We start from the raw sequence: 56,314 nt of genomic DNA on the forward strand, positions 1-56,314 counted from the left end.
CCGCCCTCCGACATAGGAGGGCGGGCGCCGTCGTCGGTACCAGGGCCCGGCTCAGTTATCCGAATAGTGGAAAAACGGCGGTGAAAGTGTCTTCCATCTGGGACAACCCTGGCGGTCCTGGCGAGGTGTCACTATTCTTGGATCAGAGCATTCGGAACACAATGCTCGGAACTCATGCTGATGGAGACACTTATGATCTGGTTCCATATCCTCGTCGTTCTCCTGTTCATCATCCTCGGTGCCCGACTCGGGGGCGTCGGCATCGGCCTCATGGGCGCGGCCGGCGTCCTCGTGCTCGTCGTCACCGGCGTTGACGCGGCCACTGAAGACATCCCGTGGTCCGTCATTGGGATCATCATGTCCGTCATCTGCACGGTGGCCGCGCTGCAAGTCGTCGGCGCCATGGATCATCTCGTCCACCTCACCGAGGTGCTTCTGCGCCGCCATCCCACCCATATTGTCTACCTCGCGCCCTTCGTCACCTTCTTCATGTCCTTCCTGTGCGGGACCGGGCACACCGCCTATTCCGTTATCCCCGTCATCGTCGACGTGTGCAAGGAGCATGGGATCCGCCCCTCGCGGCCGCTGTCCATCGCCGTCGTGTCATCCCAGGTCGGGGTGGCCGCCTCCCCGATCTCCGCGGCCATGGTGGCCCTCGTCGTCGCACTCGAGCCCATCGGCGTGGGCTACCTCGAGTGCCTCGCCGTGGTCGTCCCCACGACCTTCATCGGATGCGCCGTCGGCGCGATCGTCTCGGCCCACCAGGGCTGCGAACTCGTCGACGACCCGGTGTATAAGGAGCGCAAGGCCGCCGGCCTCATCAAGCCCTCCACGGCGGGGGACGACTCCTACGTCGCCGCTCCCGCAGCCGTCACCGGCCTCTGGCTGTTCATCGGCGGGCTCGTCGCCGCCGTCGCCTACGCGACCATCACCTCGAAGGAGCTCGGCCTCGTGGACGAGGCCCCGATGGACTCCACTGCCGCCATCATGCTCATCATGCTCACCACGGCAGCGCTCATCTGCGTGCTCGCCAAGAAGCCGACGACGTCGATCACCTCCCAGGACACCTTCCGCGCCGGCATGACCGCGGCGGTGTGCATCCTGGGGCTGGCCTGGCTGGGGAACACCTTCGTCAACCACTACACGGCCACGATCTCCGATGCTCTGTCCGGGCCGCTGCAGGCGGCGCCGTGGCTCGCCGCCGTCTTCTTCTACTTCGCCGCCCCGCTCATGTTCTCCCACGCCGCCACGACCTCGGCCTTCATGCCCCTCATGGTGGGGCTGGGCCTGCCGGCAGTCGCGCTCGTGGCCAGCTACCCGGCGGTGGCGAACTACTACCTCCTGCCCAACTACCCGACGACGGTCGCCGCCATGGAGATGGACGACACCGGATCGACACGGGTCGGCAGCAACGTCTTCGCGCATCCCTTCGTCCTGCCGGGCACGGTGGCGATCATCGTCACTGTCGCCCTGGGCTTCGTCATCGGGGCGATCGTGGTGTGAGCGCACTGCCCGAAGACGCCGTTGGTATGACAGGGGCAAGGAGAGGGGGCGCTATGCCCGGATCGCTCATGCCGCCATCCGGGTAAGGGACCTCGAGGGCGCCAAGGAGTTCTACGCCACCTGGTTCGGCGGGCCCCGGCCTATGGACGGCGGACCGGTCTCGTTGCCGTTTTCGACCGGTCTCGATGGAGGGGCGGCGGGGGAGAGGGTGCAGAATCTGACGATGGCGCTCCGCGCTGCCGCACCGTGCCCCGCCGCCTCCCGGAAGGAAACAACGTGCTCGTCCTCGGCCTTATCGCCGCCGCCCTGGCGGCCGCCCTCCACATCGTTATCTTCTACATGGAGTCGATCGCCTGGGAGGGGGCGCTGGCCCGCAAGACCTTCGGCGGCACTGCCGCCGAGGCGCGCCCGCACGCCTTCTATGCCTTCAACCAGGGCTTCTACAACTTATTCCTCGCCATCGAGACCATCGCCGGGATTGCCATCGCCGCCGCGGGGAACCGGGGGATCGGCGCCGCGCTGGCGCTGGCGGGCACCGGATCCATGTTGGCCGCGGCCCTCGTTCTCCTGCTCAGCTCGCGCCCGCATCGAGCCGCCGCCCTCAAGCAGGGTTCGCTGCCCCTGCTGGCCGTAGTGGCGCTCGCCATCGGCCTGCTCGCCTGAGAGGCACTGGCAGGATCAGGCTCCCCGGCGTGTCGCTGGCGAGGCGGCCTCTCACCAGGGCAGGCCGACGAGCTTGCCTATATGGGTGCCGGCCGCCATGTCGCGCTGCGCTCGGGCGATGTCCTCCAGCGGGTAGGCATGGATCGGCAGGAGGTCGAGTGTTCCCGAGGCGATCGCGTCCAGGACCCGCTGCAACTCCGCGGCCGGCAGGGATTCCGCGCCCCCGGAATAGGCGGTCAGCCGGACGCCGAAGGGCAGCCACTCCAGGGGGTAGAACTCCGGGATCGCCCAAGCGTCGGAGAGCATCCCCGAGAAGCACACGGTGCCGTGCACCGCCGTGGCGGCGAGCGTGTCCCGCAGAGCCGGCACGCCCACGAGCTCGAGTGCCGCGTGAACGCCATTGGGCTCGGCCTCGCGCACCTGCGGCGCCACGGAGCCGTCGTCGAGCAGGGCGGTGATACCCCGGGAGGCCAGGAGCTCGCAGCCCTCGGGGCGTCGGGAGGTCGCGTAGACCCGGCAGCCCTTCTCCGCCGCGAGGGCCGCCGCGGCCAGGCCTAGCGCGGAGGTCCCGCCGCGAACGAGTAGCGACTGGCCCGGCTGAAGATCCAGGCCGGTGGTGAGCGAGCCGTGGGCGGTCTGAAGAGTCTCGGGGACCGAGCCGATGACCTCCCACGGCAGATCGGATGAGAAGGGGATGACCTGCTCGCTCGGTACCACCGTGTATTGGGCGTAGCCGCCGTCGAAAATCCGGCCCATGCCCCCCATGAGCGTGGCCACTTGAGCTCCGGGCGCCAGGGTGCCGTCGGGATCCAGATCGACGACGCCGACCGCTTCGATGCCCAGCACCCTCGGCAGGGTCATCCCCTCGGCCTGGCCGGTCACCGAGTGGTACTCCGAGCGGTTGAGCCCGAAGGCCATCACCTTGATCCGGACCCATCCCGGCGCGGGCTCGGGAACCGGCAGATCGACGATGCGCAGGTTCTCCACGCCGATGCCGGTGAGCACGGCGGCGCGCATAGTCGCGGCGGTGGAGCGGTCAGTCGAGCTCGATGTGGGCATGGGATCTCCTCGTCAAGACTCATGCGGGGTGGGCCTCCTGGATAATCTCTCAGGAATCGGCGTGGGACGCCAGGCGCGAACGGCTATCCTGCCGAGCCGACCAGGTCCGATCAAGTCCGTTCAGGACTGAATAGGATCGGCAGGGCGTGCCGGAGGGTGCTCATGCTCATGGCCGATTGCGGGGAATCGGAGCGGATATGAAGATTCCTCCCAGCAGCGGGGAATGAGATGGGATCATCGGGTGTTGGCTCATGCGGGACCACCCTCAGCGCGTCTCCAGGCGCCCGGACTGAGCGAGTGGCAGCCCAGGCCCCACACCACGAGGAGAGCACGTCGATGAGTGGTGAGATCGAGTTCGACTCCGTTACCAAGCACTACCCCGTCCCTCGGCGCGCCAGGCGCCAGGGCGCGGATGCCTCGGCGGGCCCCGCGGTCAACGCCTTCAGCGCCACCATCGCCCAGGGCACCACCACTGTCCTGCTCGGCTCGTCGGGTTCGGGCAAGACCACGCTCATGCGCATGGTCAACCGGATGGTCGAGCCCACAAGCGGGCGCGTCCTCATCGACGGCGAGGACGTCGCCGGTCGGGATCCCGTCGTCCTGCGCCGCTCCATCGGCTACGTCATGCAGAACGGCGGTCTCCTGCCTCACCGCCGCGTCATCGACAACATCACCCTCGTGCCCCGGCTCAATGGCACGAGTCGGGCGGATGCCGCCCACCGCGCCCGTGAGCTCATGGGCATCCTCGGCCTCGACCTCGCCCTGGCCGAGCGCTACCCCCATGAGCTCTCCGGCGGGCAGGCCCAGAGAGTCGGCGTCGCCCGGGCCCTCGCGGCCGACCCCGCGATCCTCCTCATGGACGAGCCCTTCGGCGCCGTCGATCCCCTCGTGCGCCGCGAGCTTCAGGCCGAGACCGCCCGCCTCCAGCGCGAGCTCGGCAAGACGATCCTCTTCGTCACCCACGACGTCGATGAGGCCCTGGCCCTGGGCGACGAGATCATCGTCCTGCGCGAGGGCGGCCGGATCGCCCAGCGCGGCACCGGCCCCCAGATCCTCCATCACCCGGCCGACGCATTCGTCGAGCGCTTCCTCGGCCTCGACGACCACATCCGGGCCTCCCGTCTGCGCGAGACGGTCATACGCGACTCCGGCGCCGGATCGCCGTCCTCACCGGCCCCCGCGCCCGAGGCCGCCGAGGTGGCGCGCCCATGACGTGGATCCTCGCCAGCCGTGCCCTCATCCTCAGCTGCCTGGAGTCCCACCTCGCCCAGGCGCTGCCCGCGATCGGCGCCGCTCTGCTCATCACCATCCCCCTGGCGCGCCTCGCGCAGAGGGCCCGCCCTCTGCGCGGCCTCATCACCATCGCGGCCTCGCTCCTCTACGCGATCCCCTCCCTCGCGCTGTTCGTCATCCTGCCGATCATCCTGGCCACCGGCATCCGATCCACGCTCAACGTCGTCGTCGCCCTGGCCCTCTACGCCCTGGCCCTCCTCGTCCCCGCCACCGTCGAGGCCCTCGACGCCGTCGACCACCGCTCCCTCGACGCCGCCACCGCCATGGGCATGGGGCGGCTGCGCCGATTCACCACCGTCGAGCTGCCGCTGGCGGGCCCGGCGATCGTCGCCGCCCTGCGGGTGGCCACCGTCTCCACGATCTCGCTGACGACGGTGGGCGCGGTGCTGGGCGTGCGCAGCCTCGGCTGGCTCTTCACCGATGGCTTCGAACGGGGCATCTGGCCCGAGATCATCGCCGGCGTGCTGCTGACCGCCCTGACGGCCCTCGTGGTGGATCTGCTCATCGTCGCCGGCGGGCGCCTGCTCATGCCCTGGTCCCGCGGCGGGGGAGCCCGGGCAGGGAGGGCCGCCGCATGAGGCTCCTCCTCGACGCCCTCGCCTACATGGCCGACGCCGCCCACTGGTCCGGTTCCATGGGCATCGCCCGGCTCCTGGTGCAGCACGCCGCCTACTCCCTCGCCGCCGTGGCGATCGCCGCCCTCATCGGCATGCCCATCGGGTGGTGGATCGGGCATACCGGCCACGGGCGGGCCCTCGTCATCTCCCTCACCGGCGCCGTGCGCGCCCTGCCCACTCTGGGGCTCGTCACCATGTTCGGCCTGGCCCTGGGCATCGGACCGGGGGCGCCCATGATCGCCCTGGTCATCCTCGCGCTTCCCTCCGCCCTCGCCGGGGCCTACTCGGGCGTGGAATCCGTGGACCCCACCGCCGTCGACGGTGCGCGAGGGGCGGGCATGAGCCCACTGCAGATCCTCGCGCGGGTTGAGATGCCGTTGGGCGCCCCGATCATGCTCGGCGGCCTGCGCGCCGCCTCCCTGCAGGTCATCGCCACGGGCACCCTGGCCGCCTACACCGGCGCGGGGGGCTTGGGCCGCCTCATGTTCCTCGGCCTCAAGACCCAGGACTACCCGATCATGCTCGCCTCCGCGCTCCTGGTGATCGCCCTGGCCCTCGTCTCCGAGGGGCTCTTCGCCCTCCTCCAGAGGGCCAGTGTGCCCGCGGGATCGCGGCAGCGGCGCAAGGAGGCCTGATGAACCGCCCGAACCACTCCGCCGCGCGGCCCACCCGGCGCGCCATGCTTGCGGGCCTGGGCGCCGGGGCCGCGGCCCTCCTGGCCGGCTGCTCCGACGCGAATCCCTTCGCCGTCCACCGCCGCGAGGGCAGCATCGTCGTCGGCAGTCAGCAGTACTACTCCAACGAGATCATCGCCGAGCTCTTCGCCCAGGCCATCGAGGCCAAGGGGCTCACCGTCCAGCGGGAGTTCCGCATCGGCCAGCGCGAGGCCTACCTGCCCGAGATCGCCAGCGGCTCCATCGACGTCATCCCCGAGTACGGCGGCAACCTCCTGCAGTACTACCAGCGCGTCTCGGCGACGGCGAGCACCGGTCCCACCCAGGGGGCCGCAATCCCCGCCGCCAGCCCCATCACCGCCGAGGCCGTCCAGGAGGAGCTCACCCGGATCCTCCCCAGCGGACTGCGGGTCCTGGCCCCCGCGAAGGCGAGCGACCAGGACTCCTTCGCCGTCACCCGCGCTAGCGCCGAGGAGCATGGCCTGATCTCCATCGGCGACCTCGCGGGCCTCGGTCGCGCGGTGAGCATGGCCGCCAACAGCGAATTCACGGTCCGTCCCTACGGGCCGGCGGGTGTCAGAACCGTCTACGGGGTCGATATCGAGCTCACCCCTGTGGAGGACTCCGGCGGGCCGCTGACCGTCAAGGCCCTGACCGACGGGAGCGTCGATGTCGCCGACATCTACTCCTCCGATCCGGCCATCGAGGCCAATGGTCTGGTGATCCTGGAGGATCCCGCCGGTCTCATCGCCCCTCAGCGCGTCACCCCGCTGGTCGCCGAGGCTCTGGCGCCCACGGCCGTGGAGGCCATCGACGCGGTCTGCGCGCGCCTGGATCCGGGTGAGCTGCGCTCCCTCAACGCCCGCTCCACCGGCGAGCAGCTCGCCGCCGAGGTCATCGCCGCCGACTGGCTGGCCGCCCAGGGCCTCGTGGGCTGAGCGGTTCCCGGCCGCGGCGACAGCGCCCACCCAGGAGGCCTGAGGAGTGTCCGTCAGCCCAGTCCCGGAGCCTTCGCGGTCGAGGTCCTGACCACGAGTCGGGGCACGACCACCTGCTCGGTGGGCAGGTAGCTGTTCGCCGCGCGGCCGATCGCGCGCTCCAGCGCCAGGCGCGCCATGAGATCCGTGTTCTGGTCGATCGTCGTCAGGGTCACCGGCCCGGCCTGCGCCCGCCGGGCGTTGTCGAAGCCGACGACGCTCACCCGCTCCGGCACCGCCGCCCTGGCCGCCCTCAGGCCCAGGACAATGCCGCCGGCCACCCGGTCGTTGAAGGCGACGATGCCGGTCGGCAGGTGCTCCAGCCCGCCGGCTGCCAGCGCCTTCTCCACCATTGCGGCGGCGGCGGCGAGCCCGTGCTCCTGCTCGATGCCCCCTGGCAGGACCTCGATCTCGTTGCCCAGGCCGTGCGAGTCCATCGCCTCCAGGTACCCGGCGCTGCGCTCGGCCGAGGACGGCGCCGTGCCGCCGTCGACATGCGCGATCCGCCGGTGCCCGAGGGAGACGAGATGGTCGACGGCGAGCATGAGCCCGCCCCGATCATCGATTCGGATGACGTCCACCGCAGGGCTGGCGGCCGGTCGGGCGATCGTCACCACCGGCACCTCGTCGGCGAGGCTCCTCAGCCGCGCCGCGCCGGTAGAGGGCGCCACCATGATGAGTGCGTCAACGCGGTCGCGCAGCAGCGTATCCGCGGCACGGCGGTCATCGATCGTGTCGATGACGGCGGATAGGACGAGGCGGTGCGTCGTGGCGGTCTCCGCAGCGTGGTAGAGGCTCTCGATGAGCTCGGCGTGGAAGGGCTGGTGGACGGCGAAGGTCACCCCGATCAGGCCCGAGCGCGCCGAACGCAGGGCCCGCGCCCTCTGGTCCGTCCGATAACCGAGCCGTTTGGCGACGGCCTTGACGCGACGACGGGTCTCCTCGGAGGCGCCTGCGGCGTCCCGCATGACGATCGAGGCCATCGACACGGAGCAACTGGCCTCCCGGGCGACGTCGACCAGCGTCACCCTCCTGCTCCTGCCACGGGCCATCGTGCCGTCCTCTCATCGCCGCACGCTGCCCGCGCGATGGGGCCCGGCCGGGGCTCCCGCCCCCGGGGCGGTCGCCTGAAACTGGAATCTAATAATTTTAGAACGTTCTGTCGAGAGCCGTCATCGGATGAATGGCCTGCCAGCAGCGATAAGACGCTGACGAAGGCGCAGACTTCATGCGCTCGCGATCCAGGGGAATTGGAATGCACTACGGTCTATTTCGTCGCCAGGAGCACAGTGATGACGCTGCGGAGTCCCGGCCTCACCACCCAGACCATGACGAAGGAGTCAGGAAGCATGGCATCTCGCAAGCCCGTCAGGATCGCGCTGGTCGGTGCCGGCCGTATCAGCGCGCACCACGCCACCGCGATCGCCCACGACCTCCACACGGCGGAGCTCGTGGCCGTCGTCGACCCCCGTATCGACGCCGCCACCGCCCTGGCCGATGATCTCGGCGCCCGTGCCGAGGCCGACGCCGAGTCAGTCCTCGAGGACCCCGGGGTCGACGCCATCGTCGTCACGACCCCGGCCGCTCTCCATCACGACCTCATCATCGCCGCCGCCGAGGCCGGCAAGCACGTCTTCGCCGAGAAGCCCATCACGACCGAGCTGGCCGAGGCCGACGGGTGCGTGGCCGCCACGGCCCGGGCCGGTGTCGTCCTGCAGGTCGGTTTCAACCGCCGCTTCGCCCCCGGGTTCGTCGCTGCGAGGAGAGCGGTGGACGACGGCCGCGTCGGCACCCCGCAGCTGCTGCGCTCGCTCACCCGCGACCCCGGACCCTACGGCGGAGAGCCCGAGCGCACCCCGCTGTGGACGATCTTCCTGGAGACCCTCATCCACGACTTCGACACCCTGCGCTTCCTCAACCCCGGCTCCGAGGTCACCGAGGTCACCGCCCATGCCGACGCCCTCATCCGGCCCGACGCCCGCGAGGCCGGCTTCCTCGACACCTCGGTCGTCCACCTGCGCTTCGACAACGGCGCCTTCGCCACCGCCGAGGCCTCCTTCAGCGCCACCTACGGCTATGACGTGCGCGGAGAGGTCTTCGGCAACGGCGGGATGGCCGTCGCCGGCTCCAGCCGTACCAGCGACATGGAGTACTACGGGCCGGCCGGCGTCTCCTACGACACGTCCCGGGCGGACACCGATCTCCTCCACGGCGCCTACGTGGCCGAGTTCGCCGCCTTCGTCGAGGCCGTGAGCGGCGCGGCCCCCGCCATCCCCACCGGTGAGGACGGCGTCAAGGCCCTGGAGATCGCCCGAGCGGCCATCCTCTCGGTCCAGCAGTCGCGCACCGTGCGCCTTGAGGAGGTGGCTCGATGAGATCTGTGACCGTGCCTGCGGGCAACGCCTTCACCCTGGCGGCCTGCGCTGAGATGATCTATCTCGATAAGCCGTTCATGGAGCGCGTCGAGGCCATCGCCGCGCGCGGCCTGGGCGTGGAGATCTGGGGCTGGACCGCCAAGGACCTCCAGGCCCTGGCCGCCCGGCGCGCCGACGGGGCGCGCATCATGTCCATGACCGGATACATCGAGGGCGATCTGACCACCTCCGAGGGCATCGCCCGCCTGCTCGAGACCGCCGAGCAGTCACTGGCCGCGGCCGAGACACTGGAATGCCCGGTGCTCAACTTCCACGGCACCGGCCTGGGCGAGGGCGGCATCCCCGTCGTGGCCAACGCCCACCCCACCCCGGGCGACTGGCTGCGCGCCGCCGAGACCTGTGCCCGCCTGGCCCGGCTCGGAGCCAGGGAGGGGCGCGTGTTCACCCTGGAGAACCTCAACACCGCGCTGGACCACCCCGGCTGCCCCTTCGCCACCGCGGCCGACGCCCTGGCCCTCGTGCGCGCCGTCGACTCGCCTCACCTGAGGCTGAATCTCGACCTGTACCACGCCCAGATCGGGGAGGGCAACCTCATCGAGCTGTGCCGCCAGGCCCTGCCCTGGATCGGGGAGCTCCAGGTCGCCGACGTCCCCGGCCGGGCCCAGCCCGGCACCGGCGAGATCAACTACCGTGCCATCGTCACCGCCCTGGCCGACATGGGCTACCACGGCAACATCGGCATGGAGGCCTTCGCCTGGGGTGCCACCGACGCGGACGAGCCCGGCTCCACCGCCGCCTCCGAGGGGGCCCTGGACCAGTTCATTACCACCTTCACCGTAGGAGGCCCCGCATGAGCGACAACGCCGGTGCGGCCGTCCAGGCCCGCCATGCTGACGCGGGGACTCCCGCGGAAAAGACCCGCGTCGACAAGCGCCTGTTCACCATCCGCACGATCGCCACCCTCGGCGGCCTCCTGTTCGGCTACGACACCGGCGTCATCTCCGGCGCCCTGCCCTTCCTCGCGCGCGGCGCCGAGGAGGGCGGCCTGGGGCTGACGGCCTTCCAGGAGTCGATCGTCACCTCCTCCCTCACGATGGGGGCGGCCATCGGGGCCATCGTCGGCGGGCGCCTGTCCGACCGCTACGGGCGCAAGAGGAACATCTACACCGTCGCCGTCATCTTCCTCATCGGGGCGCTCGGCTGCGCCCTGGCCCCGAACTACCCCGCCCTCGTGGCCTTCCGCTTCTTCCTCGGACTGGCCGTGGGCGGCGCCTCCGCCACCGTGCCCGTCTACCTCTCCGAGATGGCGCCGGTGACGATCCGCAGCACGATGGTGGCGCGCAATGAGCTCATGATCGTCACCGGCCAGCTGCTGGCCTACTCCTTCAACGCCTTCATCGCCGTCATGTGGCCGCAGGCCCACGTCTGGCGCTGGATGCTCGTCATCGCCTCGGTCCCCGCCATCGGCCTGTGGATCGGCATGCACCTGCTTCCGGAGTCCCCGCGCTGGCTCGCGAGCCAGGGGCGCACGGCCGACATGTGGCAGGTTCTCAACGAGGTCCGCATGGCCGACGGCGTTGAAGACGAGGGGAGCGACATCATCCGCCGCGTCGAGGAGGAGGCTGCGCTCGGCAAGGGCTCCTGGGTGGACCTCAAGACCCCGTGGATCGGCAAGATCACCGCGATCGGCATCGGCCTGGCGGCCCTGTCGCAGCTCACCGGCGTCAACGGCATCATGTACTACGCCCCGACGATCCTCCAGACCACCGGCCTGGGGACCCAGGCGGCCCTCGTCGCGACAATCGCCAACGGCGTGGTCTCGGTGGCGGCGGTATCCATCGGCATCGGCTTCCTGAAGAAGCTGCCCCGCCGGCGTATGATGCTCATCGGCCAGACCGGCGTGGTCATCTCGCTGATCCTGCTGGGCTCGATGTTCCTCCTGCCGGAGTCGACGGCGCGCTCCTACCTGGTGCTGCTGTTCATGCTCACCTTCCTGTTCTCCATGCAGTGCTTCATCGGCCCGACCTTCTGGCTCATGCTCTCGGAGATCTTCCCGATGCGCGTACGGGGGCTGGCCAACGGCGTGGCGGTGTTCTGCAACTGGATGGGCAATGTCATCGTGGCCTTCGCCTTCCCGAATCTCATCGCGGCGGTGCAGGGCAACACGTTCTTCGTCTTCGCGGTGATCAACGCGTGCACGCTGGTGTTCTACGCGAAGTACCTGCCGGAGACCTTCGGCCGCTCCCTGGAGTCCCTCGAGCGGCACTTCGAGGAGAAGTACTCCTGACCGGAGCCTGATGGAACACGGTCCGGCGCCACGACCACCGCGAGGGGGCGTGGCGCCGAACCGCCTTCGGCGTGCGGATCCGTCCACGTCGTCAGGGGTGCAGCCAGTGCTGCGATCGGCCCCGCGCGGCGCTCCACCCGAGGGGGAGTCATGCCTCCGGCGCCCTCCGTGATCGTCCCCGCAGTCCCGGATGCGTCCAGGCGACGGTGAAGGACGCCGTGAGCACGGCCAGCGCGAGGCCGAAGGGCGCCAGGGGCTGCCAGCCGTAGAGCGCCGTCGCCGTGACGGGGGCGAAAACCCATGTCACCGCGCCCGTGGCGTTGAGGATGCCCGCCGCCCCTCCCTGCTCGGCGGCGGGCACGGCGAGTGAGCCGCCCGCCGTGAAGCCGGGTCCCACCAGGCCCATGGCCGCGCCCAGGAAGAGCGTCGAGATGATCATGATGGGAAGGGCGGGCGCCATCGCCAGCGCCACCAGCGCGACCACGGCGATGGTCAGGCCGATGCGGATGAGCCGCTGGGGCGGCCATCCCAGGTGCGGCACCGCGACGAGTTGCATGAGCATGGCGCCCGCCGCGTTGGCCAGCAGCATGAGCGCCGTCAGGCTCACCGCGCGCTCCGGGGGCAGGCCGAGGCGGTCCTGGACGATGAAGCCGACGATGATCTGGACCACTCCCGCGCTGAAGAACATGCCCAGACCCGAGCCGATCCAGGGCAGCAGGCGCGGATCCCTCCAGGACACGCGCGGTGGGAGGGCGGTCGCGCGCGGCGCTGGCATTTCCCCCGGGTCCGCTCCCGCGGGGGAGGACGGCATCGCCGCTCCGTTGGCGGGCGACCGGGCGCCGTCGTGAGGGATTTGGAGCAGGCCGATGAGCAGAGCGATCGCCACGAAGGCGGGCGTGGCGTACACCGGGGCCAGAATCGACCACGCCCCCAGCGCCGAGGAGAGCACCGAGCCGATGAGGATCGACATCTGCACGGCGCCGGCGAAGGCGGACAACCCCCTCACCCGGGCGTGCTCGTCCGGCGTCATCTCCGCGATGAGCGCCTGACCGGTGGGTGGGATCGCCGCGACCGCGCCGCCGAAGAACGGGCCGCGGGCTGTCACCACGGCCACCGCGGCGGCGCCCGCCCCCAGCAGGCCGGCGCTCCGCAGTCCCACCGCGACGGCGAAGAGGCAGCCCGCGATCATGGCCAGGGCGAGAGCGCTCAGCAGCACGCGGCGGCGCCCCCAGGCGATCGACCGGCGCCCCCAGAACTGCGAGAGGGAGGCCACTGTGAGCGCGGCCAGGGAGATGGCCAGGCCGACGATCCACTCGCGCAGGCCGAGTGCCCGGGCCAGGGGAGCGATCGACGCGTTGAGCATGTTCTGCGCCACGTAGGTGAACAGGACGATGGCAAGCAGCGCGCGCAGCGTGGCGCAGGCCGTGCCTGAGACCTGGGAGGCAGGAGTCGAGGGGGAGGGCAGGGGCACAGGCGCACTTTAGGGCATGGCAGGGGCGGCGATGCCCGGCAGGCCGCGTCTCCCGGGCCCCCGCGCTCGCGAGCGCCCCCTGGACCTGGCAGGATGGCGGTCGTGAGCGCGAAGCATGTGGGAATGATCTGGGCCCAGGACGCTGCCGGCGTCATCGGCGCCGATGGGGGAATGCTGTGGCGCGTGCCCGACGACTTCAGGCACTTCCGCGCCTCCACCCTCGGCTGCGGCCTCGTCATGGGCCGCGCTACCTGGGACTCCCTGGGCGGGGCGCTGGCCAAGCGCCGCAACGTGGTCCTCACCCGCCAGCGCGGCTGGTCCGCGGAGGGCGCCCTGGCCGCTCCCGACCTCGCCTCCGCCATCGCCCTGGCGGGAGGGGACCTCGACGCCGAGCTCGGCCCCGATCAGCGCGTGCGGGCGGGGGCATTGCCCCGGGTGTGGATCATCGGCGGCGGCAGCGTCTACGCCCAGGCGATGGATGCCGATGCCGCTGAACTGCTGCTCGTGAGCACTCTCGACCTCGCCGTCGACGCCCCCGATGGCGCCGTGCGGGCGCCCCGCATCGATACCTCCGCCTGGGCCCGCGATACCGCCTTATCCGACCCCGAGGGCGCATGGCGGGCCGTGTCGGGGGACGCCGCCTGGCGGGTCGACGCCTGGCGCCGTCGGTGAGCCGCCGGGCGCCGGGGCTCAGACGGCGACGGGAGCCTTGATCGAGGGGTGGTGCTGGTAGCCCTGCGAGGCGTCGATACCATCCATCGTGTAGGCGTCGATCGACTCGGCCCGCTCCAGGCGCAGCGTCGGGAACGGGTAGGCCCGGGGGACGCGGGATAGTTGCTCGCGCACCTGCTCGACGTGGTTGGAGTAGATGTGGCAGTCCCCGCCGGTCCACACGAGCTCGCCGGGCTCGAGCCCGGCCTGCTGGGCGAGCATGTGGGTGAGCAGGGCGTAGGAGGCGATGTTGAAGGGAACGCCGAGGAACATGTCCGCGCTGCGCTGGTAGACCTGCAGGCTCAGGCGGCCATCGGCCACGTAGCACTGGAAGAAGGCGTGGCAGGGGGCCAGGGCCATGCGGTCCAACTCGCTGACGTTCCAGGCCGACACGAGCATCCGCCGGGAATCCGGATCCGTGTGCAGCGTGTGGACGAGGGCGGTGATCTGGTCGATGGCCCCGCCGTCGTGCGAGGGCCAGGAGCGCCACTGGGCGCCGTAGACCGGGCCGAGCTCGCCGTCGGCATCGGCCCACTCATCCCAGATGGTGATGCCCTGCTCCGTGAGCCATCCGATGTTCGTGGCGCCCTTGAGGAACCACAGGAGCTCGCCCTTGACCGCTTTCATCGCCACGAACTTCGTGGTGATGCGGGGGAATCCGGCGGCCAGGTCGTAGCGGAGCTGGCGGGCGAACAGGGAACGGGTGCCCGTGCCGGTGCGGTCGTCCTTGAGAGTGCCGTTCAGGAGGACGTCCGCGAGGAGCTCCTCATAGGCGACGTTGACGCCGTCGGGCGCGCTCAGGCCCATGGCCTGAAGCACCGGTGCTGGTGTGCCGTTCATGCCTCGATGACCTCCATGGCGGGGGTGAAGGGCGAGACCGGTCCCAGTGCTGCCTGGGCGCCCTCGATGACCTGGTTGGCCAGGGCCCGCCCGCCCGAGTAGCCGATGGCCGCGCCGATGCCCAGGGGCAGGAGCCGACCGAGTGCGACGGCGCCTCCCTTGGCCACGGCGCGCTTGGCCAGGCGCTTGGCGAGCTGGCCGTTGATGCTCTTGGCGGTGGGGATCGGCATCTGGGCCAGGGACTGGGCCGCCCAGAAGAGGCTGGCCAGTCCGAGCTGGCCTTGGACGGCCTCGGAGCCCTCGCGGCCCAGGAGCGCCGAGAGCACGAGGGCGCGCCGCTTCTCCGGCTCGACGACGCGCAGCCCCTGGAGCTCTGCGACGGTGAGCACGTAGGTGACGGCCGAGCCGATGAAGACGGCCGCCTGCCCCACGGTGAGCGCCGCCGCGCTGGCGGTGCCGATTGACGGCAGTGCCGCCGAGGCGCCGACGGCCCCGGATGACAGGCCCGCCTCGTTGCGGAAGCGATCCGCGGCGAGTGCCACGAGCTCGGCCGTGTCGGCGCCGGGGCGGTCACGGCGCATGCGGGCCACGCGCTCGGTGATGCGCGAGGCGGGGATCGCGATCGCCTTGTCGACGGCCGCCTCGATCATGGCGGTGGATCGGCTCACGGATGCTCCTGAGGTGCGTAGGGAGGTGTCAAGGGTGGTCTATGGGGTGCTTCCCGGGGCGCCAGCGGGCGCCGACGCCCCGGGCCGGGGAAGGCACCCGCGTCAGGCCGCGGGCTCGGCGTCGGGATCCTGGACGATGAGCAGGCGGACCTCGGGGCTCTTCTCCAAGGTGTGGCCCACGGTGCAGGCGCGGTCGATCGCGCCGTCGACGCGCTGGCGCAGGACGGCGAGCTGCTCGTCGCTCAGGGAGGAGTAGTCGGCGACGAGCTGCACCTCGAAGGAGTCGTAGCGCTCCTCATCCTCGTTCTTGGTGGTCGCGCATACGACGTTGGCGTCGAAGCCCTCGCCGAGGGCCTTGGCCAGGCGGTGGTCAGCGGACAGGGAGTTGCAGGTGGCCAGGGCGAGCTTGAGCAGCTCTCCGGGGGAGAACTCCCCGGGGCCCGTGCCGATGCGCACCTCGGCGCCGGAGTGATTACGGCCCACGTACTGGCGCGTGCCGGTCCGCTCGGCCCATACGGAGTTCTTCGCGGTAGGGATGATGGTCGGGGTATCGCTCATGGGGTGATCGTGGCACGCCCAGTGGGCCCGGGACCACTGGGGCGCGCGCGAAGGGCCCGCCGTGCGCGCAGGGCGGACACGGCGGGCCGGTGGGAATACTCCGGGGAGGAGCGGGGAGGCGGGCGGTCAGTGCGAGCCCAGCCAGGCGGCGGCCCGGGACTCCTCATCGGCGATGACGCGCCCGGCCATTGACAGGGCCTTGTCCTCGACGGCGCGGCCCACCAGCGGCACGGTGACCTTCAGCTCCAGGTCCACCTCGACGACGGTCTGCTCGCCACTGGGGCGCATGGCCAGGGCGCCCGAGGAGCGCACGGGCGCGCCGCCGGCGTCGATGCTCAGCGTGCCGGTGCGCGAGCCGTCCTCGGCGGGGCCGCCCCAGGCCTCGGTGACGGTGAAGGACACGCCCGAGCGCACCAGGCGGCGGGCGGCCGAGGGCAGGGAATCGGCGGGGACGGTGCCGCTGGCGGTGGCCGAGAAGCCGTCGCCCTGGGTGGTTACCTTGCTGGTCACGGTCTCGGAGCCGAGTCGGGCGACCCGTCCGCGCTGGTACTCCGGGTCCGCCAGCATGGTGGCGACCTTGGGGGGATCGGCGGGGTAGGTGATGGTCAATGTCTTCCTCATGCCGTAGAGCCTGCCATGGAGGGGGCCATCGCGCCACGGGCGGTCCCCTCGATTAGGCTTCCACCGTGCCGCCGATCCTCCCGCCCCAGTCGCGCGCCTCCATCGACCTGCCGCCGCGCGACCTCGACTGGATCCGCCACCTCATCGCGGACTGGCAGGTCATCGCCGATCTGTCCGTCTCCGACCTCGTCCTGTGGGTCCGCGGTCTGAGCGGTCGCTTCGTGGCGATCGCCCACTGCCGCCCCTCCACGGGGCAGACGGTCCACCTGGAGGAGGTCGTGGGGCGCCGCATGCCCTCCTCGCGCGAGATCGCCGCCCTGGAGACCCTGACCACCGGCACCATCCTGGTCATGTCCGATCCCCAGTGGACCGGGACCACCGCGGTGCGCGAGGAGTACGTGCCCGTGCTCCACGAGGGCCGGGCGGTCGCCGTCGTCACGCGGGAGACGCGCGTGGGGGTTATGCGGGGGGAGCGCTTCGGCGACCAGCCCCTCAAGGCCCTCGCCGACTCCCTGTGCCAGATGATCTCCGAGGGAGCCTTCCCGATCCTCGGAGGAGTGACCGCACTGCGCCACGGCACCCCGCGAGTGGCCGACGGCGTCGTCCAGCTCGACGCCGAGGGCACCATCGTCTACGCCAGCCCCAACTCCCGCTCCTGCCTGCACCGGCTGGGCATCGCCGGGGAGATCGTCGGCGCGCATCTGGCATCGGCGATCACGGACATCATCCCCGAGCGCACGCCGGTGGACGAGACCATGGCCGTTGTTCTCATGGGCAGGCAGTCCTGGATCACGGAGATCGAGATCTCCGGTGTCTTCCTCGTCCTGCGGGCGATCCCCCTCGTTGTGCACGGGGAGAGGGCCGGCGCGATCCTCCTGGTCCGCGACGTCTCCGAGCTGCGGCGCCGCGAGCAGGTCCTCATGAACAAGGACGCCACGATCCGGGAGATCCACCACCGGGTCAAGAACAACCTGCAGACCGTCTCCGCCCTGCTGCGGATGCAGGCCCGCCGCGCCACCAACGATGAGACCCGCCAGGCGCTGGCCGAGGCGGAGCGGAGGGTCGCCGCGATCGCTACCGTCCACGAGGCGCTGAGCCACAACGTCGACGAGACTGTCGACTTCGACGAGGTCTTCGAGTCGATCCTGCGCACCGCCGCGGTCGTTGCCACGCCAACGGGGCAGGTCAAGACTGTGCTGGAGGGCTCCTTCGGTATCGTGGACGCCGAAGGAGCCCAGGCCCTAGCCACGGTGCTGGCCGAGCTGGTGACCAATGCCGTCGAGCACGGGCTCGAGGAGCGCGACGGCACCGTCACCGTGCGCGCCCTGCGGGACGGCGAGCGGATCGAGGTCCATGTCATCGACGACGGCGCGGGCATCGAGCCCGGAACAGTCATGACCGGGCTGGGCACGAGGATCGTCAAGACGCTCGTCCGAGGCGAACTGCGCGGCAGCATCGACTGGGAGCCCGTCGTCGATGAGGAGGGGCGCCCCTGCGGGACCGATGTCGCCATCATCGCCAGGCTCGCGAGCCGCGGCGAGCCCGTGCTCGGCTGAGCCACCGCGCCACTGGGGCGCCGCGCGGCGCAGCCGGGTCCCGCGCGCATCCGGCGGGGGTGAGAACGGCGGCCCCGCCTCCTCCGAGGTCAGGGGCCGCCGTTGATGCTCATGAGCGCCGGGTGAACCGGTCTCGGCGTTGTTTTCGACCGGTCTCGATCAGGAGGAGCGGCGGGCGCGGGCGGCGCGGCGCTTGAGGGAGCGGCGCTCATCCTCGCTCATGCCTCCCCAGACGCCGGCGTCCTGGCCGTTCTCCAGGGCCCACTTGAGGCAGGTCTCGACCACCTCGCAGCGGGCGCACACCTCCTTGGCCCGGGCGATCTGGGCGATGGCCGGACCGGTGTTGCCGACCGGGAAGAAGAGCTCGGGGTCGACAGTGAGACAAGCAGCCTGGTTACGCCAGTCCATGAGTGCTTCCTTCGGGCAGGTGAGTCAAGAAGAGGGGAGGGCCGAGCGCGTCGTGCCCACCCGGTAGGGGGCCAGAGTGGCCGTCGCGCGTCCTGGGGAAACTTTCACACGCCGTTCTCCCAACGGCAAGACCTGACGCGTGTGAGACCGTCGATGAAAAGATGTTGCAATTCTCACAGTCGCGATTCCCCGTCAGCTCGTTCTCTCACGCATGGCCGGACGCCCCTGAGCGGCCTCGCCGTGAACCACCTGCAAGGGCGTGAAACGCCCGTGATCCACGAGCACGCCCCGCCCCGGGGCCAGAGGGGCGCGGGGATCGATCACCCCTCGCAGTGGCGCCCCGGCCACCTGTGCCGCCGGGCCCGTGCCCGGGCACAGGATGACCAGCGAGCCCCTCTCCTTGAGCGTCATCAGCGGGCCCCGGAAGGATCCCGCCACGCGCTCGGTGGTCGCCGAGACGAGCACGCCCCGCCCCTCGCCCAGTGCGGCGGCGATCTCCGCCTCCGCCTGGGCGTGAGAGGCCTGGGGAAGGAGATCGGCATCGTCGATGACCAGCGGGGCGGTCCTCTCCGGCGCCTGGGCGGCGAGCGCGCCCTCCAGCGCCCGCAGTGCCGTGGTGCGCCCCGATCCAGGGGGCCCGGTCACGAGGACGGCGCCGCTGGGGACCGGAAGAGGAGCGGCGTCGTCGCCCCCGACCGCCCAGGTCCCGACGGGCAGCAGCGAGGGGCGCGCCTCGCGGGGGATCGGAGCCAGGCGCAGCGGACGGGCGGCGGCGAGGCCGCGAGCGGCCCGCTCGCCGGGCGCGGGCAGGAGGATCTGGATGGGCGTCGACTCCGCGCCGTCCACCAGCGCCCCTCGGCCGGGCGCCGCGCCGGTGACCGTGCCCCGGGGCAGCCCGGCCAGCGAGGCGAGGGTCGGCGTCGAGGCCCCCAGGACGATACGGTGCCGCAGGGATCCCGCCCACCGGGTGCCGGCCAGGCCGAAGGGCGCGCCGATGATCAGCGCCGTCCCCGTGGCCGGCGCGATCCTCGTCAGCGCCTCCACGAGCTGCTGGCCCTCGCCCGGCCCCAGCGCCTCATCGACGGCGGGGATGAGGGAGTCGACATCATCCAGGACGAGGATCTCTCCCGTCAGCCGGCCCTCCGCCGCCAGGCGCCACAGGCGCGCCAGTCGCCGGGGATCATCCGGGCCCACCACCGTGCCCATGCCCACGGCGCCCTCGGCCAGGGACGACAGGGGGCTCGGCGCGCCGCAGCGGTGGACGACGCGGCCCGCCGCCAGCGCCCCGAGCGCCGCCGAGTCCAGCGCCGTGGTCCTGCCCGACCCCGCCTGACCGAGCACGAGCAGCGACTCCCCGGTGTCCCAGCGCCACAGTCCCAGCGATTGCTCCTCCGGCAGATCCGTCATCGCCAGGGCTACTCCCTCGCCCCTCTCCGTCCGCGATCCCCCGGGGTGGCAGGCGGTCGAGACCAGCTCGCCCGCCTGCCCCCTGTGGGCCCGCTCGGGCAGTGGCGGGGCCCAGGGCCGCCACAGGCCATTGGAGATCGCACCACTGCCCGTCCCCGTCCCGCTATCGGGCGAGCGCGGGCCCTGATGGGCCTGGCGCACCTGCTCCACAAGCGCTTCGAGTTCCCCGCGAGGGCCGCACCAGGGGGACTGGAGGACCTCCTGGCTCCTGGAAGCGGCGCAGCCCTCGACGATGACCCTGCCCGGATGGCGGGGGAGCAGAGCGGCGCCGTCGTGCCCGAGGACGTCCCGCGAGTCCGCCGGGTCCAGGACTCGCAGGCAGGCGCGGATCGTCGTGTTGGCGCGCATCGCCGGAGAGACCGCGCCGGCGGGGCGCTGCGTGGCCAGGATGAGGTGGACGCCGAGGCTGCGGCCCTGCGCCGCCACCCGCACGAGGGCGTCGAGGACCTCGGAGTGCTGGCCCGCGAGGGTCGCGAACTCATCGACGGCGATGAGCAGGCGGGGAGGAGCCTCCCCGCGGGCGAGCGCGCCGACTGCGGGAGCCGAGACGCATCGGCGCTCGAGCTCGCCCAGATCCCGGACCCCGTGCGCGGCCAGGAGGCGCTCTCGGCGCCGGAGCTCGGCCTCCAGCGAGGACAGCGCCCGTGCTGTGGCAGCGGGGTCGAGATCCGTGAGCACGCCCGCCGTGTGCGGCAGGTCCTCCAGGGGGCCGAAGGTCGCCCCGCCCTTGTAGTCGACGAGCACCAGGCACAGCCGCTCCGGCGGCACCCCCAGGACCAGTTGCAGGAGCCATGCCGTGAGCAGCTCGGACTTCCCTGAGCCCGTCGTCCCGGCCAGAAGGGCGTGGGGCCCGTCGGCCACGAGGTCCACGTCGATGGCGCCGCGCGGCCCGACGCCGAGGATCGCGGGCAGCCGCATCCCGCCAGGGCTTGTCGTCCGCCAGCGCTCGCGGATGGCCCGCGCGCTGAGAGGGCCGGTGAGCTCGGGGAGGATGATCCCCTCGGGGGGAGCCAGGGGATCATCCACCCCGGTGGGAACGCCTCGCCCGCGGGGCCCGGCGGGACCGGAGCGCCGGGGAAGCCGCCGGCCTGAGGCGAGGAGGACCGTTTCCCACCAGCGATCGGTGACGGCCGGAGCTCCTCTGGGAGCGCGTCGTGCGCTCAGGGCTCTCGCAGGGAGGTCCTTGCCCTGGGGCGCGATGAGCAGTTCGGCGCGATCACCGCGCCAGGTCGCCACGATCCCGGTGGACTCGGCCTCCCCGACCATCTGGAGGTCCAGGGCGCCGCGGCTCGCGCCGAGCGCCGCCGAGGGGACCCCGCCCGGGGCTCTCCAGCTCGCCGGGGAGTGGGGGACCAGGGCGCGCGCGGCCCCCGGAGCCCGGGAATCATCGGGCTCGCCGGGCGCAGCAGGCGCATCGGGCGCAGACATGCCCGGCGCCTCCTCGGCCCGCCCGCCGGCCAGCGGCGCGGAGGCGAAGTCGGCTGGTGCTCCGATCCGGGCCAGCACCTGAGCCGCCCACCATCGCTGTGCCCGCAGGGCGCCCGCACCGGTGAGGGCCAGGCGATCCCCTGCCCGGAGCGTCAGGGCGGTCCCGCGCCGACGGTGCCCGAGCCAGGCCGCCGGCTCCTCGCCCGAGGCGCCCGAGCCCGCTCCCGGGGCGCTGAGGGGCGAGGCCCCCGCAGTTCCGGACAGCGCCCGCGCCGCCACGGCGAGGAGCGCCTCGGAGGGGTCGGGCCGCCGATGCGACCGCCCCCGCCATCCCGCGCGGGCGCTCTCGGCCCCGCGTTCCCGGGCGCCCCCACCGGAGAGCAATGAGCCGATCCTCATGATGCCCATGAGGAGCATCGGCGCCAGCATGAGCATCCCCATGCCACCGCGCCCGCCCATGCGCAGCGCACCGACCACGATCGCCCCTATGACGAGCAGGCAGAGCAGGCCGGCGATAATGGAGCCGATCCGCCTCCTCCCGGAGGGCCGACCGCTGTCGGGAGCCGGGACGAGGAGCGAGGCGGGCCGGCGCCGCAGTTCCAGCACACTGCCTCCCACCCTCAGGCGCTGGCCCTCGTGGAAGGCGCGCGGGCGGCGGAGCCGGCGCCAGCCTCGCAGGCGTCGTCGCGCCCGGGTGCCGTTGGCCGAGCCCGCGTCCCCGATCATCACGCGGTCGGCCCTGCAGCGCACCCGCAGGTGCTCACGGGAGACCTCCGGATCGCTCAGCGCCCCGCAGCGCCCGATCGTCCCCGAAGCGGGCAGTGGGAGGACCAGGCCTGCGTCGGGGCCCGAGAGCACCGCCATGTGCCAGGCGCGGCCCAGGGCATGGCGGGCCGCGGAGACGGGGGAGTCGAAGGCCGGGGAGGGGGAGCGCGAGGGCATGGCATGAGAGTGCGCCCCGGGGCCGGGCCCGCGCTCGGCCAGTGTGGATGGACCTCCGCTGGGGCTGCGTGATGTCCCCGGTGGTTCATGGCGGATGGCGAGACGACGGCGCCACTGCTCCCGGGGCACCGCTGTCCCCGGGAAGTGGCGGACATGGGGGAGGATGGGGGCATGACTGAGCGAACCGCGCCCGCTGTGCCCGCTGCGCCGTCAGTGCCATCAGTGCCGTCGACCCCCGACGAGCAGCTCGACGCCCTCCTGGCCTCCCCGGAGCTCGCCGGCGTCCCCGAGGCCGACCGCCTGCGCTGGGCCGAGCTCGTGCGCGCCATCGAGGCCGCCCGCGCCGACTACTACGACGCCGTCGAGAATGTCGCCGACAGCGCGGGCACCGGCAAGGGGATCGTCGCCTCCGCCATCTCCGACGCCGATTACGACGAGCTCTACCGACAGCTCGAATCCCTCCAGGGGGCCCACCCGGCCCTCGACAACGCGCTGTCCCCCACGCGCACCGTCGGCGGCAGTGCCACCCGGGGCTTTCCCCCCGCCACTCACCACGAGCGCATGTACTCCCTGCAGGACGTCTTCAGCCTCGAGGAGGTCGGGGAATGGGCTGCGCGCATGAGCGCCGCCACCGGGCGGGCCGACGCCGACCTCGCCATGACCGCCGAGGTCAAGATCGACGGCCTGGCCATCGCCCTGACCTACACCGATGGACGTCTGACCCGTGCCGCCACCCGCGGCGACGGCACCACCGGTGAGGACATCACCGCCAACGCCCGTACTATCGACTCCATCCCGGAGCGCCTCACCGGTGCCGAGCCCGAGGGCCCCGCCGGCCCCGGCCTGCCCTCCCTCGTGGAGATCCGAGGCGAGGTCTACTTCCCCGTCGAGGAGTTCGAGGCCTTCAACGCCGCCAGCCGCGCCGCCAATGAGAAGGCCGAGGCCGATGACGCCGCCGGGCGCGCCGCCCGCCGGGGCGCCGCCCTGCCGGTCTTCGCCAATCCCCGCAACGCCGCCGCCGGATCCCTGCGGCAGAAGGACCCCCGGATCACCGCGACCCGGCCTCTGGCCTTCATCGCCCACGGCATCGGCGCCATCATCCCCGGCCCCGGAGCCGATCTTCCCGCCAGCCAGCACGAGTGGTACGAGCTCCTGGAGCGCTGGGGGCTGCCCACCTCCCCCTACAACGCCATCGTGCGCGGCGCCGCCGAGCGGCAGGCCTACATCGACCGCTACGCCGAGCACCGACACGACCTCCTCCATGAGATCGACGGCATCGTCTTCAAGATCGATGACCGCTCCCTCCAGGACGAGCTCGGGCACACCTCCCGCGTGCCCCGCTGGGCAACCGCCTACAAGTACCCGCCCGAGGAGGTCCACACGCGCCTGCTCGACATCGGTGTGCAGGTCGGCCGCACCGGGCGCGTCACGCCCTTCGGGATCATGGAGCCCACGCGCGTCGCCGGCTCCACCGTCGCCCGGGCCACCCTCCACAACGCCGCCGAGGTGGCCCGCAAGGGCATCCTCATCGGCGACATGGTGGTGCTGCGCAAGGCCGGCGATGTCATCCCCGAGATCCTGGGGCCCGTGGTCGCCCAGCGCGACGGCACCGAGCAGCCCTTCGTCATGCCCTCCGACTGCCCGTCCTGCGGCACCCCCCTGGCGCCCGCCAAGGAGGGGGACGTGGACCTGCGCTGCCCCAACACGCGCTCCTGCCCCGCTCAGGTCACCGAGCGCATCGCTCATATCGGCTCACGCGGCGCGCTCGACGTCGAGGGCCTGGGGGACGAGGCCGCCGTTGCCCTCACCCAGCCCGACGCCGGGCGCCCCGAGGCCATCGCGGCGCTCGCCGCCGGGGCGCGCCTGGAGACCGAGCGGGGGAGCCTTCGCCTCGAGGCCGCCGAGTTGGGGGCCCTCCGCCCCTCCCAGCGCGTTGACGCCGTCGAGGCCCTTCTCGCCGAGCACGGCATCATCGAGCAGGACCCCGCCATCGCGGGGGAGGGGGAGCTCTTCGACCTCACCGCCGAGGACCTGCGCGACGTCATGGTCTGGCGCCCGGTCGCCGCGCACGGGCGCCCCACCGGTGACTGGCGCCTCGTCCGTTACTTCTGGACCAAGGCGATCCTCACCAAGGACGGCGAGGTCAAGAAGCCGGCAGCGCCAGCCAAGAACGCCACCGCCATGCTCTCCCAGCTCGCCGCCGCCAAGGACCAGCCCCTGTGGCGAGTGCTCGTGGCCCTGTCCATCCGCCACGTCGGTCCCACCGCCGCCCGCGCGCTCGCGGCCCGCTTCGGCTCCCTGGACGCCCTTCGCGTCGCGAGCCCGGAGGAGCTGGGAGAGGTCGAAGGCGTGGGCCCCGCCATCGCCGCCTCCTGGATCGAGTGGATCGGCGTGGACTGGCACGCCGAGATCCTTCAGCGCTGGGCAGCCGCCGGCGTGCGCACCGCCGACGAGGCCCCTGACAGCGGGGCCCCCGCTCGCACCCTGGAGGGACTGACCGTCGTCGTCACCGGCGCCCTGGAGGGCTTCACCCGCGACAGCGCCAAGGAGGCCATCGTGGCGCGCGGCGGCAAGGCCGCCGGGAGCGTGTCGAGGAAGACGAGCTACGTCGTCGTCGGCGCCAATGCCGGTTCGAAGGAGGCCAAGGCCCGCGATCTCGGCCTGCCCATCCTCGACGAGCTGGGATTCGAGACCCTCCTCGCCGGCGGGCCGACTGCCCTCGGCGCCATGGGGGCATGACGGGCCGGGGCGGGGGATCGGCACGCGCGGCCGACCCGCGTGCCGATCCCCCGCCCCGCCGGTGCTCATCGTCCCGGGCGAGGAGGACCACGTGGTGCCCGTGAGCGGGATGAGGGACCTCGGCGCCGGTGGCCGGACGGGGCGGGCCTTCGGCCTCCTCGGCCTCCTCGGACGACGGTCCACGGCGGACGGTATCGTGGGGTCGTGCATCTCAAGACGTTGACGATCAAGGGCTTCAAGTCCTTCGCCTCGTCAACCACGCTGCGCCTGGAACCGGGCATCACCGCCGTCGTCGGCCCCAACGGCTCGGGGAAGTCCAACGTCGTCGACGCCCTGACCTGGGTCATGGGAGAGCAGGGCGCCAAGAATCTTCGCGGTGGCACCATGGCCGACGTCATCTTCGCCGGCGCCGGGTCGAGGCCCGCGCTTGGGCGCGCCGAGGTCTCCCTGACCATCGACAACGCCGACGGCGCCCTGCCCATCGACTACTCCGAGGTGACCATCACCCGCACGCTCTTCCGAGGCGGTGGCTCGGAGTACCAGATCAACGGCGCCCAGTGCCGCCTCCTCGATGTCCAGGAGCTCCTGAGCGACACGGGCCTGGGGCGCCAGATGCACGTCATCGTCGGCCAGGGCCAGCTCGACGCCGTTCTGGCCGCCACCCCAGAGGATCGCCGCGGCTTCATCGAGGAGGCCGCCGGCGTCCTCAAGCACCGGCGCCGCAAGGAGCGCGCCCTGCGCAAGCTCGACTCCATGGCAGCCGACCTCGCGCGCGTCGCCGACCTGGCCAACGAGCTCCACCGCCAGCTCGGGCCCCTGGCCAAGCAGGCCGCCGTCGCCCGCCGCGCCCGCACCATCCAGATCGAGGTCCGCGACGCCACCGCCCGGCTGCTCGCCGACGATGTTGTTGCTGTCCAGCAGCTCCTCGAGGCCGGCCAGGAGGACACGGCCGCCGTGACCGCGCGCCGCACCGCCGCCGAGGAGGCCGAGAAGGCCGCCCGTGATCGCTTGGCCGGGCTCGCCGAGGTCGAGGCGGGCGCCGGGCGCAGGCTCGCCGCCGCCACCCAGGTGTGGGAGAACCTCGCCGGTGCCGCCCAGCAGCTCTCCTCGCTCGCCGACGTCGCCGCCGAGCGTGTCAGGGGCCTGGCCAACGCGCCCGAGCCGTCCTTCGGCACCGACCCCGAGGAGCTGGACCGGCGCGCTGAGGCCGCCGCCGTCGAGGAGGCCGAGCTCGCTGAGCGGATCGAGTCGACCCGTAGCGCGCTGGCCGCCGCCACCCAGGAGCGGGTGGAGGCCGAGGCCGCGCAGAGCACCGCCGAGAGTGCGCTCGCCGCCCTTCAACGCAGCCAGGCCGAGCATCGGGAGAGGGTGGCGCGCGCAGGCGGCCGTCTGGCCTCCGCGCGCTCCCGCCACGAGGCCGCCACTGCCGCCCGAGAGCAGGCCCGCATCGCCCTGGTCGCCGCGGAGGAGCGGCGGGCCGCCGCCCAGGCCGCTCTGGAGGAGGCCGCCCCCGGGGCCGGTGGCGCCGCCGCCGCGGAAGAGGACGCGCCGGGGAGCGCCAGCTCCGAGCAGGTGGAGGCCACTGCTCGCCACGAGGCGGCGACGGCGGCCCTCGCCTCCGCGCGCGACGCACTCGCCGCCGCGACCGAGGCCCGCTCCCAGGCAGTCTCCGAGCAGGCCACCTGGGCGGCCCGCCGCGACGCCCTGGCACTGTTGCTGCGGGCGGAGGACGCCACCGCTGAGCTCGCCGAGGCCGGCCTGGAGGGATTGCTCGGGCCGCTGCCCGAGCACCTGAGCATCGAGAAGGGCTGGGAGAACGCCATCGCCGCGCTTCTCGGGGATCTGGCCGCAGCCGCCCTGGCCGCCGACGAGGCCGCGGCCATCGCCGCCCTGGAGCACGCCCGCAGGGCCGAGGCCGGGGCGATCCGGCTCATCATCGCCCAGGAGGGGACTGACGGCGACGACGGGGCCTCGGATGCGCCCGAGCCCCCGGTGGAGGGGGGCGGGCCCGGTCTCGATCGTGATATCGACCGGTCTCGGCCCGTACCCCCGGTGGAGGGCGCTGTCCCCGCCAGGGGCCTGGTCACCATCCAGGCGGGTACCGCGCAGCGCTCCGGCCTCCAGGCCGCGTTCGATCGCCTGCTCGCCGGGGCGTGGGCCGTGCCCGATCTCGAGACCGGCGCCGCGGCGCGCGTCGCCGACCCGCGAGCCAGAGTCGTCACCCGCGACGGTGACATCCTGGCCCCCGGATGGGCCGGCGGAGGCGGGCGCGGCTCGGCCAGCGTCCTGGAGCTCGCCGCCGCCCATGACGAGGCCGCCAGTCGGGCCGAGACCGCCCGCGAGGCCCAGGAGGCGGCGGAGACGGCCCTGGTGGAGGCCCGCCAGGCCGAGGAGGCCTGCAGAGGCGGCCTCACCGCCGCCCTGGAGCAGCTGCGCCGCGCCGACGCCGAGGCCGCCCGCGAGGCCGAGGCCCTGGCCCGCCTCGCCTCCGCCGCCCATGCGGCCACCGAGGAGGCCGGGCGAGCCAGGCGCGCCCTCGAGCGCGCCGAGGAGGAGACCGCCCGGCGCGCCGCCGAGCTCGCCGCCGCCTCCACCGCCCTGGCCGAGATCGAGCAGGCCCCCGGCCCGGGCGCCCCCGACGGCGAGGAGGGCGGCGGGTCAGGGGCGCCGGTGGACGCCGAGGCGGCCATTGAGGCAGCCCGGGCGCGCCGCGATGAGGCGGCCGAGGCGGCCACCGCCGCCCGCGCCGCCGAGACCGATGCCCGTCTCGCCCTTCGCACCGCCGAGGAGCGCGAGCGCTCCGGGCGGGGCCGCTCCGAGTCCCTGCGCCTGGCCGCCCGGCGCGAGCGCGAGTCCCGAGCGGCCGCCGAGCGCGCCCGGGAGCGCCGGGCGCGGCAGCTCCTCGTGGCCCAGCGGGTGCGCGATGAGGCCCGGCGCTCCGCCGAGGCGGGCCGCGAGTGGGCCGCCGAGGCGGCGCAGCGGCGGGCCGCCGTCGAGGCGGAGCGCACCGAGTCCCTGGAGGCCACCCGGGAGGTCCGCGATGAGATCGACCGCCTCACCAAGGAGATCGCCGCGCTCACCGACGCCGCCTACCGGGAGGAGATCGCCCGCGCCGAGCACCGCACACGCCTGGAGGCCCTGGCCGAGCGGGCGCTGACCGAGCTCGGGCTCGAGCTCGATCCCCTGGTGGAGGAGTTCGGACCTCATATGCCCGTCCCCGAGATCGAGCAGGACGACGCCGAGCCGGCGCCGGGCCCGTCAGAGCCGCCGGGCGCCTCTGAACCGGAGGCCGCCGAGCCGGGGGAGGGGACCGACGCGCAGCGCGCTTCGCGGACTCCGAGGGCCCGCCCCGGGCGGCCCTACGCGCGCGCCGAGCAGGAGAAGCGCCTGGCCCGTGCCAAGCGCGACCTCGCCCGCCTGGGCAAGATCAACCCCCTGGCCTTCGAGGAGCACGCCGCGCTGCAGCAGCGCCACCGCTTCCTCGCCGAGCAGCTCGCCGATCTCAAGCGCTCGCGCGCGGACCTGCTGGACATCGTCGAGGAGATCGATGCGCGCGTGCAGGAGGTCTTCACCTCCGCGTATCAGGACACAGCCCGTGAGTTCGCCTCCGTGTTCGACCGCCTCTTCCCCGGCGGCGAGGGCCGCCTCGTGCTCACCGACCCGGGCGACATGCTCACCACGGGCATCGAGATCGAGGCGCGGCCGGCGGGCAAGAAGGTCAAGCGCCTCTCCCTGCTCTCCGGCGGGGAGCGATCCCTGGCGGCGGTCGCCCTGCTCATCGCGATCTTCAAAGCGCGTCCCTCGCCCTTCTACGTCATGGACGAGGTGGAAGCGGCCCTCGATGACACGAACCTGGGGCGCCTGCTGGAGATCTTCACCGAGCTTCGCGAGTCCAGCCAGCTCATCATCATCACCCACCAGAAGCGCACCATGGAGGTCGCCGACGCCCTCTACGGCATCACCATGCGCGACGGCATCACCCAGGCCGTCTCCCAGCGCCTGGCGCGCAAACGGGGCGCCGACGGCGATGAGGGCACTGGGGGCTGACACGGGGCGCGGGGCATCGGGCATGATGGGGGCATGGACCCGATGCTCGTCGTGATTGCCGTCCTCGCCGTCCTCGCCCTGGCGGGAGGGCTCTGGCTCGTCTCCGGCCGCCGCCGCGGCCGCGTACCCCCCGAGGTCAGCCCCCACAAGCCCCTGGATCGCGAGGAGGCCCTTCCCACCGCCAGACCCGAGGAGGCGGGGGCGGGGACCGAATCCCCCGGCGAGGCCCCTGAGGCCGGGGAGCGCGCCGGGGGCGCCGTCGCCACCCTGGAGCGGCCCGAGTCCATCCCCGGGCGCATGCAGCGCCTGCGCGCCCGCCTGGCCGGCTCCGGGGGCTTCGGCAAGGCCATCCTGTCGGTCCTGTCCCGCGGCGACCTGTCCGAGTCCGACTGGGAGGAGATCGAGGACACCCTGCTGACCTCCGACCTCGGCGTTGAGGTGACCATGGAGCTCATGGACGGGCTGCGCACCCAGGCCAAGGTGCTCGGAACCTCCGACCCCGAGGCCATCCGCGGCGTCCTGCGCTCCGGGCTCCTCGAGCTCGTCGACCCCACCATGGACCGCTCCCTCAACCTCGCCCGGCCCGCGGCCGCCGAGAGCGCCGATCTGCCCGCGGGCGCCGAGCCCGCCGCCGCGATCCTCATGGTCGGCGTCAATGGCACCGGCAAGACCACCACCTGCGGCAAGCTCGCCCGCGTCCTCGTCGCCCAGGACAGGACCGTCGTCATGGGCGCCGCCGACACCTTCCGCGCCGCCGCCGCCGAGCAGCTGTCCACGTGGGGCCGGCGCGTGGGCGTGGAGGTCGTCCGCTCCGAGCGCGAGGGCGCCGACCCCGCCTCCGTCGCCTTCGACGCCGTGCGCAAGGCCGCCGACCAGAACGCCGACGTCGTCCTCATCGACACCGCCGGGCGCCTCCAGAACAAGGCCGGCCTCATGGACGAGCTCGGCAAGATCAAGCGCGTCATGGGCAAGATCGCCCCCGTCGGCGAGATCCTCCTCGTCCTGGACGCCACCACCGGCCAGAACGGCATGCGACAGGCCCAGGTCTTCTCCGAGGCCGTGGGCGTGACCGGCATCGTGCTCACCAAGCTCGACGGCACCGCCAAGGGCGGCATCGTCGTCACCGTCCAGCGCGAGCTCGGAGTGCCCGTCAAGCTCGTCGGCCTGGGTGAGGGCGCCGACGACCTGGCCCCCTTCGATCCCGAGGGCTTCGTTGACGCCCTCCTGGCCTGAGGGCGAGCACCGGCGCTCGCCTCCTCACTCCCGCGCCCGCAGGAGGGTCCGCGAGCTCCCGTCGCCTCGTTCTCGGGAAGCGCCTCGACCACGCGCGCGACCTGCTCGCCGAAGAGTCCGGCGGGGTCGGCTACCCCTCGCCCGCACGACGACCACCCCTTCCGCGCCGTCCTCGCCTGGTTGCGGGCCACTGCTTGACCCTCACGCGGTGTGAGGCGGCAGGCTGCGCCGCATGAGAGATCCTCAGGGCATGGATGACGCTCTTCCCCAGCGCCCGACGCCGACTCCGATGCCGGCCGCAGCCGAGGCCCCCGCGCGAGGGGACGACTGCACGGTCGGCGCCGCCGCGCGGCTGCTGGGCGTGAGCGTGCGCGCGCTCCACCACTGGGACGCCATCGGCCTGCTCACCCCTTCAGGACGCAGTTGGTCCGGATACCGCCTCTACAGCGACGCCGACCTCGACCGCGCCCAGCAGATCCTCGTCTACCGCGAGACCGGCATGGGCCTGGCCGCGATCGGCGAGTTGCTTGACGGCGCCCCGGCGACGGCCGCCGAGCACCTGGTGGAGCAGCGCCGCCTCCTGTCCGAGCGGATCTCCCGCCTGACGCGGATGGTCCGCGTCATCGACACCATGATGGAGGCAGAGACCATGGGAAATCACATGAGCGGGGCCGAGCGGGCCCGGGCCTGGCACGGCCAGTGGAGCGAGGAGTACGCCGCGCAGGCCGAGGAACGCTGGGGCGGCACCGACGATTGGGCGGAGTCCGAGCGGCGCAAAGCCGCCATGACACTGGACGACTGGCAGCGGGCGGCCGATGAGGCCAAGCGCTTGGAAGCCGATCTCGCCGATGCCATGCGCCGCGGTGTCGCTCCCGGCAGCCAGGAGGCCAATGCCCTGGCCGAGCGCCACCGGGAGGAGCTGAACCGCTGGTTCGATGTGACCGTGCCCAAGCAGGTGCTCATCGCCCACGGCTACGTCGACGATCAGCGCTTCACCGATCACTACGATGCTGAGGAGAAGGGGCTGGCGGCCTGGATCAAGGAGATCATCGACGCATCCGCCCTCGCCCAGGGGGTGGACCCGGGCTCGGTCACCTGGGAGTGACGCGCGGGGTGGGGGAGCGCGCTTGCCCTGGCCGCTATCCTGGGCGGCAGCAACGCGGAGTCCGGGTGGCGCCATGCCGCTCGGGCCCGCACCCCCGACCGGCGCGTCCGCGCCCCAGGAAGGACCCCCGTGTTCGGCAACCTCTCCGACCGGCTCACCGCCTCCTTCAACTCACTGCGCGGCAAGGGCCGCCTGACCGAGGCCGACGTCGAGGCGACCGTCACCGAGATCCGCCGCGCCCTCCTTGAGGCCGACGTCGCCCTGCCCGTTGTGCGCGCCTTCACCGCCGCCGTGCGCGAGAAGGCCGTCGACGCCGCCCGCTCCCAGGCGCTCAATCCCGCCCAGCAGGTCATCAAGATCGTCAACGACGAGCTCATCGAGGTCCTGGGCGGTGCCACCCGCGAGATCAACTGGGCTGACCGCGGCCCCACGATCATCATGCTCGCCGGCCTCCAGGGCGCCGGTAAGACGACGCTCGCCGGCAAGCTCGGGCGCTGGCTCAAGGGCGATGGCAAGCGCGTCCTGCTCGTGGCCTCCGACCTCCAGCGCCCCAACGCCGTCACACAGCTCGGCGTCGTCGCCGAGCGCGCGGGCGTGGACATCTGGGCCCCCGAGCCCGGCAACGGCGTCGGCGACCCGGTTCAGGTGGCCGCCAGCGGTGTCGAGCAGGCTCGCGCCAAGGGCTACGACGTCGTCGTCGTGGACACAGCCGGCCGCCTGGGCGTGGACGCGGAGATGATGGATCAGGCGATCCGCATCCGCGACGCCGTCGCCCCCCACGAGATCCTCTTCGTCCTGGACGCGATGGTCGGGCAGGACGCCGTCAACACCTCGGTGGCCTTCCGCGACGGCGTGGGCTTCACCGGCGTCGTGCTCTCCAAGCTCGACGGAGACGCCCGCGGTGGCGCGGCCCTGTCCGTGCGCGGGGTGACCGGCGCCCCGGTCCTGTTCTCCTCCACCGGCGAGGGCCTGGACGACTTCGAGCGCTTCCACGCCGACCGCATGGCCAGCCGCATCCTCGACATGGGCGACCTGCTCACCCTCATCGAGCAGGCGGAGAAGACCCTCGACGCCAAGGAGGCCGAGGACGCCGCCGCCAAACTCGCCAAGGGCGAGTTCACCCTCGACGACTTCCTCACCCAGCTGCGCCAGATCCGCAAGCTCGGCTCGATGAAGAAGCTGCTGGGCATGATGCCCGGCATGGGGCAGATGCGCGAGGCCATCGAGGCATTCGACGACCGCGAGGTGGACCGCATCGAGGCGATCGTCTGCTCGATGACTCCCGCCGAGCGCAAGGACCTCACGATCCTCAACGGCTCGCGCCGAAGCCGTATCGCCAAGGGCTCGGGCACTACCGTCCAGGCGGTCAACGAGCTCGTCGACCGCTTCGAGCAGGCCAAGAAGATGATGGAGGCCATGGCGTCGGGCGGCATGGGAGGCGCCGGCGGCCCGGGTGGAATGCCCGGAATGGGGTCGCTGCCGTCCATGGGCAAGCACTCCAAGGCCCGCCAGGCGCCCAAGGCCAAGAAGAAGGGCAAGGGCGGCAAGAAGGGCCGCTCCGGCAACCCCGCCAAGGCGGCGCGCCAGGCCAGGCAGACCGCGCGGGGGGCCCAGGATGCGCCCGCCGCGCCGGTGGCCGGATCCTCCTTCGGGCTGGGCCAAGCGGCAGGCGGGGTAGCGGGCGCGGGCAGTACCGGCAGTACTGCCGGCGGCTACGGCATCATGCCGGGCCAGCAGGCCGCCCCTGCGCAGTCCCAGCAGGCCGCTGTCTCCGGTGGCGATGACGTCGCCGACGCCATGGCAGCGCTCCCCGAGGACCTGCGACGCCGTCTCGGGCTCTGAGGCCGGCGGGGTAGCGGCCCGCGGACTCAGGCGCTGAGGGCCTCGATCCCGCCCTTGGTACCCGGGCCCCGGTGACGCGCCCCCGTAGGTGGCGCGGGGCCCTCCGCTTCCGCGAGGGCCGCGTTGTCGGCGTCATGGACGCTCGTGCTCCCGTGTCCCGGCTCCGGCCGCGTCCTCTATGTCGGCGAGGGCCTGCGAGGCGCTGAGCGACCGACGGATCATGCCCGTGCCCCGGACCGCTGGGTGGCGAGTGGCGGCGATCGCTGCGTCAATTCTGCTGCCTCTGCTGCCTCTGCTGCCTCTGCTGCCGTGGCGGAGGGCGCAGAGGCGGCTTCAGACCGTGGTATGAGACGGGGGCTGCGCCGATTGGTGGGGGCTTTCACCGGGTGGTGCTGCTCGCGCCCACTGGTGCGGGCAGGACGCACCAATGGGTGCGAATAGCACCGTGCCGTTCAGTGCGGGATGCGCCGCTGGCGCCTCCGTGGGCGCCCAGGCCGCACCCGCCGGCTCGTCGGGTGTTGTCTGTTGGTCGGGGTGTCTGGCCGGGTATGCCGCCGCCTGGTCGCCGACGTGCGCAGGGGTTGTGGATGTGTCCCCGGGGCGCCTCCACAACCCCGGGCCCCGCGTCGAGGGCGGCGGGTAGAGGACGAGCTCGTCACCAACAGCACGAACTCGATGCTGGGGAGGCTGCCGGCTGCTCCGACAACCACCCGTTCCTACAGCCAGCCGTTGCGCTCGGCGGTGTGGGCCGCCTCGGTGCGGTTGCGCGCGTGGGTCTTGGCGATCGCGCTGGACAGGTAATTGCGCACCGTCCCCTTGCCCAGATGCAGTCCCGCCGCGATCCCGTGGGCGTCATCGTCCCGGGCGGCCAGGCGCAGCACTTCCTTCTCCCTCTCGGTGAGTGGATTGGGGCCCAGGAGCACCGACTCCTGGGCCAGGGTTGGGTCGATGACCCGCAACCCTGAATGGATGCGGCGGATCGCGTCCGCCAACTGCTCCGGGGGAGTGTCCTTGACCAGGAAGCCGCTCGCCCCGGCCTCCAGCGCCCGCGACAGGTACCCCGGCCGCCCGAAGGTCGTCACGATGAGGCTGCGGCAGGCCAGCCCGGAGGCTGCCAGCGCGGCGGCGGCGGCCAGGCCGTCGCCATCGGGCATATCGATATCCAGTAGTGCTACATCGGCGCCATGCTCGCGGGCGGCCGCCACTACCTCGTTGCCGGTGCCCACCTGCGCCACCACCTCCAGATCCGTCTCCAGCCCCAGCAGAGTGGACATCGCCCCGCGCACCAGCGCCTGGTCATCGGCGATGAGCAGGCGGATGCCCCTGGCCGCCGCCCCTGGGATCGCCGTGCTCCCCGCGTTCCCCATGCTCACAGCACGACCTCCATCTCGGTTCCCGGTCCGCCCGCTCCATCCGGCTCGTATCCAGGCGGTGACGGCACGGGGCTGGCCAGGAGCAGTTCACCGCCCGCTGCCTCCAGGCGCTGGCGCAGCCCCCGCAACCCGTTGCCGGGCGAGGCTCCCTCCATCCCCCGCCCGTTGTCCGTCACGACGATCCGCCCCGGAGCCAGAGCGATCCTCACCCGGGTGGCCGCGGCGTGTCGGAGGATGTTCGTCGTGGCCTCGCGCAGGGCCCAGGAGACCAGCTCGCGCTGGCCCAGCGCGATGTCCTCGGGGCCGCCGGTGATCCCTGCGTCGATGCCGGCGGCGTTGAAAGCCGTGCGCGAGGACTCGATCTGACTGGCCAGATCCGGGGTGCGCAGGCGCGTGACGGTGGAGCGCACATCGGCCAGGGCGGCCCGAGAGAGCTCGATGACCTCCGCGAGCTCGCGTTCGGCCGCCTCGGGATCCCTGTGCAGGAGCCTTTGGGCCACTTCCGCTTTGAGGGTGAGAACGGTGAGCGAGTGCCCGAGGATGTCGTGCACGTTCCTGCCGATCTCCTCGCGCTCGGCCATCGCCGCCTCCGCGCGGGCCCGCCGGGCGCGCTGCACCTCCTGCTCGGAGAAGAAGCGGGCGATGACCACGAATCCCGACGACGCGATGCAGCTGAGTGTCATGAGCCCCGACTCACCCGGGCCTGCCGCTAGGACGACGGCCAGGGCGGCCAGGCACATTCCCGCGCTGGCCGCCAGACCTGTGCCAAACCTGGTGGTGAACAGGACGACTGCGCAGAAATAGGGCAGGAATACCGCGTAATACCAGGTGATCGCGATCGTGGACCCAACCGCGCAGAGTCCCAGGAGGATGAGTGGACGAATCGCAGGGGCGAACTCCTCGCGCAGTGCCGAGCCCGGGGTGAGCCGGGAGAAGTCACCGCGCTTGGTGATAAGGCTGACCTCGATCACGTAGATGACCGCGAAGGCCGCCATGCCGGAGGTCCCCAGGATCTTCGCCCACAGCGGGGCCCGCGACGCCAGGAGGAAGGCGATCCCCGGTAGCAGGAAGCCGATCCAGATGGAGGTCTCCCAGTCGACCGCACCATCCGGGCGCGCCGGGCCAGGTCCAGCGCCAGTCCCGCCAGTTGGGCGTCTGCGGCGTCGCGGCCAGGGGGCCCGTCACCCGCTCGCTCATCGCCGGCTCATTCCCCGGCGGTGGGAGAGCAGGCAGACGGTGGCGATGATAAGCGTCCATGCCATGAGGTTAGCGACCTGGATCCACGGGCTCTCGTGGACGATGCTCGAGGCCGTGTTGATGACATCGCCCATGATGGGGCGCTGCGCGAGGGTCGCGGCTCCGTAGAGCGGCGTGTAGTGCGCGATCGTGAACAGCGTCCCGGACAGCGGCATGAAGATGTTGGACAGGAAGGCCCACACCGTCACGGAGGCGGCGGCCGTGCCCACGGCCCCCTGGGAGGGGAACCACATGCCGATGGCCAGGCCGTACAGGGCGAAGGGGATCGTCGGCAGTAGGCTGCCCGCGTACGAGCCCAGCCAGACGAGCGGGTTGTCGCACTGTGCGCCCATGAGGGCCCCGGTGGTGAAGAGCAGGGTGGTCGGTACGAGTGACAGCAGAACCGCAGCGGCGGATTTGACCAGGTAGTACGTGCGCATTCCACCGGGGGTCAGTCCCATCTGGCGACCCCATCCCCCCGCGAGTTCGACGGCGCAACTCCCCGCCATGGTCGTGGCCGCCATGGCGGTGCTGAAGGCCGCCATATTGACCATGATGACGGCGTTGACATTGCCTCGGCCCGCATCAATATCGCTGTAGGAGGCCATGGTCCCGAACAGGAGGTACATGCCCAGCGGCATGATGACGATGAAGATGATCGTGTCCGCCCTCAGGACCGTCGCGCGCAGCTCGCAGAGCAGGTAGGGGATCGGGCTCGGGCGCTCCGAGGGGGCCGGGTCGATCGCGGTGCTGGTTTTAGTATTGGTATCGGCGCTGGTCTCAGTTCTCATGGCGGTCTCCGGGCGGTGTCGAGATGGTCGTGGACGGGCGTGCCCGAGCGCTTATCGCGCCGGAGGGGCGGACGCTCCTCCGGCCGGTCCTCCGGCCGGCACGGAGTCCTCGACGAGATCGGCGAAGACATCGTCGAGGCTGAGAGCCGTGATCCCCAGGTGGTGGGCGGGTGTGCGGGTCAGCAGGATGCGGGCGACGTCGTCGGGCGCGGTGGTCCGCAGCTCGACGTGTTCGCCGCGCACCGCGACGTCCTGGAGCGAGGCGCGCACCTCGGCCAGCGCCTCATCGAGCGCGGCCACTCCGGACATGCCGGGCCAGGTGGCGGTGACAATGGTGCCCTCGCCGAGCGCCCGCACGTCGTCCACCGAGCCCGAGGCGATGATCCGGCCGTGGTGGATGATGACGATCCGGTCGGCGAAGTCCGCGGCCTCCTGGAGGTAGTGCGTGGCGAAGAGGACCGCCTTGTTCCCGGCGGCGCGCTCGCGGATCGCGGCCCAGAAGGAGCGGCGGGCGGTGACGCCCATGCCGGCGGTGGGCTCGTCGAGCACCATGAGATCCGGGTTGCCCAGCAGGGCCAGGGCCAGGCGCAGGCGCTGACGCTCGCCCCCGGAGCACTTGGCCACCCTCCGGCCCAGGATCGGGGAGATCCCGGAGAGTTCCTGGACGGACGAAATATCGTGGCGAGCTCCGCGCATGGCGGCCACAGCGCGGATCGTCTGGCCCACCGTGTAGTCGGGCAGGAGGCCACCCTCCTGGAGGATCGCGCCGGTGCGCAGCCCCCGGGCCGCTTGGGCGGGGGTGAGGCCGAAGACCCGGGCGGCCCCGGCATCGGGGGAGGAGAAGCCCAGGATGATGTCCAGGGTGGTGGACTTCCCGGCGCCGTTGGGACCGAGGAAGGCCACGACCTCGCCGGGGGCCACGCGCAGGTCGATACCGTCGACGGCGCGCACTGGCCCGAAGATCTTGACCAGGCCGGTTACCTCGACGGCCGGGGGCTGCGCGCTCCTCTCGGCGAGCGGGCCCGGGGCGGGCGAGTGACCGGAGGGTTTCAGGGCGCCTGGGCCGCCCGTCATGTGCTGCACCATGGCCCCATGGTCGGAGCGATGGGCGATGCCGGGTACTGAGAGCTGTCACCATCCGCCGATGACAGATGTCACGGGGGCGGGACCGTCTCCCGGCGGCCTTCCCCGCGCCAGCCGAGGGCCGGACGTGAGAACGCGGCGTTTCACGGTCTCGGCTAGTCTCACGGGGTTCACCCGGAACCGGACTGACGGGACCCCTCATGCCCATCGCCATGCCCATCGCCCTCCCGGCGGCCCTCCCCGCGGCTTCGGACGAGCCTCTCGCCGAGCGGCTCACCGAGTCGCTGGGGGCCTTCGAGGGCTTCGTGTCGGGCAAGATCCTCGTGTGGATCCTGCTCGGCGCCGGGCTCTTCCTCACCCTGGGCACCCGCGGCGTTCAACTGCGCCTCTTCACCCGAAGCCTCCGCCTGGTCCTGCGCTCGCGCCACCAGCGCGGATCCCTCTCCAGCTTCCAGGCCTTCGTCATCGGCCTGGGCGGGCGCGTGGGCACCGGCAACATCGCCGGCGTCGCCCTGGCGGTCACCATGGGCGGGCCCGGCGCCCTGTTCTGGATGTGGGTGGTCGCCCTGCTCGGCATGGCCACATCCTTCGCCGAGTCCACACTCGCCCAGGTCTTCAAGGTCCGCAACGCCGACGGCATCTTCCGGGGCGGGCCCGCCTACTACATGCAGCGGGGCCTGGCCCTCGCCGGGCGCGGCGGGATCGGCCGGGCGATGGGCGTCGTCTTCGCGCTCATGCTCATCTTCTCCTACGGGCTCATCTTCCCGATGGTCCAGTCCAACACCATCGCGGCCACCCTCGACTCCTCCCACCACGTGTCCACCACGGCCACCGCGATCGTCCTCATGCTGGTGACCGCCCCGATCCTCCTGGCCGGGATGCGCTTCGTGGCGAAGGTGACCGAGTGGCTGGTGCCCCTCATGGCCCTGGCCTACATCGCCGTGGTCGCCGTCGTCATCATCGTCTCGCTGCCCAGGGTCCCCGGGGTCTTCGGGGATATCATCGCCGGCGCCTTCAGCCTGCGGCCGGGCCTGGCCGGCGTGGGCGGGGGCCTGTTCGCCACCTTCCTCAACGGCACCAAGCGCGGCCTGTTCTCCAACGAGGCGGGCCAGGGCTCCTCGCCCAACGGCGCGGCCACCGCCGACGTCGCCCACCCCGTGGTCCAGGGACTCATCCAGTCCCTCGGCGTCTTCATCGACACGATCGTCATCTGCACCGCCACTGGCCTGACCGTGCTGCTGGCCGCCCCCTCGATCTACACCCCGGGGGTCGAGCCCGAGTGGGCCGAGACCACGCTCGTCCAGCACGCCCTGGCCGACGCCCTGCCCGGCGGGTGGGTCGTCTGGTTCATGACCTTCGTCGTGGCGACCTTCGCCTACTCCTCGGTGCTGGGCTACTCGAACTTCGCGGAGGTCAACCTCAGCTATCTCGGCGGCGGGCGCCGCACCGGCGTGGCGCTGCGCCTGGCGATGACGGCGGCTACGGGACTGGGCGCGGTCGTCGCCCTCGACCTGGCCTGGGTGATGGCCGACGTCGCCCTCGCCCTCATGACCATCCTCAACCTCGTGGCCGTGCTCTGGCTGAGCCGCTGGGTCTTCGCCGTTCTGCGCGACTACGACCGCCAGCGATCCGATGGCGTCGCCGAGCCGGCCTTCGTCGCCGAGCGCGCCGGCCTGCCCGCGGACCTCGACGGCGATATCTGGACGGCGGACAAGGCCGCCGCGCGCGTGTCCAGCCTCGACGAGGAGGCCTGAGCGGCCCCGGAGTCTCGTCCACGGGCCCCGGGGCATCGGGCCCGCTCTGGCGGAGCGCCCTGTGGGCGATCTCGCACCACGCCACCGCTGGTCGGTGGCGCTCGCGGTGGCGGCCTCTTGGCGGCATCTGGCACAATCCCCTGTGCACTCGAGCGCGCGAGGCCCCTCTCCCTTGCGCCCTCGCGTCTCGGCTCCCGCCGGAAACCGTTGCTTGACCCCACCGGGGATCGGCGCGGGCCAAACCATCCAGAACCAGGAGTTCAACCAAGTGGCAGTCAAGATTCGCCTCAAGCGCATGGGCAAGAAGTTCGCCCCCTTCTACCGGGTCGTCGTCCTCGACTCCCGCAAGAAGCGCGACGGCCGTGTCATCGAGGAGGTCGGCCTCTACGACCCGATGCAGGAGCCCTCGCTCATCAGCATCGACTCCGAGCGGGTCCAGTACTGGCTCGGCGTGGGAGCCCAGCCCTCCGACACCGTCTTCAACCTGCTCAAGATCACGGGCGACTACCAGAAGTTCAAGGGCCTGCCCGGCGCCGAGGGCCGTCTGAAGGTCAAGGACGCTGCGGCCGCTGCGGCCGCCAAGGAGGCCGCCGTCAAGGCCGTCTCCGACGACGCCGAGAAGCGCAAGGCCGCCGCCGCCAAGGCGAAGGCCGACGCCGAGGCCAAGGCCGCGGAGGGGTCCTCCGGGGACTCCGCTCCCGAGGTCCCCTCCGAGGAGGCCTGACATGCTCGCCGACGCGCTCGAGCACCTCGTTCGCGGGATCGTCGACAATCCCGATGACGTCACCGTCACCCCCCGGTCGCTGCGCCGCGGCGACCTCCTCGAGGTGCGCGTGAACCCCGAGGACCTCGGTCGCGTCATCGGCCGCTCGGGCCGCACCGCCCGGGCCCTGCGCACGGTCGTGGGCGCGCTGGCGGACTCGCCGGTGCGCGTCGACGTCGTCGACACCGACCGCCGCTGAGCACGGAGCGGCCGAGAGGCCTGCGCATCTCCCAACCCGTTGCCTGGCCCTTCAGGAATGGAGGGCCGGGCAACGGCGTTGTGCCTCTCACCGGCCCCATCCGGGCCACCTCACGCGGTTCGACGAAGGAGACAGACTCATGCGCATAGGGGACTCGGACCTCGACGTCGCCAGGATCGGATTCGGCGGCAACGTCCTGGGATGGACTGCCGATGAGGCCACCGGCCACGCCGTGCTCAACGCCTATGTGGAGGCCGGGGGCAACTTCATCGACACCGCCGACGGCTACTCCCACTGGGCGAGCGGCAACCGCGGCGGGGAGTCGGAAACCATCATCGGTTCCTGGCTGCGCGCGCGGGGCCACCACGATGATCTCGTCATCGCCACCAAGGTCTCCACCAAGCCCGACCGGAGGGGCCTGGCCCCTGACAACGTGCGCCTCGCCGTCGATGAGTCCCTGGGACGCCTGGGAGTCGAGGCCATCGACCTCTACTACGCCCACTTTGACGACCCCGTCGTGCCCCTGGGCGAGACCGTCGCCGTGTTCGAGGAGATCCGCGCGGCCGGCAAGATCCGCCACGTCGCCCTGTCCAACTACGCCCCTGAGCGCATCGAGGAGTGGATGGCGCTCGCCGCCGAGCAGGGCGCAGCCGCCCCCGTCGCCCTCCAGCCCCACTACAACCTCCTGCACCGCGGTGACGTCGAGGGCCCCGGCGGTCGCGGCGGGGTGGCCGCCCGGCACGGCCTCGGCCTCGTGCCGTACTTCTCCCTGGCCGCGGGATTCCTCGCCGGCAAGTACCGGCGCGATGAGATGCCCACCGGCGCTCGCTCCGGAATGGTCGCGGACTATCTGCGCCCTGAGTGCTTCGACGTCGTCGACGCCGTGGTCGAGATCGCCGCCGCCCACGGCGTGGAGCCGGCCTCCGTGGCTCTCGCCTGGTTGCGCGACCGCCCCGGTGTCGTCGCGCCCCTGGCCTCCGCCCGCTCGCTCGCCCAGCTCCCGGCCATCACCACCGCGCTCGACCTCGTTCTGGCCCCCGAGGAGGTCGATCGCCTCACGCGCCTGTCCGACGCCGTCGCCTGAGACAGCTCCGGCGGTCCGCGGGAGGGGCCGAGTCGGCGCAGCGCCCTCCGGGCACCACCCGCGCTGCTAGGCTCGGCGTGCCAAGTGTCCACTATTCGTGTCGGAGCGGGCGGGCAGACTACGACCATGCAGACCTACGTGGATCCTCGTGAGTCCAGGAAGGAGCGCGGGGCCTTCTTCACTCCGCCCTCCTTGGCGCGTTTCATCGCCGATTGGGCGATCCGGGGCGCCGGCGATTCCGTCCTCGAGCCCTCCTGCGGCGAGGCTGTATTCCTGACCGCGGCGGCGCGCCGCATCGCCGAGCTCGGTGGGGACCCGCGCGCGGCCCAGTTGATGGGCGTCGACCTTCACGGGGGCTCGGTGCGCCGGGCGGCCGACGCGCTGCGCGCACAGGGCATCGAGGCCGCGCTGACGGTGAGCGACTTCTTCGACTACCGTGGGGCCGCCGTGGACGCGGTCATCGGGAATCCCCCTTATATCCGCTACCACGGCTTCAGTGGCAGCGCTCGCCTGAAGGGCGCCGAGGCGGCCCTCGCAGCGGGCGCGCGCCTGACCGCGCTCGCCTCCTCGTGGGCGGCCTTCACCGTCGTCGCCGCCACCCACCTGGTGGTCGGCGGGAGGCTCGGACTCGTCCTGCCCGCCGAGCTGCTCAGCGTCAACTACGCCGCCGAGGTGCGCTCCTACCTGCTGCGCTCCTTCCAGCGGGTCAGGCTCGTCCTGTTCGCCGCGAGGGTCTTCCCCGATGTCCAGGAGGAAGTGCTGCTCCTGCTCGCTGATGGCTACCGCCCTGACGGAGGCGGATCCGACTCCTTCGAGGTCATGCAGGTGGAGAGCCTCGCCGACCTCGCCACCTCGCGAGCCGTGAGCACATGGACTCCGGCCCTGCCCGGTGACAAGTGGACCCCGGCGCTGGCCGCCTGCCCCTCCCACCAGGAGATCATTGACTCTCAGGCGTTCGGGCGCCTCTCGGGATGGGGGCGGCTCACCCTCGGGGCGGTCACCGGTGCCAACAAGTACTTCGCCCTGAGCCCGCAGCGCTCTGACGAGCTCGGTCTCACTGGGCGCGATGTCGTCCCCCTCAGCCCTCCCGGCTCGCGCCATCTGCGCCGCCTGCGGCTCAGCGCCGCCGATCTCAGCGCCCTGGGGGACAGCGGCGCGCGGACCCTCCTGTTCTCGCCGCCCGGCGCTCCTTCGCCCGCGGGCGCCCGGTATATTCGGGCCGGAGAGCTCGCCGGAGTCTCCGAGGCCTACAAGTGCCGGGTGAGGTCCCCCTGGTGGCGCGTTCCCAGGCCGCCTGTCGCCGATCTGCTCGTCACCTACATGAACGCGGACAGCGTCGCCCTGTGCGCGAACGAGGCCGGGGCGGCGCACTTGAACTCCGTCCACGGGCTCGTCCTGGCGCCGGACGCCTCGGGGATTCCGCCACGCCTGCTGGCCCTGGCCGCGCATAACTCCGCCACCGCGCTCGGCGCGGAGTACACGGGGCGCGCCTATGGGGGAGGCCTGCTCAAGCTGGAGCCCCGCGAGGCCCGCGATCTGCCGGTCCCCAGTCTCGACGTGGTGCGCAGCGCCGCCGAACCACTCGAGCGGGCGTTGCCGCGGGTCCTGGAGCTGGTCGACCAGGGCGAGGCCGCAGCCGCCCGGTGCGTCGTCGATGAGGCCCTCGGGCTGGGCGCCCTGATCGGCGACAGCGGGCTGGAGGAGATCCGTCGGACCCGCCGTTACCTGGCGGCGAGGCGCGCGGCCAGAGGCAGAGGAGTCGACCATGCCCAGCAGCGCTGAGACCGGCCCCCGCGGCGTCGCCCGCTACGACGACCTCATCCGGGCCGCGTCCTGCGAGTCGCCCTGGCGCCATGACGGGGTCGGGGGCCGCGTCTACCTCCCGGATCTCGATCTCCTGGGGAGCATCCTCACGATCCCCGTGAGCGAGAGCGCCTCCACGCAGACCGGCCTCCTCGGCAAGGGCCTCGATGCGTGGTTCGCCCACGAGTTCCGCCGCGCGGGCTTCGACCCGGATTCGGTGTGGCCACGAGCGAGTGATCCACGAGTGCTGCCCACTGACCTCAAGGCGCTCCTCGAGCGCCTGCCGACTGCTCTGAGGAACGACCTGACGGCCAGGCTCCTCAGGCTGCGCGCCGTCGCGCCCCAGGACGCAAGCATCCTGGGCAGGGCGTACACGAAGCAGGTCGACGTCGTCATGTCCTCCTGGTCCACCGGGCCCGAGCTCCTCCTGTCCACGAAGTCCCAGAGCTCCTCCTTCGGCAAGAACCTCCCCAATCGCTTCGAGGAGGCCTATGGGGACGCCGGCAACCTGCGTGCGAGGTACCCCTGGCCGCCGTGGGATTCGCCTTCGCGCTGTCCTCGGCGATCGACGCCGAGCCCAGCCAGTTGGAGCGGGCGATCGACATGATGCGCAAGCTCCGCGACCGCGGTGACGGCAACGGCTACACAGCCACATGCCTCCTCATGTATGACGCCGGCCCATCCGGCGCGGTGTCGATCCTCGCCGACGAGATCCCGGCCGACCTCGGCGCCCCTCAGTTCATGGACAGGATGATCACCGCCATTCTCGACGCCGCCCCGGCCTCCTTCCATCGGACCGTGAGAGAGCGTCGCCGGGGCCGCCTCCTGCTCGAGGAGTGACCTTCGCCCCTCCTTGCGCCGGCGCGAGGGCCAGGGCGAGCGGCGCGGTAGGTTGGTCACCGACACGGCGGATCGATCGCGCCGCCGACCCACGCCCACCCAGGAGACCAGGTGCAGCTCACCGTCGCCATCATCGGCCCCGCCCATGCCCTCAAGGGCGAGGTCCGCCTGGAGATCCGCTCCGACGACCCAGAGGGCCGCCTCGCCCCCGGCGCCGTCCTGGCCACCCAGGACCGTTCTGGGAGACCGGCCGCCGACCTCACCGTGGAGCGCCTGCGCTTCGACGGCACCCGTTGGTTCGCGGCCTTCGCCGAGGCCCCCGACCGCACCGCCGCCGAGGCCCTGCGGGGCCACCGCCTCCTCATCGACACCGATACCGAGCCCGAGGACGAGGACGACGACGCCTGGTACCGCCACGAGCTCGTGGGCCTGGCCGCGCGCCGCGTCGACGGCACTGGGCTCGGCGCCGTCACCGATCTCGAGCCCGGCGTCGCCCAGGACCGTCTCATCATCACCACGCCCAGTGGGCAGCGCGTCGCTGTCCCCTTCGTCGAGGCGCTCGTGCCCGAGGTCGACCTCGAGGCCGGCCTGGTCGTCATCGACCCGCCTGGCGGCCTCTTCCCGGGCTTGGGCGCCGCAGAGGTCAGCGAGGACACCGCGGGGACCTCGGGCCCCCGCGCCACTCGCAGCGCCGGGGAGGCCGTCGATGGCGCTCATCATGACTGAGACGAGCGGGGTCTTCCCCTCGCGAGCCCAGCGGACGCGCATTGACATCGTCAGCATCTTCCCGGCCTTCCTCGATGTCTTGGATCTGTCCCTCATCGGGCGCGCCCGAGAGGACGGCCTCATCGATCTGCGCATCCACGACCTGCGCGACTGGGCGCACGACCGCCACCGAACCGTGGATGACACCCCGCTCGGCGGCGGCGCCGGCATGGTCATGAGGCCCGATGTGTGGGGGGAGGCCCTCGACGCCGTCCTCGCTGGGGGCCCCGAGGCACCCGGGGCGGGCCGCGCCGTCCTACTCATCCCCACCCCCGCCGGGGAGGTCTTCACTCAGCGCACCGCCGAGGACCTGGCCCGGGCCGACCGCCTCGTCGTGGCCTGCGGGCGCTACGAGGGCATCGACTCGCGGGTGCCCCGCCACTACGCGGCGCGCGGCTTCGAGGTGCGTGAGCTGTCGATCGGCGACTACGTCCTCAACGGGGGAGAGGCGGCCGCCATCGTCATGATCGAGGCCATCGCCAGGCTCCTGCCGGGCGTCGTCGGCAACCCCGCCTCCGTCCTCGAGGAGTCCCACAGCGCCGCCGGCCTCCTCGAGCATGAGGCGCTCACCCGCCCCGTCGCCTGGCGGGGTCTCGACGCTCCCGAAGTGCTGCTCTCCGGGGACCATGCCCGCATCGCCCGCGCGCGTCGCGACGAGGCCCTGGCCCGCACCGCCGCTCGGCGCCCCGACATGATCCGCGCCCTGGATCCCGCCACCCTCGACTCCCAGGACCGCACTACCCTCGCCCGCCACGGCTGGGTGGTGCCCGCCGGGGCCCCACGCCCCGTTCCCATGCGCCTGCGCCCCGCCGAGCCCGACGATGCCGAGGCCCTCGCCGCCCTGGCCGCGCGGACCTTCCCGGACGCCTGCCCGCCCTTCCTCCCCCCCGAGAAGATCGCCACGCATATCTCCCGCGCCCTGTGCCCCGAGCGCTTCGCCCAGTGGATCGCCGACGAGCGCGCCGGTGTTACCGTCGCGGAGCTGCCCGAGGGCTCGCCCGCTGACTCCGACGCCGAGCCGATCGCCCCCGGCGAACTCGTCGGCTACGCGGTCAGCCTCCTCGAGGCCCGCGACGCCGATGGCGCCCTTCCCGAGGGCCTCGACGCCCGCCCGCCCGGCATCGCCGCGCCCGACGCAGCCAGCGGCAGGGCTGTGGCCGAGCTGTCCAAGGTTTACGCCGACTCCCGGCTGCGCGCCTCGGGCCTGGCCCCGGTCCTCATCTCCCATGCCCTCGCCGGCGCGGGCTGCGCCGGCGCTACCGAGATCTGGCTGGGCACCCATGAGGGCAACAGGCGCGCGCAGAAGGCCTACAAGCGCGCCGGTTTCAGACCGCGCGGCAAGCGCGTCTACGAGGTGGGCGGAATCGCCTGCCGCGACGTCGTCATGTCCCTGACCCTCGATCCCGCCGGCGAGCCCAACCCCAGGAAGGAGCCGCACGCATGAGCGACGCGCTGACCAGAGCCGAGGACGCCCCAGCCGACCCGGGTGCCGAGACCGGGACCGCCGACACCGCCGAGGGCGCCGACGCTGTTGACGGGGTCGACGGCGCCGAGCGGAGCCGGGCCGACCGCTGGCGCGGCCGCCTCATCGTCGTCGCCTTCCTCATCGTCGGCATCATCGGCGCCGCCCTGCTCAAGACCTATGTCGCCCAGTCCTTCATCATCCCGTCCGGCTCCATGGAGAATACCCTCAAGAAGGGCGACAGGGTCGTGGTCACCACGTACGATGCCACCGATATCCGCCGCGGCGATATCGTCGTCTTCGCCGACCCCGATGACTGGCTCAACGATCCCCAGCCCACCGGCCTCGCGGGTCTCTTCCGGGACGCCCTCGTGGCCGTGCGCCTGCTGCCCGACCGCACTGGCGACTACCTCATCAAGCGCGTCATCGGGATGCCGGGGGACCATGTCGTCGCCGACGGCACCGGCCCCATCACCGTCAACGGGACGCCGATCCACGAGCCCTACATCAAACCCGGCCGGGCCCCCTCCGAGCTCGCCTTCGACGTCGTCGTCCCGCCGGGGAAGGTCTGGGTCATGGGAGACAACCGCTCCAACTCCGAGGACTCGCGCTACCACCAGGATGATGCCAACGGGGGCTTCGTGCCGCTCGACGACGTCGTCGGCGTCGCCAAGAGCGTGGCCTGGCCCATCTCCCGCTGGGGAAGCCTGACCGACGGCGAGGAGGCCTTCTCCGGCGTGCCCTCCGCCTCCTGACGGCGCGGGCACCGCGTGAGGTCGCGCACTTGGGCATGGGCCTCATCGCCGCGCCCCGCGGCCCTGTGGCAGACTGGGCCCGCCCACGGGACTCGGGGCGCCTCCGCCACTGGGGAGGGCCCAGCATCGCAGGACCCGTCGGGCACACGCTCCGGGGCGGCCCCATCCTCACGGGACGGTGCGGCCCCACTTATCAAGCGCTCATGACCAGTGGCACGTGCGCAGGAGAGAACAATGAACCTGATCGACGAGATCAACGCCAAGTCGCTGCGCGACGACATCCCCAGCTTCCGCCCCGGCGACACCGTCAAGGTGCACGTCAAGGTCGTTGAGGGCAATCGCTCCCGCGTCCAGGTCTTCCAGGGCGTCGTGATCGCCCGTCACGGCGGTGGCATCGGCGAGACCTTCACGGTCCGCAAGATCTCCTTCGGCGTTGGCGTCGAGCGCACCTTCCCGGTGCACACCCCTTCGATCGACAAGATCGAGGTCGTCACCCGCGGTGACGTGCGCCGCGCCAAGCTGTACTACCTGCGCAACCTGCGCGGTAAGGCCGCCAAGATCAAGGAGCGCCGGGAGGCCTGATCCCGCTTCTCCCTCAAGCGCCCGGGGCCCCGAGCCCCGGGCGCTGAGTCCATCCGGCGCATGGCGCCGCCCCGTCAACGTCCGCCACCACGATCATCGAGAGGAGGCCCTGTGACCGATCAGCGCCAGCCGATCATCGTCCTGGGCGCCTCCCAGGATGACCCCGAGGACGAGGAGCCCCACCAGGAGGGCGGAAACTCCCCCCTCTCCCTTCCCCCCGCCATCCCTCCCCGCCAGCCGGTCGCCAACGCCACCGGCACGCGCCTGGCCGACTCGGCCCCCAGGCCCTCGGCCTCCAGCCGCTGGCGGCGCCTGCTTTCGAGCCTCATCGTCGTCGTCGTTGTCCTGGCCGGCTCGGCGTTCATCAAGTCCTTCGTCGTCCAGACCTTCGAGATCCCCTCGGCCTCCATGGAGCCCACCCTCGTCAACGGGGACCGCGTGGCCGTCACCATGTACGACTCTAAGGACCTGCGGCGCGGGGACATCGTCGTCTTCCGCGACCCCGGTTCCTGGCTCGATACCACTGATCCCACGGGCTTCAGGGGCGCGCTGCGCGACTTCGCCATCGCGATCCGCCTCCTGCCCGAGGGCTCCGGGCACCACCTCATCAAGCGCGTCATCGGGATGCCGGGGGACCGCGTCGTCGCCGACGGCCACGGCGGCCTGACCGTCAACGGCGTCCAGATCCATGAGCCCTACCTCCGGCCGGGGACCTCGCCGTCCACCACGCCCTTCGACGTCGTCGTGCCCGAGGGCTGCGTGTGGGTCATGGGGGACAACCGCTCCAACTCCGCCGATTCCCGATTCCACACCTCTGACGCCCATGGAGGCGCCCTGCCCCTGACCGACGTCGTGGGCGTGGCCAAGGGGATCGTCTGGCCCTTCTCCCACTGGGGCACGCTGGCCGGTGGGCGCGAGGCCTTCAAGGAGGTCCCCGCCGCTGACCCGCTCGCAGCCACCACCACCGCCGCGGCCGTCGCCCTCCGGGAGGATGCGCCCGCGGGCATGGTCCGCGCGGCCTGACCCATGTCGCGCACCCGACCCGACCGCGCTCTCGAGACCTCGCTCCTGAGGGACCACGAGCTCGTCGGCGGCCTCGACGAGGTCGGCAGGGGCGCGCTGGCCGGCCCCGTCACCGTCGGCCTCGCGGTTGTCTCCCGGAGTACCGCTGGCGCCTTCCCCGAGGGGCTGGCCGATTCCAAGATGCTCAGCGCCTCCCGGCGCGAGGCCCTCACAGCCCCCTGCGCCGCATGGCTCACCGACCACGCCATCGCCCACACCTCACCGGCCGAGATCGACGCCCTCGGCATCGCCGCCGCCCTGCGCCTGGCCGGGCGGCGGGCCCTGGCCCAGGTCCGTGAGCGCGGGCACCTGCCCGGCGTCATCATCCTCGACGGCGCCACGAACTGGCTGACCCCTCCCGCCGGGGACCTTCTGTCCTCCCTCGACCAGCCGGATCCGATCGCGCTCTGCCGCGAGTACGGCCCTGCGATCCCCGGCGAGGACATCCCCGGCGTCGTCATGCGCGTCAAGGCCGACGCCAGCTGCGCCGTCGTCGCAGCCGCCTCCGTGCTCGCCAAGGTCGAGCGCGACGCGATCATGTCCGCCCTGCCCGACCCCGGCTACGGCTGGGCCTCCAACAAGGGCTACGGCTCGGCTGCGCATCAGGCGGGCCTGGCCGCGCTCGGCGCCTGCGAGCAGCACCGCCGCAGCTGGCGCCTGCCCGGGCTGGGCTGACTCCCCGCGCCCGCCGCCCGGGCGCAGGGAGTCGTGGGTGGGCGACGCAACCCGCCCGCCTCTCGCGTCCGGGCGGCGGTGGCGGGCATGATGGCCCGGTGAGTGCAGAGGACCTTGAGGCATACGAGAACGATCTGGAGCTCGACCTGTACCGGGAGTACCGGGACGTCGTGGGCCTGTTCGACTACGTCGTCGAGACGGAGCGCCGCTTCTACCTGGCCAACTCCGTGGACGTCCAGGTGCGCACCAACGGCGGCGAGGTGTTCTTCGAGCTGAGCCTGGAGGACGCGTGGGTGTGGGACATCTACCGCTCCTCCCGCTTCGTGAAGTCCGTGCGCGTGGTCACTTTCAAGGACGTCAATGTCGAGGAGCTGTCCAAGCCGGAGATGAAGATCCCCTCATGAGCGCCTGACCCCTCGCGGCGACGGTTCTCGGGCCCGGGGCGGTGCGCCCGAGGTCCGCGCGCTGCCCTCGCGCCACCATGCGCCGGGAACCACCGAGGCCGCCGCGTGCGGGTCCCATCCCCTCCTGGGGACGGCGGGCGCGGACCAGTCCGACGGCGAGGCACCGTGGTCACGGAGGTGACCACCATGATCCCGACGAACCCGCCCATCCCCGCGCCGCTGGCAGCGCGCCCCGACCCACTGATCCCGCCCGCCGCTCGGGAGGCACCGCCCGCCGCGGCCCCGCGCTCCGTGGAGAAGCGGCGCCTCACCGGCCAGCGGGGCGAGGACATCGCCGTCGACTATCTGCGCGACTCAGGCTGGCGGATCCTCGATCGCAACTGGCGCGCACCCGCCGGATCCGGGCTTCGCGGCGAGATCGACATCATCGCCGAGGATCCCGCTGGCGCTCTGGTCATCGTCGAGGTCAAGACCCGATCCACCCTGCGCGCCGGGCCGCCCGCCGCCGCCGTCACCCCTCCCAAGGAGGCGCGCCTGCGGCGCCTGGCCATCGCCTGGGCCGGCCAGCGGGGAGCCCCGCCGCACCGCCTCCGCCTGGACGTTGTCTCCGTCATCCTGCGCGAGGGCGCCCCCGCGCTCCTGCGCCACCACAGGGCGGTGTGCGGATCATGAGCATCGCGCGCACCCTGGCCGTCACCCTCACCGGGCTGCGGGGGCACCTCGTCGACGTCGAGGCCCACGCCACCTCCGGCCTGCCGGGCTTCATGCTCGTAGGCCTGCCCGACGCCGCGATCCGGGAGTCCCGGGAGCGCGTGCGCGCCGCTCTCACCGTCTGCGGCACGACCTGGGGCGAGCAGCGCCTGACCGTCAACCTCTCCCCGGCGGACCTGCCCAAGACCGGTACCGGCTTCGACCTGGCCCTGGCCCTGGCCGTGCTCGGCGCGCGCGGAGCCCTCCCGCCCCGCGCCCTGGCCAGCATGGCTCGGGTGGCCTACATCGGGGAACTCGGCCTCGACGGCGCTGTGCATCCTGTGCGCGGCGTGCTCCCTGCGGTGCTGTCCGCCGTCGAGGCCGGCGTGAGCCGCATTGTGGTCCCCGCCGCCTGCGCGTCGGAGGCCCGTCTGGTGCCGGGAGCGAGCATTCAGGCGGTCCACCACCTCGGCGAGCTCGTCCAGGGCTACGGCGGGCGCCTGCCGCGCGCCGCCGTCGAGATCATGCGCGGCGCCCAGAAGCGCCCACCGTCCGTCGTCGTCGCCCCCGCCGGCGGGCGCGCGGGCTCCGGCCGTCGGGCCGACCTCGCCGACGTCGTCGGGCAGGCTCAGGCCCGCCATGCGCTCGAGGTCGCTGCCGCCGGCGGTCATCACCTGCTCATGGTCGGGCCGCCCGGGGCGGGCAAGACCATGCTCGCCGAGCGCCTGCCCTCGATCCTTCCTCCCCTGGCCGAGAGCGACGCCGTCACGGTCACCTCCCTGCACTCCCTGGCGGGCCTGTTCGACGCCGATGCCGGCCTGCTGACTGAGCCGCCCATGCGCTGCCCGCACCACACCGCCACGCGCGCCGCCATCATCGGCGGGGGCTCCGGTCTGCCCCGCCCTGGGGACGTGTCCCTGGCCCACCGGGGCGTCCTCTTCCTCGACGAGGCGCCGGAGTTCCCCGCCAGTGTCCTGGACTGCCTGCGCCAGCCACTGGAGGCCGGGGAGGTGAGCATTGACCGCGTCGGCGGGCGGGCCGACTACCCTGCGGCATTCCAACTCGTGCTCGCCGCCAACCCCTGCCCCTGCGGGCGCGCCGGCGGCAAGGGCCTGGGGTGCACCTGCACCTCCCTTCAGCGGCGCCGCTACTTCTCCCGCTTGTCCGGACCGCTTCTGGACAGGGTGGACATCCAGGTGGAGGTTGACGCGCTCAGTGCCTCCGACCTCGCCTCGGGCGCGCCCGGGGAGTCGAGCGCCGCGGTGGCCGCGAGGGTGCTCGCCGCGCGCGAGCGGGCCGCGGCGCGACTGGCGGGAACCCCCTGGCGACTCAGCTCCCAGGTTCCGGGCTCCTACCTGCGCAGCGAGGAGGGTGGGGCCGATCCGACCCTCATGCGCCCGCTCATGGAGGCCCTCGATCGGGGCGACCTCACTCTGCGCGGTGTCGACCGCGTTCTCCGCCTGGCCTGGACTCTGGCCGATCTCGCTGAGCACGACCGCCCCGCCCCGCCCGACCTCGGGGCCGCCCTGGCCCTGCGCACACGAGGAGCCCGCTCATGAGTGCCCGGGACACCACCGATCCTGTCGCCTCCGATGCCGCCCTCCGCCCCGTCCTACCGGGCGACGGCACCGCGCCACCCGGTGACGTACCGAAGCCGCGGCCTCGGCAGGCACGACCGGTCGAACCGCCCGATGAGGCGGATTTCCTGGCCCGCGCCACCTGGTCGCGGCTCGCCGAGCCGGCCGACCACGCCGCGGCCATCCTCGTGGCCGGCCTCGGCGCGCCCGAGGCCCTGGCCTGGGCGCGCCACAGGGCCGAGCACGGCTCGGGGCGCCCTGAGCCCCCGCCGTTGCCGGAGCACCTCCTGGAGGACGTCACGCCCCGCCGATGGGCGAGCGCCGTGGAGCGATGGGCGCCCAGGCTCGCGGGCCTGGACATCCGCCGTGAGCTCGATGTCCTGGAGCGCCTGGGCGGCTCCCTCGTGGTCCCCGGCGATCCCTGGTGGCCACCGGGAATGGACGACCTCGAGCAGCCTCCCTTCTGCCTCTGGCTGCGAGGGGACCCCGCCCTGCTCGTGGGCCGCGAGGAGGCGGGCGCCGGGGAGGGAGCGCTGGGGCTGGCGGTGCGGGAGGACCGCATGGGCGCGGGACGCGGGGCCGGTCACGCGCTCGCGCTCGTCGGCGCCCGAGACTCCACTGCCTACGGCGAGCGCATGGCCATCGATCTTGCCCGGGGGCTCACCGAGTGCGGCGCGCTCATCGTCTCCGGCGGTGCCTTCGGCATCGACGCCGCTGCGCACCGGGGGGCGCTCACCGCGGGGCCCACGCTGTCCGTCTCGGCCGGGGGAGTGGATCGCCTCTACCCGGCCGGCAACACCACCTTGCTCCAGGCAGTTGTGGACCATGGGGCCTTGGTGGCCGAGGTGCCGCCCGGCAGCCAGCCCGCTCGCCACCGCTTCCTGACCCGCAACAGGATCATCGCCGCGATGACGGGCGCCACCCTCGTCGTGGAGGCGGCCTGGCGCTCGGGCGCGCTGTCCACCGCCCACCACGCCATGGAGATCGGGCGCCCTGTGGGGGCCGTTCCCGGGCCGGTGACCTCCATGGCCTCAGGCGGCTGCCACCGCCTCCTGCGCCAGGGCGCGACCTGCGTCACCGACGTCGAGGAGGCCCTCGAGCTGCTCCTTCCCATGGGCGCCGCGGACGCCGATGCCCCCAAGGAGGAGCTATCCGAGGCGTGCCGGCCCGGGCTGCTCGATGGGCTCGACGCCGTCTCCGCCGTCGTCGTCGACGCCCTGCCCGTGCGCGCGGCGGCCAGCATCGAATCCGTCGCCCGGGCCGCCGGACTGTCCGAGCGGGAGACCCTGGCCGCCCTGGGCGCGCTCGAGCTGGCCGGTCGCGCCCAGAGCGATGGTGCCCGCTGGCGACGGCCCGCCCTGTGCCGCTCAGCACCAGCGGACCGGGTCCGGTCCTCTACCCTGGGCGCATGAGTGGCGACCACGGCCCCGGGACGGGCACGGACCTGCCCTCCTTGCGCGGGGAGCTCCTGGACGCCTGGTTCCGGCATCTGGGCCTGCAGCGGGGCCTGTCGGGGCACACGGTGCGCGCCTACGTGGGCGACCTGGAGGACCTGCTCGACTTCCTCGGGGTGGGCGCGGGGGAGGCCGAGCCCATCGGACCCGCCCTGGCCAGCCTCGACCTGGCCGACTTGCGCGCCTGGCTCGCAGGCATGTCCGGAGCCGGGCGCTCGCGGGCCACCATGGCCCGGCGCAGCGCCGCGATCCGCGCCTTCTCCACCTGGGCTCAGCGCTGCGGCCTGCTCCACTCCGACGTCGCCGCGCGCCTGCGCTCCCCGCGCGTGGACAACCGCCTTCCCACCGTCCTCACCGCCGAGCAGGCCGCCGTGCTCCTGTCCGCGGCATCCGCGCGCGCCAGCCAGGCCCCACCCGCCGAGCGCCCTCTGGCCGCGCGCGACCTCGCCCTCCTGGAGATCCTCTACGCCACCGGCATGAGGGTCTCCGAGCTCGCCGGACTGGACCTCGGGGACGTCGACAGCGGCAGGCGCACCATCCGCGTCCTGGGCAAGGGGGACAAGGAGCGCGCCGTCCCCTACGGCGCCCCGGCCGCCCGGGCCCTGGAGCGATGGCTCGATCAGCGCCCCGCCCTCGTCGGCCCCCGCACCGGCGCCGCCCTCTTCCTCGGTGCCAGGGGCGGGCGCGTGGACACCCGCGCCATCCGCGAGGTGGTCCACCGCGCCACCGCGGCCGCCGGGGTTCCGGACCTGGGCCCGCACGGGCTGCGCCACTCCGCCGCCACGCACGTGCTCTCCGGAGGGGCGGACCTGCGCAGCGTCCAGGAGCTCCTGGGCCACTCATCCCTGGCCACCACCCAGCGCTACACGCACGTGTCCGCCGAGCGGCTGCGGGCCGTCTACGAGCAGGCCTTCCCCCGGGCCTGAGGGCGCGCCTGGGGCGCTCAGGCAACCATCGACTGGTGCGCGCCGTCCCGGGTGGTGCCGTTTCCGCCGAGTGGCGCATCCTGCCCGCACCAGTGGGTGCGGATGGCACCGGTCAGCGCGGCGGGTTTGAGGCGGATGACCGGCGGGCGCAGGAGGCGAAGCGGATCGATATAGGACTTCTTCCCAGTCCTGGCGCCCCAGTGGAGAGCATCAACGCCGTCGGAGCGGTGACCGGGCAGCAGGGTGCCGATCACCTGACCGGCGCCCACCGCGTCGCCCGCGGCCACCGCCGGCTCCACCGGCTCATAGGTGGTGCGGACCCCGCCCGCATGATCGATCGAGACCACGGGGCGCCCCGCCACCATCCCCGCGAAGGACACCGTGCCCGCGCCCGCCGCGCGCACGGGGCTGCCCGCGGCCACTGCCAGGTCGACGCCGCGGTGCCCCGAGCCCCAGACGACGGCGGGAGGATCGAAGCCCTCGACCACCGCCACTGGCTCACCCGTGGGCCACACGTAGCGCGTGCCCCGATGCGCATCATCCGCACGCTCCACCGGCGCGCTCGCGGGGAGGGCCGCACTGAGCGCTGCCGCTTCGGCACCGGGCTCCACGGGCAGAGCGCCGACGGCGGGGGAGGTGATGAGCACCGCGGGGGCCAGAGCGATGAGCGGCGTGACCAGCAGGAGCAGCGCGCGGTGCGGCCATGGGGAGGCATGGGGGATCAGAGCGGAAGCCGCGGGCGAGAACGGTAGTGGGGCGGGTGGCGGAACGGGCGGCGAAAGCGGCATGACCCCATGCTCAGCCTCTTCATCGCGCCCCGGTGCCCCGCCCTCACAGGAGCGCCGGGAACCGCCGCGCCGCCATGCCTGTGGTTCCCGGGCGAGACCCGGCCCCGTGATGAGAACGACACCTGGGCAGTGGCATCATTGCCCGTCACAATGCGGAAAGGTCGATATCGCTGTGATAGCCTCTCGCACGCGGTTCGCTGTGATGCGTGTCGGTCGGGTTCCCTCGGGAGCATCGGTCCGGCGCGGGCCCGGATCCTCTGGATCCCGGGGGGGCGGCGACCGACTTCGCGTGCCCGCAACCAGCGCCCTCGGGCTCTGGGAACGTCCTTTCGGACGCCGCGGTCGCGGTCCCGCAGGGCCTTCCCGAAGCACCGGGAGGCGCAGGCGGGTGGCCGCGCGTCGTGGGCACCAGGCCCTATCCGCCCGTTCCAGGGCGGCCCCGGCACGTCCGGGCGCAGGGGATCAACTCAAAGAACCCATGGGACGCCGTCGCAGATCGACGGCGTCCCCTGATACATGGCGGACCGGGCAGCCTCCCGGCCGCGCGAAAGGACAAGTCATGGCAGTCGTGACCATGCGCCAGCTCCTCGAGTCCGGTGTCCACTTCGGGCACCAGACCCGCCGGTGGAACCCCAAGATGAAGCGCTTCATCCTCACCGAGCGCAACGGCATCTACGTCATCGACCTCACGAAATCCGTCGACGGCATCAACACCGCCTACGACTTCGTCAAGGAGACCGTCGCCCGCGGCGGCAGCATTCTTTTCGTCGGCACCAAGAAGCAGGCGCAGGCCGCCGTGGCCGAGCAGGCCCAGCGCGTCGGCATGCCCTACGTCAACCAGCGCTGGCTGGGCGGCATGCTCACCAACTTCTCCACCGTGCGCGCCCGGCTGGACCGTATGAGGGAGCTCGAGCAGATCGACTTCGACGACGTGGCCGGCTCCGGACGCACGAAGAAGGAGCTGCTCATGATGCGCCGCGAGAAGGACAAGCTCATCCGCACCCTCGGCGGTATCCGCGACATGGCCAAGCTCCCCGCCGCCGTGTGGGTCGTCGACACGAAGAAGGAGCACCTCGCCATCTCCGAGGCCTCCAAGCTGGGCATCCCGGTCATCGCGATCCTCGACACCAACTGCGACCCCGACGAGGTCACCTACGGCATCCC

49 protein-coding genes (1 of these 49 cut by a window edge) are annotated in these 56,314 nt (G+C 72.5%); 35 read left to right on the forward strand and 14 right to left on the reverse strand.

Annotated elements, in window-relative coordinates; translation table 11 throughout:
• Positions 1-192: 192 nt before the first annotated feature.
• A complete protein-coding gene (locus tag B1H50_RS06295) occupies positions 193-1,503 on the forward strand; it encodes an anaerobic C4-dicarboxylate transporter family protein (RefSeq protein WP_080462935.1) in 1,311 nt (436 codons plus the stop codon).
• Between the two features lie 276 nt (positions 1,504-1,779).
• Positions 1,780-2,166 carry a DUF1304 domain-containing protein gene (locus B1H50_RS06300; RefSeq protein WP_080462936.1) on the forward strand — a complete coding sequence of 129 codons (387 nt, stop codon included), beginning with the start codon at positions 1,780-1,782 and terminating at the stop codon, positions 2,164-2,166.
• 51 nt (positions 2,167-2,217) lie between these two features.
• Here B1H50_RS06300 and B1H50_RS06305 read toward each other — a convergent pair whose 3' ends face one another.
• On the reverse strand, positions 2,218-3,225 hold the full coding sequence (locus B1H50_RS06305; RefSeq protein WP_198939981.1) for a zinc-binding dehydrogenase: 1,008 nt from the start codon (positions 3,223-3,225) through the stop codon (positions 2,218-2,220).
• 336 nt (positions 3,226-3,561) lie between these two features.
• Here B1H50_RS06305 and B1H50_RS06310 point away from each other — a divergent pair, with 336 nt between their 5' ends.
• Genes B1H50_RS06310 through B1H50_RS06325 form a run of 4 tightly spaced genes read left to right on the forward strand, consistent with a single transcriptional unit; the run spans position 3,562 to position 6,747 of the window.
• Entirely contained in the window at positions 3,562-4,437 is an 876-nt protein-coding gene (locus tag B1H50_RS06310; protein ID WP_080462937.1) for an ABC transporter ATP-binding protein, read from the forward strand.
• Positions 4,434-5,096 (forward strand): ABC transporter permease, encoded by a 663-nt coding sequence (locus B1H50_RS06315; RefSeq protein ID WP_080462938.1) that lies wholly within the window; start codon positions 4,434-4,436, stop codon positions 5,094-5,096. Before B1H50_RS06310 ends, B1H50_RS06315 begins: the two co-directional genes overlap by 4 nt.
• Positions 5,093-5,770 carry an ABC transporter permease gene (locus tag B1H50_RS06320; RefSeq protein WP_080462939.1) on the forward strand — a complete coding sequence of 226 codons (678 nt, stop codon included), beginning with the start codon at positions 5,093-5,095 and terminating at the stop codon, positions 5,768-5,770. The genes B1H50_RS06315 and B1H50_RS06320 overlap by 4 nt, the downstream gene beginning before the upstream one ends.
• Positions 5,770-6,747 carry an ABC transporter substrate-binding protein gene (locus B1H50_RS06325; protein WP_080462940.1) on the forward strand — a complete coding sequence of 326 codons (978 nt, stop codon included), beginning with the start codon at positions 5,770-5,772 and terminating at the stop codon, positions 6,745-6,747. Before B1H50_RS06320 ends, B1H50_RS06325 begins: the two co-directional genes overlap by 1 nt.
• A 53-nt stretch (positions 6,748-6,800) precedes the next feature.
• On the opposite strand, the gene B1H50_RS06330 is transcribed toward B1H50_RS06325, so the two are convergent.
• Positions 6,801-7,814 carry a LacI family DNA-binding transcriptional regulator gene (locus tag B1H50_RS06330; RefSeq protein WP_080462941.1) on the reverse strand — a complete coding sequence of 338 codons (1,014 nt, stop codon included), beginning with the start codon at positions 7,812-7,814 and terminating at the stop codon, positions 6,801-6,803.
• Positions 7,815-8,135: 321 nt separating this feature from the next.
• Here B1H50_RS06330 and B1H50_RS06335 point away from each other — a divergent pair, with 321 nt between their 5' ends.
• From B1H50_RS06335 to B1H50_RS06345, 3 genes are read left to right on the forward strand one after another with little or no spacing between them, the layout of a single operon-like run.
• Complete coding sequence (locus tag B1H50_RS06335; RefSeq protein ID WP_080463043.1) at positions 8,136-9,161, forward strand: Gfo/Idh/MocA family oxidoreductase; 1,026 nt, start codon at positions 8,136-8,138, stop codon at positions 9,159-9,161.
• On the forward strand, positions 9,158-10,015 hold the full coding sequence (locus B1H50_RS06340) for a TIM barrel protein (protein WP_080462942.1): 858 nt from the start codon (positions 9,158-9,160) through the stop codon (positions 10,013-10,015). Before B1H50_RS06335 ends, B1H50_RS06340 begins: the two co-directional genes overlap by 4 nt.
• Positions 10,012-11,448 (forward strand): sugar porter family MFS transporter, encoded by a 1,437-nt coding sequence (locus tag B1H50_RS06345; protein ID WP_080462943.1) that lies wholly within the window; start codon positions 10,012-10,014, stop codon positions 11,446-11,448. The genes B1H50_RS06340 and B1H50_RS06345 overlap by 4 nt, the downstream gene beginning before the upstream one ends.
• A 148-nt stretch (positions 11,449-11,596) precedes the next feature.
• Here B1H50_RS06345 and B1H50_RS06350 read toward each other — a convergent pair whose 3' ends face one another.
• Complete coding sequence (locus tag B1H50_RS06350) at positions 11,597-12,919, reverse strand: MFS transporter (protein ID WP_080462944.1); 1,323 nt, start codon at positions 12,917-12,919, stop codon at positions 11,597-11,599.
• Positions 12,920-13,012: 93 nt separating this feature from the next.
• Between B1H50_RS06350 and B1H50_RS06355 the strand changes: the two genes are divergently transcribed.
• Positions 13,013-13,591 (forward strand): dihydrofolate reductase, encoded by a 579-nt coding sequence (locus B1H50_RS06355; RefSeq protein ID WP_229657890.1) that lies wholly within the window; start codon positions 13,013-13,015, stop codon positions 13,589-13,591.
• Positions 13,592-13,609: 18 nt separating this feature from the next.
• Here the strand turns inward: B1H50_RS06355 and B1H50_RS06360 are convergent, their stop codons facing one another.
• The 4 genes from B1H50_RS06360 to B1H50_RS06375 all read right to left on the reverse strand — a co-directional run bounded on the left by B1H50_RS06360 (position 13,610) and on the right by B1H50_RS06375 (position 16,317).
• Positions 13,610-14,470 carry a thymidylate synthase gene (locus B1H50_RS06360; protein WP_080462946.1) on the reverse strand — a complete coding sequence of 287 codons (861 nt, stop codon included), beginning with the start codon at positions 14,468-14,470 and terminating at the stop codon, positions 13,610-13,612.
• On the reverse strand, positions 14,467-15,120 hold the full coding sequence (locus B1H50_RS06365) for a hypothetical protein (protein WP_080463044.1): 654 nt from the start codon (positions 15,118-15,120) through the stop codon (positions 14,467-14,469). The genes B1H50_RS06360 and B1H50_RS06365 overlap by 4 nt, the downstream gene beginning before the upstream one ends.
• 120 nt (positions 15,121-15,240) lie before the next feature.
• A complete protein-coding gene (locus B1H50_RS06370; RefSeq protein ID WP_080462947.1) occupies positions 15,241-15,696 on the reverse strand; it encodes an OsmC family protein in 456 nt (151 codons plus the stop codon).
• 126 nt (positions 15,697-15,822) lie between these two features.
• On the reverse strand, positions 15,823-16,317 hold the full coding sequence (locus B1H50_RS06375) for a DUF2505 domain-containing protein (protein WP_080462948.1): 495 nt from the start codon (positions 16,315-16,317) through the stop codon (positions 15,823-15,825).
• 65 nt (positions 16,318-16,382) lie between these two features.
• Between B1H50_RS06375 and B1H50_RS06380 the strand changes: the two genes are divergently transcribed.
• Positions 16,383-17,873 carry a sensor histidine kinase gene (locus tag B1H50_RS06380; protein WP_080462949.1) on the forward strand — a complete coding sequence of 497 codons (1,491 nt, stop codon included), beginning with the start codon at positions 16,383-16,385 and terminating at the stop codon, positions 17,871-17,873.
• Positions 17,874-18,032: 159 nt separating this feature from the next.
• Here the strand turns inward: B1H50_RS06380 and B1H50_RS06385 are convergent, their stop codons facing one another.
• Together B1H50_RS06385 and B1H50_RS06390 are read right to left on the reverse strand one after the other, a co-directional pair.
• Positions 18,033-18,281, reverse strand: coding sequence for a WhiB family transcriptional regulator (locus B1H50_RS06385; RefSeq protein ID WP_017177051.1), 249 nt, complete (start codon positions 18,279-18,281; stop codon positions 18,033-18,035).
• A 192-nt stretch (positions 18,282-18,473) separates the two neighbouring features.
• The gene (locus B1H50_RS06390; RefSeq protein WP_080462950.1) at positions 18,474-22,118 is read right to left on the reverse strand and encodes an FtsK/SpoIIIE domain-containing protein; all 3,645 of its coding nucleotides are present in this window, start codon (positions 22,116-22,118) and stop codon (positions 18,474-18,476) included.
• Between the two features lie 171 nt (positions 22,119-22,289).
• Here B1H50_RS06390 and ligA point away from each other — a divergent pair, with 171 nt between their 5' ends.
• The 5 genes from ligA (at position 22,290) to ffh (ending at position 33,084) form a co-directional block, all read left to right on the forward strand.
• Positions 22,290-24,857, forward strand: a complete 2,568-nt coding sequence (ligA, locus tag B1H50_RS06395; RefSeq protein ID WP_080462951.1) for an NAD-dependent DNA ligase LigA — start codon at positions 22,290-22,292, stop codon at positions 24,855-24,857.
• 204 nt (positions 24,858-25,061) lie between these two features.
• The gene (locus B1H50_RS06400) at positions 25,062-28,904 is read left to right on the forward strand and encodes a chromosome segregation SMC family protein (protein ID WP_080462952.1); all 3,843 of its coding nucleotides are present in this window, start codon (positions 25,062-25,064) and stop codon (positions 28,902-28,904) included.
• A gap of 33 nt (positions 28,905-28,937) precedes the next feature.
• The gene (gene ftsY / locus B1H50_RS06405) at positions 28,938-30,137 is read left to right on the forward strand and encodes a signal recognition particle-docking protein FtsY (RefSeq protein WP_080462953.1); all 1,200 of its coding nucleotides are present in this window, start codon (positions 28,938-28,940) and stop codon (positions 30,135-30,137) included.
• A 232-nt stretch (positions 30,138-30,369) separates the two neighbouring features.
• Positions 30,370-31,242 carry a MerR family transcriptional regulator gene (locus B1H50_RS06410; protein ID WP_229657891.1) on the forward strand — a complete coding sequence of 291 codons (873 nt, stop codon included), beginning with the start codon at positions 30,370-30,372 and terminating at the stop codon, positions 31,240-31,242.
• A gap of 129 nt (positions 31,243-31,371) precedes the next feature.
• Positions 31,372-33,084, forward strand: coding sequence for a signal recognition particle protein (gene ffh / locus B1H50_RS06415; RefSeq protein ID WP_080462955.1), 1,713 nt, complete (start codon positions 31,372-31,374; stop codon positions 33,082-33,084).
• Between the two features lie 716 nt (positions 33,085-33,800).
• Here ffh and B1H50_RS06420 read toward each other — a convergent pair.
• The 4 genes from B1H50_RS06420 to B1H50_RS06435 form a co-directional block, all read right to left on the reverse strand.
• The gene (locus tag B1H50_RS06420; RefSeq protein WP_080462956.1) at positions 33,801-34,451 is read right to left on the reverse strand and encodes a response regulator transcription factor; all 651 of its coding nucleotides are present in this window, start codon (positions 34,449-34,451) and stop codon (positions 33,801-33,803) included.
• 2 nt (positions 34,452-34,453) lie between these two features.
• A complete protein-coding gene (locus B1H50_RS06425; RefSeq protein WP_229657892.1) occupies positions 34,454-35,452 on the reverse strand; it encodes a sensor histidine kinase in 999 nt (332 codons plus the stop codon).
• 198 nt (positions 35,453-35,650) lie between these two features.
• Positions 35,651-36,484, reverse strand: coding sequence for an ABC transporter (locus B1H50_RS06430; RefSeq protein ID WP_080462958.1), 834 nt, complete (start codon positions 36,482-36,484; stop codon positions 35,651-35,653).
• Positions 36,485-36,535: 51 nt separating this feature from the next.
• Positions 36,536-37,570: an ABC transporter ATP-binding protein gene (locus tag B1H50_RS06435; RefSeq protein ID WP_080462959.1), complete on the reverse strand. Its 1,035-nt coding sequence runs from the start codon at positions 37,568-37,570 to the stop codon at positions 36,536-36,538.
• A 197-nt stretch (positions 37,571-37,767) separates the two neighbouring features.
• Here B1H50_RS06435 and B1H50_RS06440 point away from each other — a divergent pair, with 197 nt between their 5' ends.
• The 18 genes from B1H50_RS06440 (at position 37,768) to B1H50_RS06520 (ending at position 54,362) form a co-directional block, all read left to right on the forward strand.
• Positions 37,768-39,321, forward strand: a complete 1,554-nt coding sequence (locus B1H50_RS06440; RefSeq protein WP_229657893.1) for an alanine/glycine:cation symporter family protein — start codon at positions 37,768-37,770, stop codon at positions 39,319-39,321.
• 268 nt (positions 39,322-39,589) lie between these two features.
• A complete protein-coding gene (gene rpsP / locus B1H50_RS06445; protein ID WP_080462960.1) occupies positions 39,590-40,045 on the forward strand; it encodes a 30S ribosomal protein S16 in 456 nt (151 codons plus the stop codon).
• 1 nt (position 40,046) lies between these two features.
• Positions 40,047-40,283 carry an RNA-binding protein gene (locus B1H50_RS06450; protein ID WP_080462961.1) on the forward strand — a complete coding sequence of 79 codons (237 nt, stop codon included), beginning with the start codon at positions 40,047-40,049 and terminating at the stop codon, positions 40,281-40,283.
• Between the two features lie 139 nt (positions 40,284-40,422).
• Positions 40,423-41,367 carry an aldo/keto reductase gene (locus B1H50_RS06455; RefSeq protein ID WP_080462962.1) on the forward strand — a complete coding sequence of 315 codons (945 nt, stop codon included), beginning with the start codon at positions 40,423-40,425 and terminating at the stop codon, positions 41,365-41,367.
• A gap of 126 nt (positions 41,368-41,493) precedes the next feature.
• On the forward strand, positions 41,494-43,149 hold the full coding sequence (locus B1H50_RS06460) for an N-6 DNA methylase (RefSeq protein ID WP_080462963.1): 1,656 nt from the start codon (positions 41,494-41,496) through the stop codon (positions 43,147-43,149).
• Positions 43,133-43,777: a hypothetical protein gene (locus tag B1H50_RS06465; RefSeq protein ID WP_198939982.1), complete on the forward strand. Its 645-nt coding sequence runs from the start codon at positions 43,133-43,135 to the stop codon at positions 43,775-43,777. Before B1H50_RS06460 ends, B1H50_RS06465 begins: the two co-directional genes overlap by 17 nt.
• A complete protein-coding gene (locus B1H50_RS09825; RefSeq protein WP_198939983.1) occupies positions 43,774-44,010 on the forward strand; it encodes a hypothetical protein in 237 nt (78 codons plus the stop codon). The genes B1H50_RS06465 and B1H50_RS09825 overlap by 4 nt, the downstream gene beginning before the upstream one ends.
• 111 nt (positions 44,011-44,121) lie before the next feature.
• Complete coding sequence (gene rimM, locus B1H50_RS06470; protein WP_080462964.1) at positions 44,122-44,736, forward strand: ribosome maturation factor RimM; 615 nt, start codon at positions 44,122-44,124, stop codon at positions 44,734-44,736.
• Positions 44,729-46,219, forward strand: coding sequence for a tRNA (guanosine(37)-N1)-methyltransferase TrmD (gene trmD / locus B1H50_RS06475; RefSeq protein ID WP_080462965.1), 1,491 nt, complete (start codon positions 44,729-44,731; stop codon positions 46,217-46,219). The genes rimM and trmD overlap by 8 nt, the downstream gene beginning before the upstream one ends.
• On the forward strand, positions 46,216-46,992 hold the full coding sequence (gene lepB / locus B1H50_RS06480) for a signal peptidase I (protein ID WP_080462966.1): 777 nt from the start codon (positions 46,216-46,218) through the stop codon (positions 46,990-46,992). Before trmD ends, lepB (B1H50_RS06480) begins: the two co-directional genes overlap by 4 nt.
• 234 nt (positions 46,993-47,226) lie before the next feature.
• The gene (rplS, locus tag B1H50_RS06485; RefSeq protein ID WP_080462967.1) at positions 47,227-47,574 is read left to right on the forward strand and encodes a 50S ribosomal protein L19; all 348 of its coding nucleotides are present in this window, start codon (positions 47,227-47,229) and stop codon (positions 47,572-47,574) included.
• Positions 47,575-47,685: 111 nt separating this feature from the next.
• A complete protein-coding gene (gene lepB, locus B1H50_RS06490) occupies positions 47,686-48,597 on the forward strand; it encodes a signal peptidase I (protein WP_080462968.1) in 912 nt (303 codons plus the stop codon).
• Between the two features lie 3 nt (positions 48,598-48,600).
• Positions 48,601-49,311: a ribonuclease HII gene (locus B1H50_RS06495; protein ID WP_080462969.1), complete on the forward strand. Its 711-nt coding sequence runs from the start codon at positions 48,601-48,603 to the stop codon at positions 49,309-49,311.
• Positions 49,312-49,409: 98 nt separating this feature from the next.
• Entirely contained in the window at positions 49,410-49,715 is a 306-nt protein-coding gene (locus B1H50_RS06500; protein ID WP_080462970.1) for a DUF2469 domain-containing protein, read from the forward strand.
• Positions 49,716-49,901: 186 nt separating this feature from the next.
• Positions 49,902-50,387: a YraN family protein gene (locus tag B1H50_RS06505; protein ID WP_080463046.1), complete on the forward strand. Its 486-nt coding sequence runs from the start codon at positions 49,902-49,904 to the stop codon at positions 50,385-50,387.
• Positions 50,384-51,964, forward strand: a complete 1,581-nt coding sequence (locus tag B1H50_RS06510) for a YifB family Mg chelatase-like AAA ATPase (protein ID WP_080462971.1) — start codon at positions 50,384-50,386, stop codon at positions 51,962-51,964. The genes B1H50_RS06505 and B1H50_RS06510 overlap by 4 nt, the downstream gene beginning before the upstream one ends.
• Positions 51,961-53,394, forward strand: coding sequence for a DNA-processing protein DprA (locus tag B1H50_RS06515; protein WP_080462972.1), 1,434 nt, complete (start codon positions 51,961-51,963; stop codon positions 53,392-53,394). The genes B1H50_RS06510 and B1H50_RS06515 overlap by 4 nt, the downstream gene beginning before the upstream one ends.
• Positions 53,391-54,362 carry a tyrosine recombinase XerC gene (locus B1H50_RS06520; protein ID WP_080462973.1) on the forward strand — a complete coding sequence of 324 codons (972 nt, stop codon included), beginning with the start codon at positions 53,391-53,393 and terminating at the stop codon, positions 54,360-54,362. The genes B1H50_RS06515 and B1H50_RS06520 overlap by 4 nt, the downstream gene beginning before the upstream one ends.
• Before the next feature lie 17 nt (positions 54,363-54,379).
• On the opposite strand, the gene B1H50_RS09990 is transcribed toward B1H50_RS06520, so the two are convergent.
• Positions 54,380-55,150, reverse strand: a complete 771-nt coding sequence (locus tag B1H50_RS09990; RefSeq protein WP_229657894.1) for a M23 family metallopeptidase — start codon at positions 55,148-55,150, stop codon at positions 54,380-54,382.
• A 559-nt stretch (positions 55,151-55,709) separates the two neighbouring features.
• Between B1H50_RS09990 and rpsB the strand changes: the two genes are divergently transcribed.
• Positions 55,710-56,314: the 5' portion of a 30S ribosomal protein S2 gene (gene rpsB, locus B1H50_RS06530; RefSeq protein WP_080462974.1), read on the forward strand. 274 nt of this gene lie beyond the right edge of the window; the window shows 605 of its 879 coding nt (coding positions 1-605); its start codon is at positions 55,710-55,712; its stop codon lies beyond the right edge, outside the window.

The sequence above is a fragment of the Actinomyces gaoshouyii genome, from assembly GCF_002072175.1.
Classification (GTDB): Bacteria; Actinomycetota; Actinomycetes; order Actinomycetales; family Actinomycetaceae; genus Actinomyces; species Actinomyces gaoshouyii.

What these genes read in the sequence shown, in the direction of transcription:
- B1H50_RS06435 (WP_080462959.1), bottom strand. Translation starts at nt 37,570, where the DNA reads ATGGTGCAGCACATGACGGGCGGCCCAGGCGCCCTGAAACCCTCCGGT.
- ftsY (WP_080462953.1), top strand. Translation starts at nt 28,938, where the DNA reads ATGGACCCGATGCTCGTCGTGATTGCCGTCCTCGCCGTCCTCGCCCTG.
- lepB (WP_080462966.1), top strand. Translation starts at nt 46,216, where the DNA reads ATGAGCGACGCGCTGACCAGAGCCGAGGACGCCCCAGCCGACCCGGGT.
- B1H50_RS06365 (WP_080463044.1), bottom strand. Translation starts at nt 15,120, where the DNA reads ATGATCGAGGCGGCCGTCGACAAGGCGATCGCGATCCCCGCCTCGCGC.
- B1H50_RS06335 (WP_080463043.1), top strand. Translation starts at nt 8,136, where the DNA reads ATGGCATCTCGCAAGCCCGTCAGGATCGCGCTGGTCGGTGCCGGCCGT.
- B1H50_RS06430 (WP_080462958.1), bottom strand. Translation starts at nt 36,484, where the DNA reads ATGAGAACTGAGACCAGCGCCGATACCAATACTAAAACCAGCACCGCG.
- B1H50_RS06515 (WP_080462972.1), top strand. Translation starts at nt 51,961, where the DNA reads ATGAGTGCCCGGGACACCACCGATCCTGTCGCCTCCGATGCCGCCCTC.
- B1H50_RS09990 (WP_229657894.1), bottom strand. Translation starts at nt 55,150, where the DNA reads ATGCCGCTTTCGCCGCCCGTTCCGCCACCCGCCCCACTACCGTTCTCG.
- B1H50_RS06355 (WP_229657890.1), top strand. Translation starts at nt 13,013, where the DNA reads ATGGCGGTCGTGAGCGCGAAGCATGTGGGAATGATCTGGGCCCAGGAC.
- B1H50_RS06360 (WP_080462946.1), bottom strand. Translation starts at nt 14,470, where the DNA reads ATGAACGGCACACCAGCACCGGTGCTTCAGGCCATGGGCCTGAGCGCG.
- B1H50_RS06495 (WP_080462969.1), top strand. Translation starts at nt 48,601, where the DNA reads ATGTCGCGCACCCGACCCGACCGCGCTCTCGAGACCTCGCTCCTGAGG.
- trmD (WP_080462965.1), top strand. Translation starts at nt 44,729, where the DNA reads ATGACTGAGACGAGCGGGGTCTTCCCCTCGCGAGCCCAGCGGACGCGC.
- B1H50_RS06440 (WP_229657893.1), top strand. Translation starts at nt 37,768, where the DNA reads ATGCCCATCGCCATGCCCATCGCCCTCCCGGCGGCCCTCCCCGCGGCT.
- B1H50_RS06455 (WP_080462962.1), top strand. Translation starts at nt 40,423, where the DNA reads ATGCGCATAGGGGACTCGGACCTCGACGTCGCCAGGATCGGATTCGGC.
- B1H50_RS06370 (WP_080462947.1), bottom strand. Translation starts at nt 15,696, where the DNA reads ATGAGCGATACCCCGACCATCATCCCTACCGCGAAGAACTCCGTATGG.
- B1H50_RS06385 (WP_017177051.1), bottom strand. Translation starts at nt 18,281, where the DNA reads ATGGACTGGCGTAACCAGGCTGCTTGTCTCACTGTCGACCCCGAGCTC.
- B1H50_RS06340 (WP_080462942.1), top strand. Translation starts at nt 9,158, where the DNA reads ATGAGATCTGTGACCGTGCCTGCGGGCAACGCCTTCACCCTGGCGGCC.
- B1H50_RS06295 (WP_080462935.1), top strand. Translation starts at nt 193, where the DNA reads ATGATCTGGTTCCATATCCTCGTCGTTCTCCTGTTCATCATCCTCGGT.
- B1H50_RS06320 (WP_080462939.1), top strand. Translation starts at nt 5,093, where the DNA reads ATGAGGCTCCTCCTCGACGCCCTCGCCTACATGGCCGACGCCGCCCAC.
- B1H50_RS06305 (WP_198939981.1), bottom strand. Translation starts at nt 3,225, where the DNA reads ATGCCCACATCGAGCTCGACTGACCGCTCCACCGCCGCGACTATGCGC.
- B1H50_RS06465 (WP_198939982.1), top strand. Translation starts at nt 43,133, where the DNA reads ATGCCCAGCAGCGCTGAGACCGGCCCCCGCGGCGTCGCCCGCTACGAC.
- B1H50_RS06420 (WP_080462956.1), bottom strand. Translation starts at nt 34,451, where the DNA reads ATGGGGAACGCGGGGAGCACGGCGATCCCAGGGGCGGCGGCCAGGGGC.
- B1H50_RS06520 (WP_080462973.1), top strand. Translation starts at nt 53,391, where the DNA reads ATGAGTGGCGACCACGGCCCCGGGACGGGCACGGACCTGCCCTCCTTG.
- B1H50_RS06510 (WP_080462971.1), top strand. Translation starts at nt 50,384, where the DNA reads ATGAGCATCGCGCGCACCCTGGCCGTCACCCTCACCGGGCTGCGGGGG.
- B1H50_RS06390 (WP_080462950.1), bottom strand. Translation starts at nt 22,118, where the DNA reads ATGCCCTCGCGCTCCCCCTCCCCGGCCTTCGACTCCCCCGTCTCCGCG.
- B1H50_RS06345 (WP_080462943.1), top strand. Translation starts at nt 10,012, where the DNA reads ATGAGCGACAACGCCGGTGCGGCCGTCCAGGCCCGCCATGCTGACGCG.
- B1H50_RS06425 (WP_229657892.1), bottom strand. Translation starts at nt 35,452, where the DNA reads ATGGCGGCCTTCGCGGTCATCTACGTGATCGAGGTCAGCCTTATCACC.
- B1H50_RS06325 (WP_080462940.1), top strand. Translation starts at nt 5,770, where the DNA reads ATGAACCGCCCGAACCACTCCGCCGCGCGGCCCACCCGGCGCGCCATG.
- ligA (WP_080462951.1), top strand. Translation starts at nt 22,290, where the DNA reads ATGACTGAGCGAACCGCGCCCGCTGTGCCCGCTGCGCCGTCAGTGCCA.
- B1H50_RS06450 (WP_080462961.1), top strand. Translation starts at nt 40,047, where the DNA reads ATGCTCGCCGACGCGCTCGAGCACCTCGTTCGCGGGATCGTCGACAAT.
- B1H50_RS06310 (WP_080462937.1), top strand. Translation starts at nt 3,562, where the DNA reads ATGAGTGGTGAGATCGAGTTCGACTCCGTTACCAAGCACTACCCCGTC.
- rplS (WP_080462967.1), top strand. Translation starts at nt 47,227, where the DNA reads ATGAACCTGATCGACGAGATCAACGCCAAGTCGCTGCGCGACGACATC.
- B1H50_RS09825 (WP_198939983.1), top strand. Translation starts at nt 43,774, where the DNA reads ATGATGCGCAAGCTCCGCGACCGCGGTGACGGCAACGGCTACACAGCC.
- B1H50_RS06460 (WP_080462963.1), top strand. Translation starts at nt 41,494, where the DNA reads ATGCAGACCTACGTGGATCCTCGTGAGTCCAGGAAGGAGCGCGGGGCC.
- B1H50_RS06410 (WP_229657891.1), top strand. Translation starts at nt 30,370, where the DNA reads ATGAGAGATCCTCAGGGCATGGATGACGCTCTTCCCCAGCGCCCGACG.
- B1H50_RS06315 (WP_080462938.1), top strand. Translation starts at nt 4,434, where the DNA reads ATGACGTGGATCCTCGCCAGCCGTGCCCTCATCCTCAGCTGCCTGGAG.
- B1H50_RS06505 (WP_080463046.1), top strand. Translation starts at nt 49,902, where the DNA reads ATGATCCCGACGAACCCGCCCATCCCCGCGCCGCTGGCAGCGCGCCCC.
- B1H50_RS06375 (WP_080462948.1), bottom strand. Translation starts at nt 16,317, where the DNA reads ATGAGGAAGACATTGACCATCACCTACCCCGCCGATCCCCCCAAGGTC.